Source organism: Desulfococcus sp. (assembly GCF_041737845.1).
Classification (GTDB): Bacteria; Desulfobacterota; Desulfobacteria; order Desulfobacterales; family Desulfococcaceae; genus Desulfococcus.
This window is the reverse complement of sequence record NZ_JBGSQX010000160.1, coordinates 57,672-109,305: the sequence shown is the minus strand read 5'-3', so window position 1 is coordinate 109,305 and position 51,634 is coordinate 57,672. Positions and strand designations below refer to the sequence as shown.

45 protein-coding genes (1 of these 45 running past the window's edge) are annotated in these 51,634 nt (G+C 58.5%); 30 read left to right on the top strand and 15 right to left on the bottom strand.

Annotated features, from left to right (window positions below):
• The first annotated feature begins 70 nt into the window (after positions 1–70).
• From ACEW8N_RS20405 to ACEW8N_RS20395, 3 genes are all read left to right on the top strand, one after another.
• The gene (locus tag ACEW8N_RS20405) at positions 71–1,573 is read left to right on the top strand and encodes an NADH-ubiquinone oxidoreductase-F iron-sulfur binding region domain-containing protein (RefSeq protein ID WP_373501711.1); all 1,503 of its coding nucleotides are present in this window, start codon (positions 71–73) and stop codon (positions 1,571–1,573) included.
• Positions 1,574–1,626: 53 nt separating this feature from the next.
• Positions 1,627–3,714 carry an RnfABCDGE type electron transport complex subunit B gene (locus ACEW8N_RS20400; protein ID WP_373501710.1) on the top strand — a complete coding sequence of 696 codons (2,088 nt, stop codon included), beginning with the start codon at positions 1,627–1,629 and terminating at the stop codon, positions 3,712–3,714.
• Positions 3,715–3,788: 74 nt separating this feature from the next.
• A complete protein-coding gene (locus ACEW8N_RS20395) occupies positions 3,789–4,262 on the top strand; it encodes a SoxR reducing system RseC family protein (protein ID WP_373501709.1) in 474 nt (157 codons plus the stop codon).
• Between the two features lie 42 nt (positions 4,263–4,304).
• Here the strand turns inward: ACEW8N_RS20395 and ACEW8N_RS20390 are convergent, their stop codons facing one another.
• The 3 genes from ACEW8N_RS20390 to ACEW8N_RS20380 are packed head-to-tail and all read right to left on the bottom strand — an operon-like array spanning position 4,305 to position 6,243.
• The gene (locus ACEW8N_RS20390) at positions 4,305–4,751 is read right to left on the bottom strand and encodes a universal stress protein (RefSeq protein WP_373501708.1); all 447 of its coding nucleotides are present in this window, start codon (positions 4,749–4,751) and stop codon (positions 4,305–4,307) included.
• A 13-nt stretch (positions 4,752–4,764) separates the two neighbouring features.
• Positions 4,765–5,676: a protein kinase gene (locus ACEW8N_RS20385; protein ID WP_373501707.1), complete on the bottom strand. Its 912-nt coding sequence runs from the start codon at positions 5,674–5,676 to the stop codon at positions 4,765–4,767.
• 6 nt (positions 5,677–5,682) lie between these two features.
• Positions 5,683–6,243, bottom strand: coding sequence for a GAF domain-containing protein (locus tag ACEW8N_RS20380; RefSeq protein WP_373501706.1), 561 nt, complete (start codon positions 6,241–6,243; stop codon positions 5,683–5,685).
• Positions 6,244–6,621: 378 nt separating this feature from the next.
• Between ACEW8N_RS20380 and ACEW8N_RS20375 the strand changes: the two genes are divergently transcribed.
• On the top strand, positions 6,622–8,853 hold the full coding sequence (locus tag ACEW8N_RS20375; protein ID WP_373501705.1) for a patatin-like phospholipase family protein: 2,232 nt from the start codon (positions 6,622–6,624) through the stop codon (positions 8,851–8,853).
• Positions 8,854–8,928: 75 nt separating this feature from the next.
• Here the strand turns inward: ACEW8N_RS20375 and ACEW8N_RS20370 are convergent, their stop codons facing one another.
• Positions 8,929–9,279, bottom strand: coding sequence for a DVU0772 family protein (locus ACEW8N_RS20370; protein WP_373501704.1), 351 nt, complete (start codon positions 9,277–9,279; stop codon positions 8,929–8,931).
• A 458-nt stretch (positions 9,280–9,737) separates the two neighbouring features.
• On the opposite strand from ACEW8N_RS20370, the gene ACEW8N_RS20365 reads away from it, so the two are divergent.
• The 11 genes from ACEW8N_RS20365 (at position 9,738) to ACEW8N_RS20315 (ending at position 21,410) form a co-directional block, all read left to right on the top strand.
• Positions 9,738–10,190, top strand: coding sequence for a hypothetical protein (locus ACEW8N_RS20365; protein ID WP_373501703.1), 453 nt, complete (start codon positions 9,738–9,740; stop codon positions 10,188–10,190).
• A gap of 516 nt (positions 10,191–10,706) precedes the next feature.
• Positions 10,707–11,270: a DUF4136 domain-containing protein gene (locus ACEW8N_RS20360; protein ID WP_373501702.1), complete on the top strand. Its 564-nt coding sequence runs from the start codon at positions 10,707–10,709 to the stop codon at positions 11,268–11,270.
• Between the two features lie 135 nt (positions 11,271–11,405).
• A complete protein-coding gene (locus ACEW8N_RS20355) occupies positions 11,406–11,825 on the top strand; it encodes a hypothetical protein (protein WP_373501701.1) in 420 nt (139 codons plus the stop codon).
• Between the two features lie 251 nt (positions 11,826–12,076).
• Complete coding sequence (locus ACEW8N_RS20350; RefSeq protein WP_373501700.1) at positions 12,077–12,688, top strand: TetR/AcrR family transcriptional regulator; 612 nt, start codon at positions 12,077–12,079, stop codon at positions 12,686–12,688.
• Positions 12,689–12,963: 275 nt separating this feature from the next.
• On the top strand, positions 12,964–14,112 hold the full coding sequence (locus ACEW8N_RS20345; protein WP_373501699.1) for an acyl-CoA dehydrogenase family protein: 1,149 nt from the start codon (positions 12,964–12,966) through the stop codon (positions 14,110–14,112).
• 33 nt (positions 14,113–14,145) lie between these two features.
• Positions 14,146–14,928, top strand: coding sequence for an enoyl-CoA hydratase-related protein (locus tag ACEW8N_RS20340; protein ID WP_373501698.1), 783 nt, complete (start codon positions 14,146–14,148; stop codon positions 14,926–14,928).
• Position 14,929: 1 nt separating this feature from the next.
• Positions 14,930–16,522, top strand: coding sequence for an acyl-CoA carboxylase subunit beta (locus ACEW8N_RS20335; protein WP_373501697.1), 1,593 nt, complete (start codon positions 14,930–14,932; stop codon positions 16,520–16,522).
• 17 nt (positions 16,523–16,539) lie between these two features.
• Positions 16,540–17,712 carry a pyruvate carboxyltransferase gene (locus ACEW8N_RS20330; RefSeq protein ID WP_373501696.1) on the top strand — a complete coding sequence of 391 codons (1,173 nt, stop codon included), beginning with the start codon at positions 16,540–16,542 and terminating at the stop codon, positions 17,710–17,712.
• 161 nt (positions 17,713–17,873) lie between these two features.
• Positions 17,874–18,512, top strand: coding sequence for a helix-turn-helix domain-containing protein (locus ACEW8N_RS20325; RefSeq protein ID WP_373501695.1), 639 nt, complete (start codon positions 17,874–17,876; stop codon positions 18,510–18,512).
• Positions 18,513–18,623: 111 nt separating this feature from the next.
• The gene (locus ACEW8N_RS20320; RefSeq protein WP_373501694.1) at positions 18,624–19,391 is read left to right on the top strand and encodes an alpha/beta fold hydrolase; all 768 of its coding nucleotides are present in this window, start codon (positions 18,624–18,626) and stop codon (positions 19,389–19,391) included.
• Between the two features lie 66 nt (positions 19,392–19,457).
• Complete coding sequence (locus ACEW8N_RS20315; RefSeq protein ID WP_373501693.1) at positions 19,458–21,410, top strand: acetoacetate--CoA ligase; 1,953 nt, start codon at positions 19,458–19,460, stop codon at positions 21,408–21,410.
• 85 nt (positions 21,411–21,495) lie between these two features.
• Here the strand turns inward: ACEW8N_RS20315 and ACEW8N_RS20310 are convergent, their stop codons facing one another.
• Both ACEW8N_RS20310 and ACEW8N_RS20305 read right to left on the bottom strand, forming a co-directional pair.
• Positions 21,496–22,236 (bottom strand): DnaJ domain-containing protein, encoded by a 741-nt coding sequence (locus ACEW8N_RS20310; RefSeq protein ID WP_373501692.1) that lies wholly within the window; start codon positions 22,234–22,236, stop codon positions 21,496–21,498.
• A 151-nt stretch (positions 22,237–22,387) separates the two neighbouring features.
• A complete protein-coding gene (locus ACEW8N_RS20305; RefSeq protein ID WP_373501691.1) occupies positions 22,388–24,286 on the bottom strand; it encodes a multiheme c-type cytochrome in 1,899 nt (632 codons plus the stop codon).
• A 387-nt stretch (positions 24,287–24,673) separates the two neighbouring features.
• Between ACEW8N_RS20305 and ACEW8N_RS20300 the strand changes: the two genes are divergently transcribed.
• From ACEW8N_RS20300 to arfB, 4 genes are all read left to right on the top strand, one after another.
• The gene (locus ACEW8N_RS20300; RefSeq protein ID WP_373501690.1) at positions 24,674–25,405 is read left to right on the top strand and encodes a GntR family transcriptional regulator; all 732 of its coding nucleotides are present in this window, start codon (positions 24,674–24,676) and stop codon (positions 25,403–25,405) included.
• Positions 25,398–26,624 (top strand): tryptophan synthase subunit beta, encoded by a 1,227-nt coding sequence (gene trpB / locus ACEW8N_RS20295; RefSeq protein ID WP_373501689.1) that lies wholly within the window; start codon positions 25,398–25,400, stop codon positions 26,622–26,624. The genes ACEW8N_RS20300 and trpB overlap by 8 nt, the downstream gene beginning before the upstream one ends.
• A complete protein-coding gene (trpA, locus tag ACEW8N_RS20290) occupies positions 26,617–27,378 on the top strand; it encodes a tryptophan synthase subunit alpha (RefSeq protein WP_373501688.1) in 762 nt (253 codons plus the stop codon). The genes trpB and trpA overlap by 8 nt, the downstream gene beginning before the upstream one ends.
• 124 nt (positions 27,379–27,502) lie before the next feature.
• Complete coding sequence (arfB, locus tag ACEW8N_RS20285) at positions 27,503–27,964, top strand: alternative ribosome rescue aminoacyl-tRNA hydrolase ArfB (protein ID WP_373501687.1); 462 nt, start codon at positions 27,503–27,505, stop codon at positions 27,962–27,964.
• Here the strand turns inward: arfB and ACEW8N_RS20280 are convergent.
• A complete protein-coding gene (locus ACEW8N_RS20280) occupies positions 27,961–28,347 on the bottom strand; it encodes a hypothetical protein (protein WP_373501686.1) in 387 nt (128 codons plus the stop codon). The genes arfB and ACEW8N_RS20280 overlap by 4 nt on opposite strands.
• Before the next feature lie 238 nt (positions 28,348–28,585).
• Here ACEW8N_RS20280 and ACEW8N_RS20275 point away from each other — a divergent pair, with 238 nt between their 5' ends.
• On the top strand, positions 28,586–28,969 hold the full coding sequence (locus tag ACEW8N_RS20275) for a hotdog domain-containing protein (protein ID WP_373501685.1): 384 nt from the start codon (positions 28,586–28,588) through the stop codon (positions 28,967–28,969).
• An 18-nt stretch (positions 28,970–28,987) separates the two neighbouring features.
• Here the strand turns inward: ACEW8N_RS20275 and typA are convergent, their stop codons facing one another.
• From typA to ACEW8N_RS20255, 4 genes are all read right to left on the bottom strand, one after another.
• Positions 28,988–30,817, bottom strand: coding sequence for a translational GTPase TypA (typA, locus tag ACEW8N_RS20270; protein WP_373501684.1), 1,830 nt, complete (start codon positions 30,815–30,817; stop codon positions 28,988–28,990).
• 229 nt (positions 30,818–31,046) lie between these two features.
• Positions 31,047–32,021: an electron transfer flavoprotein subunit alpha/FixB family protein gene (locus tag ACEW8N_RS20265; RefSeq protein WP_373501683.1), complete on the bottom strand. Its 975-nt coding sequence runs from the start codon at positions 32,019–32,021 to the stop codon at positions 31,047–31,049.
• Positions 32,021–32,803, bottom strand: a complete 783-nt coding sequence (locus ACEW8N_RS20260) for an electron transfer flavoprotein subunit beta (RefSeq protein WP_373501682.1) — start codon at positions 32,801–32,803, stop codon at positions 32,021–32,023. Before ACEW8N_RS20260 ends, ACEW8N_RS20265 begins: the two co-directional genes overlap by 1 nt.
• A 79-nt stretch (positions 32,804–32,882) precedes the next feature.
• Positions 32,883–34,955 (bottom strand): (Fe-S)-binding protein, encoded by a 2,073-nt coding sequence (locus ACEW8N_RS20255; protein ID WP_373501681.1) that lies wholly within the window; start codon positions 34,953–34,955, stop codon positions 32,883–32,885.
• A gap of 615 nt (positions 34,956–35,570) precedes the next feature.
• On the opposite strand from ACEW8N_RS20255, the gene ACEW8N_RS20250 reads away from it, so the two are divergent.
• On the top strand, positions 35,571–37,262 hold the full coding sequence (locus ACEW8N_RS20250; RefSeq protein ID WP_373501680.1) for a long-chain fatty acid--CoA ligase: 1,692 nt from the start codon (positions 35,571–35,573) through the stop codon (positions 37,260–37,262).
• 141 nt (positions 37,263–37,403) lie between these two features.
• On the opposite strand, the gene ACEW8N_RS20245 is transcribed toward ACEW8N_RS20250, so the two are convergent.
• The 3 genes from ACEW8N_RS20245 to ACEW8N_RS20235 form a co-directional block, all read right to left on the bottom strand.
• A complete protein-coding gene (locus tag ACEW8N_RS20245; RefSeq protein ID WP_373501679.1) occupies positions 37,404–39,218 on the bottom strand; it encodes an acyl-CoA dehydrogenase in 1,815 nt (604 codons plus the stop codon).
• A 35-nt stretch (positions 39,219–39,253) separates the two neighbouring features.
• Positions 39,254–39,919, bottom strand: a complete 666-nt coding sequence (locus ACEW8N_RS20240; RefSeq protein WP_373501678.1) for a TetR/AcrR family transcriptional regulator — start codon at positions 39,917–39,919, stop codon at positions 39,254–39,256.
• Positions 39,920–40,387: 468 nt separating this feature from the next.
• Positions 40,388–41,554 carry an iron-containing alcohol dehydrogenase gene (locus tag ACEW8N_RS20235; RefSeq protein WP_373501677.1) on the bottom strand — a complete coding sequence of 389 codons (1,167 nt, stop codon included), beginning with the start codon at positions 41,552–41,554 and terminating at the stop codon, positions 40,388–40,390.
• 468 nt (positions 41,555–42,022) lie between these two features.
• Here ACEW8N_RS20235 and ACEW8N_RS20230 point away from each other — a divergent pair, with 468 nt between their 5' ends.
• From ACEW8N_RS20230 to ACEW8N_RS20215, 4 genes are all read left to right on the top strand, one after another.
• A complete protein-coding gene (locus ACEW8N_RS20230; RefSeq protein WP_373501676.1) occupies positions 42,023–42,292 on the top strand; it encodes a glutaredoxin family protein in 270 nt (89 codons plus the stop codon).
• A gap of 133 nt (positions 42,293–42,425) precedes the next feature.
• The gene (locus ACEW8N_RS20225; protein ID WP_373501675.1) at positions 42,426–43,574 is read left to right on the top strand and encodes an iron-containing alcohol dehydrogenase; all 1,149 of its coding nucleotides are present in this window, start codon (positions 42,426–42,428) and stop codon (positions 43,572–43,574) included.
• Positions 43,574–44,818 (top strand): nitrogen regulation protein NR(II), encoded by a 1,245-nt coding sequence (locus tag ACEW8N_RS20220; protein WP_373501674.1) that lies wholly within the window; start codon positions 43,574–43,576, stop codon positions 44,816–44,818. The genes ACEW8N_RS20225 and ACEW8N_RS20220 overlap by 1 nt, the downstream gene beginning before the upstream one ends.
• 131 nt (positions 44,819–44,949) lie before the next feature.
• Positions 44,950–45,756 carry a YkgJ family cysteine cluster protein gene (locus ACEW8N_RS20215; protein WP_373501673.1) on the top strand — a complete coding sequence of 269 codons (807 nt, stop codon included), beginning with the start codon at positions 44,950–44,952 and terminating at the stop codon, positions 45,754–45,756.
• An 88-nt stretch (positions 45,757–45,844) separates the two neighbouring features.
• Here the strand turns inward: ACEW8N_RS20215 and dapA are convergent, their stop codons facing one another.
• Positions 45,845–46,900 (bottom strand): 4-hydroxy-tetrahydrodipicolinate synthase, encoded by a 1,056-nt coding sequence (gene dapA, locus ACEW8N_RS20210; protein ID WP_373501672.1) that lies wholly within the window; start codon positions 46,898–46,900, stop codon positions 45,845–45,847.
• Positions 46,901–47,079: 179 nt separating this feature from the next.
• Between dapA and ACEW8N_RS20205 the strand changes: the two genes are divergently transcribed.
• The 5 genes from ACEW8N_RS20205 to ACEW8N_RS20185 all read left to right on the top strand — a co-directional run.
• A complete protein-coding gene (locus tag ACEW8N_RS20205; protein ID WP_373501671.1) occupies positions 47,080–47,697 on the top strand; it encodes a tetratricopeptide repeat protein in 618 nt (205 codons plus the stop codon).
• Positions 47,698–47,917: 220 nt separating this feature from the next.
• Entirely contained in the window at positions 47,918–49,231 is a 1,314-nt protein-coding gene (gene dsrA, locus ACEW8N_RS20200) for a dissimilatory-type sulfite reductase subunit alpha (protein WP_373501670.1), read from the top strand.
• Positions 49,232–49,246: 15 nt separating this feature from the next.
• On the top strand, positions 49,247–50,395 hold the full coding sequence (gene dsrB, locus ACEW8N_RS20195) for a dissimilatory-type sulfite reductase subunit beta (protein ID WP_373501669.1): 1,149 nt from the start codon (positions 49,247–49,249) through the stop codon (positions 50,393–50,395).
• 69 nt (positions 50,396–50,464) lie between these two features.
• A complete protein-coding gene (locus ACEW8N_RS20190; RefSeq protein ID WP_373501668.1) occupies positions 50,465–50,707 on the top strand; it encodes a dissimilatory sulfite reductase D family protein in 243 nt (80 codons plus the stop codon).
• Between the two features lie 62 nt (positions 50,708–50,769).
• Positions 50,770–51,634, top strand: partial view of a cobyrinate a,c-diamide synthase gene (locus ACEW8N_RS20185; protein WP_373501667.1) — the 5' portion only. Its footprint extends 557 nt past the window's final position; only the first 865 of its 1,422 coding nucleotides appear in the window; its start codon is at positions 50,770–50,772; its stop codon lies off the right edge, out of view.

Below are 51,634 nucleotides of genomic sequence, written 5' to 3'. Positions count from 1 at the left end.
GGGCGGGGAAATGCTCAGTGACTATGCCCTGGTTCAGATACGGCAGACACAGTAACAAGGATTGAGCACCATGACGCCTAAAAAAACAGCCGCAGTTCCCTATATCGACGAGCATCCGTATTTTAAGCATCAGCAGCTCATCGTGCTTCGCAACAAGGGAATCGACCCGGAAAGCATTGATGCCTATATCGGCACCGGCGGGTATCAGGCAGCGGCCAAAGCCCTGCTTGACATGACCCCGCAGGAGATCATAGCTCAGGTGCAGATATCGGGCCTGCGCGGCCGCGGCGGCGGGGGCTTTCCCACGGGCCAGAAGCTCGCATTTGCCGGCAAAGTGGAAAGCGACATCAAGTACGTGCTCTGCAATGCCGACGAGGGCGACCCAGGCGCTTTCATGGACAGAAGCGTGCTTGAGGCCGACCCCCATGCGGTGCTTGAGGGCATGCTCATCGAGGCCCGCGCCATCGGCGCCTCAAAAGGGTATATATACTGCAGGGCCGAATACCCCCTTGCTATCAAGCGCCTCACCATCGCCATCGAGCAGGCCCGCGCCTACGGCCTTCTCGGGCACAACATTCTCGGCAGCGGCTTTGATCTGGATATCGAAATTTACCAGGGCGCAGGCGCTTTTGTCTGCGGCGAGGAGACCGCCCTGATGCGCTCCATCGAGGGCCGGCGGGGCATGCCCCGGCCGCGGCCGCCCTTCCCGGCGCACAAGGGATTGTGGGAAAAGCCGACTATCCTGAACAACGTGGAAACCCTGGCCAATGTCCCCCAGATCATCCTGAACGGCGGGGCGTGGTACGCCAGCGTCGGCACCGAAAAAAGCAAGGGCACGAAGGTCTTCGCGATCTCGGGCGACGTCAACAACATCGGGCTGGTGGAAGTCCCCATGGGCACGCCGCTCAGGACCTTGATCTACGATGTGGGCGGCGGCATCCCGAACAAACGGAAATTCAAGGGGGTTCAACTGGGCGGCCCGTCTGGCGGATGCATCCCCGAGCACCTTCTTGACACCCTGGTCGACTATGAAGAGATCGCCAAGGTCGGCGCCATCATGGGCTCCGGCGGGGTGATCGTCATGGACGACCATACCTGCATGGTGGACATGGCGCGTTTCTTCATGGATTTCATCCAGGACGAGTCGTGCGGCAAATGCACCCCCTGCCGGGAAGGCACCAAGCGCCTCCTGGAAATCCTGGAGAAGATCTGTGATGGACGGGGGACCGCCGATGACCTTGATGTCCTGGAGGAGCTTTCGGCCACCATCAAGGAAGGATCCCTCTGCGGTCTCGGGCAGACGGCGCCCAACCCGGTGCTCTCCACTCTCAGGTATTTCAAGGATGAATACCACGCCCACGTGTTCGACAAGAAATGCCCGGCCAAGCGGTGTGCGGCCCTCCTGAATTTTGAGGTTGACCCGGAGAAATGTACCATGTGCGGCGCCTGCTTCAAGGCGTGCCCGGCGGACGCCATCGTCTGGAAAAAGAAAGAGGTGGCCGTGATCAACAAAGAGAAGTGTGTCGAATGCCTGACCTGTTTCGACAGATGTAAGTTCGATGCCATCAGTTAATGCTGGAGTCGCATAGACATCAAGGGATCACAAGGGATCAAGGAGTATAGAATATGATAATAGCCGTTTGTATCATGGGAGGATTGGGAGTCATCGTGGGCGTCGGACTTGCCGTTGCATCCAAGGTCTTTTACGTCTGGGTGGATCCGACGGTGGAAGCCGTGGAGGGGGCGCTTCCCGGCGCCAACTGCGGCGGCTGCGGATATCCAGGTTGCTCCGCCAATGCCGAGGCCATCGTTGCCGGCAAGTCTCCCGCCAACTCTTGCGTAGCCGCCGGCATAGAAACCGCCGAGGCCATCGCCGCGATTCTCGGGGTATCGATCGAGGCCAAGGAGCCTGACATCGCCAAGTCCGGTTGTTATTTCGGTTATCAGGACGCCGATGTCAAATATATCTACAACGGCATGAACGATTGCCGCGCGGCCTCCCTGCTCGGCGGCGGAATGAAGGTCTGCACCATCGGCTGCATCGGGCTGGGAAGCTGCGCCCGGGCATGTCCCTTCGGGGCCATCGTCATGGGGCCGGACAACCTCCCGGTTGTGGACGCGGCAAAATGCACCGGGTGCGGCACCTGTGAGCGGGTATGCCCCAAGCATATCATCACGCTTTCATCCATCACCCGCAGAATCCTTCGGGAATACACCGACGATGAGTGCACCACGCCCTGCCAGCGGGAGTGCCCCGCCGGCATCGATATCCGGGAATACATCCACCAGATTCAACTGGGCGACTATCGCCGGGCCGTTCAGGTCATCAAGGAGCGGAATCCATTTCCCACGGTGATCGGCAGAATCTGCCCCCGGCCTTGCGAAAACGCCTGCCGCCGGAATCTCGCGGACGAGCCAGTGGCCATCAACTTCCTGAAGCGTTTCGTCTCCGAGTTCGAGAAGGAGAGCGGCGAGCGAATCCAGCCCTACAGGGCCCCCGGCACCCACCGCAAGGTGGCCGTCATCGGCGGCGGCGTGGCAGGTCTTTCCACCGCCTTTTTCTCCGCCCGGCTCGGCCATGACGTCACCGTCTTCGAAGCCACGGCGCATCTGGGCGGTCTCCTCAGGACCGCCATTGCCCCGGAGCGGCTTTCGGAGGATATTCTGCAATGGGACATTGACGGTATTATCGACATGGGGGTCAACACCCGGACCGGCCTTTCCATGGGCATCGACTTTACCCTGGACCGGCTGCTGGCGGACGGGTTCGAGACGGTCTTTCTGGCCACCGGCGGATGGGACAACCGCCTGACGCGGCTTTCCCCGGATCAGATCGAAGAGGTCTTTCCCGGAGCCTACCTGCTCATTGACCTGATCAAATCCGACGCCGAGCGCCATAACACCATGCCGCTTCAAAACGATGTGGTGATCCTGGGCGGGGGCGCCACGGGCCTCCAGGCCGCGAAGATCTGCTGGGATCTGGGCGCTGAAAAGATCACCGTGCTCTTCCGGGAGTCCCGAGACGAGTTGACGAAGGAAGCCCTGGCGCTGCTGCCGGAGCTGGAGGAGGCGGACGCCGTCTCCATCGTCTACGATGCCGCCCTTACCCGCGTTTTCGGCGAGGGCCGGAGGCTGGACGAGGTGGAGTATATCGACCTGAAAACCAAGGCCGCCACGACGGTAACGGCCCGGAACCTGTTCATCGCCGCCGGGCGGTTCCCCGAGATGATCTTCACCAAATCCTCCGAGGCGGACGCGGCGGCGGATGACGCCGGCGAGCCGAAAGCCAAGCCGTTCCAATGGATCGGGACCGCGGCCTACAAAAAGCCCGACTTCAAGGATGAGACCGGCGTCTTCTCGAAGGGCGACGCGGTGACGGACTACAGCGCGGCGATTCGCGCCATCGGTGCCGGGCGGCGCGCAGCCGCATCCATTCATCGAATCATGTACGGCATTCCGCTGACCCTGGACGAAAATGTCCTGGGTCCCGCCTCCATGATTCAGAATGTGGACCATGTCGAGTCCGTCAGCATCGCCGGACGCCAGATCATGCCCATTGCCGGTCCCAGAGAGCTGGCGGAAAAGGGCGTGCTCGAATTGGGCTTCACCGAATCCATGGCCGTGAAAGAGGCGGATCGTTGCCTCCAGTGCGGTCTGATCTGTTATGAAAAATCGCAGGCCACACTTGCCGGCGCAAAAAAAGCGGCGGCGTAGCCGGTTTCTTGGGATGGCGGGGCAATCCATGGTGGATGCCCCGCCATTTCATTTGAAGTAGGAAGGAGGTTCGCGTGATCACTGAAAACGGCATCGTCACCAAGATCGATGCAACGATGGCCCGGGTGAAGACCGTTCGCCGAAGCACATGCGAGGGGTGCGGCTCCAAGGAGTCATGCGAGGGGGCGAAAACAGGAGAGGTGGAAGCCGTAAACCTGGCGAACGCTCAGTTGGGGGATGCCGTGACGGTGGGCTTCGAGAGCGGTGCGCTGATCAAGATTTCGATGCTTCTCTATATTTTTCCGGTGGTGTGCATGATCGGCGGCGCGGTTCTGGGCAACTATCTGGCCCCCAGCTCCGGCATGGACGAATCCTCGGGGGCGGCCCTGTTTGCCTTCGGCTTTTTTTTCATATCGTTTCTGTGTATCCGCCTGACCGGCAGCAGAATGACGGGAAACACCCAGTATCAGGCAAAAATCATCAAGATCAGGGGCAAGGGGGCGGCTGCCCTCGAAGCGGCGTCATCGGCCCCGTGCAACACACGCTGACGCCGGCGCCCCTCATGCAGGCGGTGCCGGGCGCGGCAACGATCAAATGAATTTCACCACCAGAACTCCGGTTCCCTCAAGTGCTCTCACCAGTTTGACGCTGACGTCCCCCATCACGAATTCCTCCGATTTCGATTTTTTCCTGCGACCGATGACCACCATGTGATAGATGTCCCGGCTGAATTGATCGATAATGGCATCGGTCACCGTGGGATAGGGGTCCGTCACGAGGCGGATGCGGATAAGCGCCGGATTCATGCCTTGTTGGATCAGGAAGTTTTTTGCGTTTTCCATTACGCCCTGGACCCGGGTCTCCTCTTTCCGGGCGAAATCCTCCCCCATCAACTCTTCGCCGGCGCCGGGCCGTCTGAAGACGTGGAGAAGGGTGATGTCGAGGCTGTCCGGTTGAAACGGAAGCCTCGAAAAATAGTTGAGAACGCTTTGGGAGCTTTTTGAATCTTTCAATGCCAGAAGTATGGACTGTCTCACGTACCCCCCCCTTTTATTGACCACCCATGGATTGCAGATAGCCGCTGACCGCATCCGAGATTTCCGCAGCCGACTCGTAATAGACCTCCGCCTGCTGGGAAAAGTGCATCAGAATATCATTCAGCATGGGCGGGATATACGGATAGAGTTTTCTGAGATTGACGAAGCGCCATTTGTCGAGCAGGGAAAAGTCACCGGGTTCCAGCCGATCAAAAAGATTCCCATAGAGCCGGCGATCATTGTGGATGGAGTGAACGGTGTGAAACCCCTTGCCGACGGCGTAGATCAAAAGATTTCCAAGCCCGAAGATGTCGAGGCTGAAGGGATTTTCCGGGGCATCGAAGTCAAAGTCGAAGTCGATCCAGACATAGTTTCCGGTCTCCCGCTCCACGATGATGTGGTCGTTACGAATATCGCCGTGGCGGAAACCGTGTTCGTGCAGGAACTGAATGGCATCGAAGGACGTGAGCAGGTGTTGTAAGATGCCGGGGAGGATGGTATGAAAATAGGTTTCATGAGCCATCGTGAAAGAGCCGATCTGGACGAAGAGGTTGTGTCCGAGCACGATGTCCAGCACCCGGATGCTGTTGTTCTTGGGATCGATGGTGGAGGTTCCCTGCATGTAATGGGGGCGGCCCTTCACAAGATCGAGAACCCGGCTTTCCTTGTCCGGGTCCCGGAAGCATCGGATGGGGACGCCGCCGATGGTGACACAGAAGGTTTCGAAATAGGAGAGCTTGATGAGTTTCTTTTCCCCGGTCAGGCTGTTTTTTGCTTTTTTTACCCAGAATTTCGGATCTTCGATGCCGAAGCGGCGTTCCCGTTCATGCCCGAACACGGTATATCGCTCGCTCCCCACGATGATTTCATCGCCGTGATCAATGGCAAAAAAATCAGACGTATCTGTAAATACCTTTCCGCCCATCCCCGGTTATAATCCTTTCAGCATTCTGAGGGGTAATGATTCCATGGCGTATTTAACCTTTTCAAGGAAATTCTTGAGACCGTTGTTCTCGATGACGAGGCCCAGGTAATCCGCAAGGAGGGAAAAAGCTTCGAGGTCTTCGTTGTTCAGGCGCCAAATGCGGTCATGATAAATCCGGATCAACCCCAAGGGGGCCTTTCGGTATCGGATCGGGACCGAGAGCATGGAGGTGATGCCTTCCTTTCGGGCTTCCTCGGGATACTGAACGCGGGGGTCGTTCTGGAAGTCTTCAATGAAAACAGGCGCATTTGTGGAAAAAGCACTGAATTTTTCATCCACGAAGATGGGGCCCTTGTTGAGATAGGCTTCACTGATGCCGAAACTGGCGACCCGAAAGAGCTGGCCCTCCCGCTCGTCGTAAAGCATGATGCTGCACCCCATGACCTTCAGGGAACGGCAGATGCGCTCGACGATGTGGATGATCAGCCGGTCGATGTCATCGTAGGCCAGGATGGAGCGGCTGATGGCCTTGAACTCATTGAATTGAATCTTGATAGCATCTTCCATCTTTGATATCTCCTCAGGCCGGCGGTAAAGGGATTCAAGCGAAAAAAGGCCGCCGGCTGCCGGACCCGCCGCGGCATGCCTTGGCGGATCCAGGACAAGCCGCGGCAGCTCTCCGTAAGATATAGAGGAAATGTCGCCTCAAATCAAGGGTCGTGTTCACGATGCATCCGGTACTGGATGCCTGGCGCTCTCCGGAATGAAACGTATGTTGTTCCGAAGGGATTCGCCAAAGCTGTGGCGCTTGGAGAAAAACTGTGGCACATTCCTGAGTCGAGGAGAGTCCTGTTCCGGCGCTTTTGTCCGGTTACCGATGACAGGGCGGGTTTCCCCTGTCTGACGTGCCGTCATCCAGATCGATCCAGAAGGAGGAAGCAGCGTATGATGCTTGGGAGGGGCGGCGTGTGGATCATCATTTCAGCGGTCCTGTGGAGCGTCGTTTGCGGGGCGGAGAGGCTTCGTGCCGATGATGCCCCTGTGGGCGGACGGCCCAGGATCGGGCTTGTGCTGAGCGGCGGCGGTGCCCGCGGGGCGGCCCATATCGGGGTGATCAAAGTGCTGGAGGAGATGAACGTCCCCATCGATTATATCGCCGGCACGAGCATGGGTGCCATCATCGGGGGGCTTTATGCCGCCGGCCTGAACGTCGAGGAGCTCACTGCGGCCCTTCGGGACATCGAGTGGAAGGACGCCTTTCACGATTCGACCTCCAGGGAGGAACTCTCCTACCATCGGAAACAGGATGATCGGGGATTCCTGGTCAAGGCCAAGGCGGGTTGGAAGGATGGAAAGATTCAGTTCCCCAAGGGCCTCGTTCAGGGGCAGAAGCTCAACCTGATCCTCAAAGACCTGACCATGAGGGTCGCCAACGTCGACGACTTCGATCGCCTGAGGATTCCCTTCCGGGCCGTCGCCACCGATCTTGCCACAGGCGATCCGTTCGTCATCGGGAAAGGAAACCTCGCCACGGCCCTCCGGGCCAGCATGTCCATCCCCGGCGCGCTCGAGCCGGTGGAGATCGAGGGCAAGGTCCTCGTGGACGGGGGGGTCTCCAATAACCTGCCCATTGATGTGGTCCGGGAAATGGGGGCGGGCGTGGTCATCGCCGTCTCCATCGGCACCCCTCTCAGTCCCACGGACGAGCTGAAATCGGTTTTCGCCGTGACCGGTCAGTTGACCACCATCATGACCATGCAGAACACCATGCGCCAGATCGCGACCCTCGCCGCCGGCGACATCCTCATCGAACCGGACCTCGGGGATATCACCACGGCAGACTTTACGCGGGCACTCGAAGCCATTCCCATCGGCGCCCGGGGCGCCCTGAAAGAGAAAACCGCCCTGGCGGGACTCTCCCGGAATGAGCCGGATTTCCAGCACTGGCAAGCAGGCCTCCAGAGACCCGGGTCCGAGGGTCGATGGACCATCGACTTTATCGAGATCGACAACGATTCCGGTCTTTCGGAAGAGGTCATCCGGTCCAATATCCGGGTACGCGAGGGGGAGTATTTCGATGCCGAAGCCGTGAAGAGGGACATCAGACGGATTTACGGCCTGGATGTTTTCCAGCGGGTGGATTACGAGATCGTCCGGAGCGACGGCCAGAGCGGCATTCGGATCATGGCCAAGGCCAAGGAATGGGGGCCGGACTATGTTCAGTTCGGGCTCAACCTGGAAAGCGACTCCAAAGGCGACGCATCCTTCAACATCGGCGCCGGCCTCACCCGGACCGCCATAAACAGCCTGGGCGGAGAATGGCGCACCGAGGTTCAGATCGGTGCAGCGCCTCGAATCCTGACGAAATTCTATCAGCCGCTCAATGCCGAGGGGCGATATTTCGTCGAACCGCTGTTTCGGTATATGGAATATAATCTTCCCTTGTACGAGGAAGACCAGCAGACCGCGGAGTTTCGGGTGCAGGAAGGGGAGTTCGCCCTGACGGCGGGAAGCCAGTTCGGAGACTGGGGTGAACTGCGGATGGGGTATTCGGCCGGCTGGGGAAGGAGCAAGGTCAGTATCGGCGAGCCTGAGGACTTTCCCATGATCAGCTACACCAAATCCGGCTTCGTCGCGAGGTTTTCCGGCGATACCCTCGACAATCTCTATTTTCCCCATCTGGGGAGCCGCTCGACCGTCGACTACTACGCATCGATCCGAGACCTGGGGGCGGACAGCAACTATCAGACTCTGTCCGCAAGGGGGATCCTTCCGTTCACCCGGGGCGACCATACGGTGATCGGCGGATTGCTGGCGGAGACCACGCTGAGCGGAGATCCGGAGGTCTCGGACCTTTTTTCCCGGGGCGGGTTTCTGAACCTTTCCGGTCTCAGCAGTCACCAGATCACCGGCAGGCACTCCGGCCTGGGCGAGGTGATCTATTACTACCGCATTGATAACGCCAAGGCCATCATGACCCTGCCGACCTACGTCGGAGGGTCGCTGGAGATCGGAGGTGCCTGGGAGGATCTATCCGACATCGAAGCGGGCAGCCTGATCCCGGCGGGCAGCCTGTTTGTCGGCGTGGATACCTTTTTCGGCCCGATCTATCTTGCGGGCGGAATGGCGGAAGGGAACAACTATGCCTGGTATCTCTATCTGGGAACCACCTACTGAGATCGGCGCATACCCCATTCTGCTGCGGCACCGGACTGTTGGCGGGGGTGCTCCCGAGGCCTCGGGAGCATTGTCTCAGTCCGCATCCAGCTCTTGTTTGAGCCAGGCCTTGATGTCATCTTCCAGGGCATAAACCCCCTTGAGCTCGCAGACCGGTCTTTCAAAGCGCCGGGGCAGTTCGAATCTGGCCAGTTCGACGGCCTCCTCCGAGTTCCTTCGGATGAGGTAGATATAGTAGGGTTTGGACCAGCAGTTGATAACGAAATAGGTGGTGTAATCGTCCGGCGACCGGATGACGAAGCCGTCGCCCCTGGCCCAGTTGTTGCCCCACTCCAGGTAGAGCCGGATGGCCTCTTCCGGGGTCATCTCCCAATTGATGGAATTGATCAGGGCTTTGTCCTGTTTGATTTCCTCAAGCGTCAACATGCGTTTCTCCTTTCCGATGAATCCCCGAAGCGCGGGGATCGTTCATTTCGAGGGGTGCCCATTGCCTTTTCGTCTTGGCGGCTTCCCCTGCAACAGAAATGGTCATGTAGGATGGAAATTTTGTCTCATATTATAAAGACGAATGTGCCAATAACAAGTGAGGAGGGATACCTTTGCAGGAACCGGACAATGGTGGGCGAAAGCGGTGAGGGTTCGGGAGGTGAATGCCGGCCGACGTCGACGCGCTGTTTTCCCGTGATCCTCTTTCAATCCTGAGGAGCGCCTGCTTCATTCATTCCCGAATGAAACGCCCCGGCGGCCATGGGGAACCTCATGGCGGATGCATCTTGATCTCAACCCGAAGGGGCATTAGTTTGAATGGTACAGACACAGGTCCTCCCGGAAAGAATCCGGGGTTTGGCGGACCGCCTTTTACAGGCGGCAAAAGGAGGCTTCAGATGTTCACAGGAAACAACGCACGGCGGCCCAAAGGCTGGATAGCGACGGCGGTGCGCATCATCGGATCGATACTGGTTCTGGGCGCCTGTTCCGCGATCGACCCGATCGTCCCCCCTGAACGGCGGATTCCCCTCCGCGACGGCGGCGCACATTCGGGTCAATGGAAGGACATGGATGCCTCCGTGTGGTATCGCTATACCACCGGCGGACAGCCGGCGGGGAAGATGAGAATCAGCGGCAGTGTCTCCGCCCGTATGAGACTGGATCAACTGAGCGTATCCGTTCGATTCCTGGACGGCGGAGGGGAGGTTTTGGGGTCGGGGCAGATCTACAGCAGCGGATACCGCAATGGGGCTGTCGGCGGTGAATATGACCGGACGTTCGACATCCCGGCAGGTACCGAGGCCCTGACGTTTGCATCCTTTTCAAAGCACCGTCTGGGGCCTCGATGACGGTGAATGCCGGATCGAGCGCTTCGTCCGCTCCCGCTCCCCCATGCGCGGATGGTGACCGCACCCTACATTCTGATCCTGACCAACAGCTTTGTACGGTCCACGGCGGAGATCGAGGTGGCATGGGAGGCGCTCCGGCAGGATGAATCCAGATGCAATCCGCCCATACTGATCTCCCTGCTGTTCGACCTCGTGACCATCTTTCCATTCAGTTCATCGGTATGGGTTGGATGGGAGAATACATCGGGCGGAGATACCACGGCGTCCGGGCGCGTACGAGAGATATTGCAAAGCGGATTTCCGGGAGAAAAGCCTGGGAGGAAAAAACGCCTCCCGGATTGTCCCGAAACAGGGCATGCGAACCATCGACCGCCCGGCCTCCCGCGGCAGGGGGGATGCTGTTGACAACAGCCGGAAACGGCTTAATTTTTGGACAATAATTTCAGTTATATTTGTGCTGGCGCAGGGGTTCGGGCCGCAAATCCGGAAGGTCTCATCGGGGTGAGGAGAGTCATTATGAGGGCGTTGAAAACCATCGTCATGGGCATGTTCGTCATCGGGCTGTGGGGCTGTGCATCGGTTTCCGTCAAGACCGATTACGATCGGAGCGTCGATTTCCGCAAGTTTAAAACCTACAACTGGGACAGCGATCACCATGTCCCGGGGGATGTGCTGACCAGTGACCCGCTGCTGCGCAAGCGCATCAAGACAGCGGTCGACCAGGTATTGCAGTCGAAGGGGTTCGAGAGCAGACCATCCGGAGAGGCTGATTTTACCGTGGTGATCCATGCCGGCGTCAAAGAGCGGATGCGGATCACCAACTGGGAAAACTACGGATGGTATGATCCGTGGTGGGGCCCTTACGGCGGTCGGGTCGATGTCAGCTATTACACCCAGGGGACCCTGGTTATCGACCTGATCGACGCCGCCACCCGGGAGCTGGCGTGGCGGGGTCTCGGAGAAGGGATCGTGCGGGAATACACCGACAGCATGCGGATGGAAGAGGAGATCCGCAACACCGTGACGGAGATATTGAAGCATTTCCCGCCGCAGGACAGCAGCCCGTCCAGGAAGAAGTAATCCCTCCAGCCGGATCTCACGGAACCCCCGCGCCCGCCTTCCGAAGCCGCGGAACCGGCGGGCGTTTGCGGCGCTGCCCCCATGTGTCGGCCTGAAAGACGTCCTCGTCTCAAGGGTACCCCCGGAGGTTTCGCCATGCATTTTACCCACATCGAACATAAACCGTTTCAATGGATTCATGCCACCGGTTCGTTTGTCAACCGCTGCGATCTCGATATCTTTCTCTTCGAGACCCGGGCCCTGGTCGTGGCGACCGAAAGGGAGGAGGACAGGGGATCCGGGATGAGCATCACCAACGGCGCCGCGATTCTTGCCACCATCGTCATGCAGAAATACCGCCTGCACCCGAAGGCGCTCTTCTGGATCGAGCACTATCCGGAAAAGGAGCTGGGGGGAAAGAAGATTTACCGGATGGCCGAAGTCTATCAACGGGTGACCTTCACCTACCAGGGGAACCGGCTCGTGGTGCCCCAGTGGGAATCCCTCGACAAGGATGGGGCTCAGGCGTTCATTGATGCCCTGAAAATCCCCAGAATGGTTTCGAGAAAACCCTGACCCCGGGGCGGGGCTCCCTTTTTTCCCTTCTCCGGTGTCGATTCAAGCAGGTCAATCTTAGCGAATGATATGCACCAGCACGCCCCCTCGGCCGGCAGCTCGCCGGGCGCCTGTCCTTTTCAGCCCGCATCGTAAAAATAAATCTTGTTGACAGCAGCCGGAAAGTGTGAGAGACATCAGCCTAACGACCGGTCGGTAAGCGCGGGTGCCGAACGTATGCCCTGCAAGCCGGGGTGGAGAGGGTTATTGATATGAGCAGCATGAAGGATACCATCAGGTCGATCGCCATCGAGCTGTTTTTCCGGAAAGGCTATTTCGCGACCAGTATCAGCGACATCGCCAAAGGCAGCGGCATCCAGAAAGCCAGCATTTACTATCATTACAAGAGCAAGGAGGAATTGCTCTTCAGCATCCTGAAGTCGACGATGGATGATCTGACGCGATATCTGAAAGAGAACCTTTCGGGCCTTGAAGACATCGAAGCCAAAATCCGGGCGGCGGTCCACGGCCATGTGCGTTTCCACCTTGAGCGCCAAAAGGAAAATTTTATCGCCAACAGTGAGCTGCGTGGGTTGAGCCGGGACCATTACCGGATCATTGTGGAAAGACGCGATGAATACGAGGAGATCTTTCAGGACCTGATCCGTCAGGGCAAGGAGCAGGGGGTATTCGGTAATGTGGATGTCAAGATCCTTTCTTACGCCATATTGACCTTGTGCACGGCCGGTGCTTCCTGGTTCAATCCCGGCGGGCGGCTGACCGTCGACGAGATTGCGGATATCTATGAGAATTTCATCGTGGACGGGCTGAAACAGGGGGGGCAATGTCTGTATCCCCCAGAAGCTGCCCATGTGATGCGATGAGACCCAATAGTTCGAAAATAAAGATAAATTAAAGAAAACCCGGTTTTATTCAGCGTTCTTTTTGTCTTGACAAACCAACGGTTTCGTGGAATGAAGACGACCGGCAACCTAACGACCGTTCGGTAAAAAATGGGGGGGGGCGAATGGCGCCCCGGGTATCCGGAATGCAAAGATATCACCCGTTCGGACGGTTGGCTGATCAAGACTGAAAAGGGTATGAAAGTGGCCGATTCGGCGATAATTTTCAGATGCGTATCCCATGAAAGGAGGTCGCGTTGGATTTTGACTTAACCAAAGAACAGGAAATGATCCGAAAAGAAGTACGGAATTTCGCTCAGAGTGAAATCGCGCCGGTAGCCCAGGAGTTGGACGAAAAGGAGACGTTCTCCTTGGAACTCACCCGGAAGATGGGGGAAATCGGCCTTTTCGGCATGTTTGTCTCCGAAAAATATGACGGTCAGGGTATGGACTATCTCGCCTACATTATTGCTGTGGAGGAGATCGCGCGCATCGACGGTTCCCAGGCCGCCACCATCGCCGCCGGCAATTCCCTCGGTATCGGCCCGCTCTATTATTTCGGGACCGAGGAGCAGAAACAGAAATATCTCCCCAAGCTGTGCCGCGGAGAGGCCCTCTGGGGCTTCGGCCTGACGGAGCCGACCGCCGGCTCCGACGCGGGGGGCAGCAAGACGACGGCCGTGCGCGACGGAAATGAATGGGTGCTGAACGGTTCCAAGATCTTCATCACCAACGCCGCCTGCGAGATGACCCTGGGGGTGACCGTACAGGCCATCACCGGCACCCGCCCCAACGGCAAGCCCGAGTATTCCTGCTTCATTGTGGAGCAGGGCACGAAGGGCTTCAAGGCCAATCCCATGCACAAGAAAATGATGTGGCGGGCCTCCAACACCGCCGAGTTGTATTTTGACGACGTCCGCATCCCGGAAAAGAACATTCTGGGAAAACCCGGCGACGGATTCCACCAGATGCTCAAGACCCTCGACGGCGGGAGGCTTTCCATCGGGGCCATGGGGCTGGGCGGGGCGCAGGGCGCCTATGAGCTGGCCCTGAAATACGCGAAGAAGCGCGAACAGTTCGGGCAGCCCATCAGCAAATTTCAGGCGGTGGCCTTCAAGCTCGCCGACAGCGCCATGGAGATTGAATGTGCGAGAAACCTCCTGTACAAAGCCTGCTGCCTGAGGAGCCAGAATCGTCCCTTCGAGATCTATGCAGCCATGGCCAAGCTCTACTGCTCGGAGCTCATGGGGCGGGTGGCCGACCGGGCCGTCCAGATCCACGGCGGATACGGACTGATGAAAGAATATGACGTGGAGCGGTTCTACCGGGATCAGAAGCTCCTGGATATCGGCGAGGGGACCTCGGAGGTCCAGAGAATCGTCATCTCGCGCCATATCGGCTGCTGAAGACCACCCCCAACCGCTTTTTCGGAGGATAGCATGAGCGACAACTTGCTTCTGGTGGAACGGACGGATCAGATCGCGATCCTGACCCTGAACCGCCCCCAAATGATGAATTCCTTCAACTTCGATATGCTGCGGGCCCTCAGGGACCAGGTGGACGCCCTGCGCTTCGACCCGGACATCCGCGTCGTGGTCATCACGGGTGCGGGCGACCGCGCCTTCTGCGCCGGCGCAGACCTCAAGGAGCGGGCCACCCTTTCCCCGGTCCAGGTCAAGGAGTTCATTTTTACCATACGGAATCTGTTTACGGCCATCGAACAATTGCCCAAACCCGTTATCGCAGCGGTAAACGGCATCGCCCTGGGCGGCGGCACCGAACTCGCCCTGGCCAGCGACGTCCGGATCGCGTCCTCGGGCGCGACGATGGGCCTCACCGAGACCCGGCTGGCCATCATCCCCGGCGCGGGAGGCACCCAGCGGCTGCCCCGGCTGGTGGGCAAGGGCAAGGCCAAGGAGCTGATCTTCACCGGCCGGCGGGTGGAGGCGGCCGAAGCCTTAGGCATCGGGCTGGTCAATCAGGTCTGCGAACCCGGGGAACTCCTGGACGCCTGCAAAAAGATGGCGGGCATGATGTGCGAGACCGGCCCCATTGCCATCGAACAGGCCAAGTATGCCGTCAATTACGGAATGGAGACGGATCTGGCCACCGGCCTGGCCATCGAGTCCAACGCATACTGGGTGACCATTCCCACCGAGGATCGCCTGGAGGGGCTGGCTGCATTTCGGGAAAAACGAAAACCGGTATACAAGGGGAGATGAGATGAGCGAAAATAGAAACTTTTGGGAAAACGAAGAGAAAAAGCTCGACGAGCGGGTTCATGAGGCGGTCTGGCCCGGCGGCCAGAAAGCCGTCGATCGCCTGGCCAAGCAGGGGAAACAGCCGGTGCGGGACCTGATCCAGCTCCTCATCGATCCGGGCACCGAGTTTTTCGAGTTGAGCCGGATCGCGGGCTTTGGCATGAACTATCCCGGCGACATCGAAGACGTGCCCTCCGCCGGACTCGTCACCGGCATCGGGAAGATCCAGGGCAACTGGACCATGATCTTCGGCAACGACAGCCGGGTCAAGGCCGGGACCTATTTTCCCATCACGCTGAAGAAGCATATCCGTGCCCAGGCCATCGCCGAGCGGTGCGGCATCAACTGCGTGTATATCGCCGATTCCGGCGGGGCGTTCCTGCCCATGCAGGCCGAGGTGTTCCCCGACGACGGCCATTTCGGTTCCATGTTTTACAACATGGCGCGCATGTCGGCCAAAGGCCTGAAGCAGGTGACCCTCAGCACCGGCGGCAACACGGCCGGCGGGGCCTACATCGTTTTCATGGCCTGCCAGTCCGTGATGATCGACAAGCTCTCCTATTCCTTCCTGGGCGGCCCGCCCCTCGTGAAGATGGCCACCGGCGAGATTATTTCCGCGGAGGATTTGGGCGGCGCCCGGGTACACACCCATGTTTCCGGCGGGGCAGACCATTTCTGCGGGAACCAGGTCGAGGCGGTGACCCGGGTCCGGGAGATCCTGGCCCTCGATCGCCCGCAGACGCTCCATACCCAGCGATATGCGGAGTCTCCGCCCACCGTCCCGCCGGAAACTCTCTACGACCTGATGCCGGCAGCAATTCATCAGGGGATCGACGGCCGCGCGATTCTGGAAGCCATCGCCGACGATTCCTATTTTATCGAATACAAGAAGGATTACGCCCCGGGCAGGGGCGACAATATCCTGTGCGGGAAGATCCGCATTCAGGGGATCCCGGTGGGCGTGATCTGCTCCAACGCGGTCGGGATCATCTTCGCGGAGGCGGCCCGCAAGGCGGCCGAGTGGATCGTCCGCTGTTCCCAGGAGAAGACGCCGCTCCTCTTTGTCCAGAACGCCCCCGGATACATGATCGGCTCGGAATCCGAGCACCAGGGCATCGGGAAATACGGCTCGGACATGGTCCGGGCGGTCTCCTGCGCCCAGGTCCCCCGGATCCAGTTGGTCATCGGCCCGGACAACGGCGCGGCGAACTATGGGATGTGCGGCCGGGCCTACAAGCCCCACTTTCTCTTCCACACCATGCGGGCCCGGACCGGCGTCATGAGCGGCCGGAGCGCCGCCGGGGTGCTGCTTTCCATCGAGGAGCGCAACCGGGCGGCCACGGGCAATCCCATGACCGACGAGGAAAAACAGGCGTTCAGTCAGAAAATGATCGAAAAATACGACGGTGAAGCCCATCCTTTCTATTGCGGTGCCCGGATTTTGAGCGACCGCGTGCTTAAATTTTCCGAAATCCGCGACTGGCTGGGAATGGCCTTTGAGGTGAGTCTGCTTCAACCCATCGGCGAGCCGTCCTTTGGAAACTTCAGATTTTAGAAAGGAGACACAGTACCATGACGGAATATGATTACTGGAAAATTTTCCCCCGGATGCCGAAAAAGGTGACTATCGGGGATATTACCATCCGAGACGGGTTTCAGCACGAAGAGAAATTCATCTCCACCGAGGCCAAGAAATTTTATCTGGAGGAGTTGATCTTCGCCGGATGCCGGTACATCGAGGTGACCAACCTGGGCAACCCATATCTGATGCCCCAGTTTCGGGACGCCGAAGAGCTTCTGACCCATCTCCGGAGTGACCGCTTCAAGAAGAAATGCGCGCAGAAGGGCATCAACTACGATGACATCTGCCTCACCTGCATCACGATCCGCGAAGGCGCCGTGGACCGGGCCATCCAACTGAAAGAAAAGGGCATCGGGCCCGACCGGATATTGATGATGGTCTCCACCGAAGAGCAGCACCATTTCGCCAATTCCGGCACGACCCTGCCCGACTACTGGAAGGAGTCCGAGCGGTGCATCAAGAAATGCACCGACGCCGGCATCAAGATGTGCGGAACGGTCAGCACCATCTGGGGCAGCCCCATCGGCGGCGCCACCGACATGAAGGACGCCGTGGAATTCACCAAGCGCTGGCTGGAGATCGGCGCCCATGACGTGGAGCACGCCGACCACGACGGCAGCGCCTCGGCGCCGGATGTCTACCGGTACTTTTCCATGATCCTCGACCAGATCCCCGACACCCGGCTCCACATCGCCCATTTTCACGAGACCAAGCGGGTGGCGGCGGCGTCCGTCCTGGCGGCACTGCAGGCCGGCATCACCAACTTCGAGGCGACCATGGGCGGTCTGGGCGGCCAGCCGGCCAACTTCCTGGACGACTGCCCGGTCAAGGGCACCGGCGAGTATTATTATTCGGATCCGCGCTACGTGGGGCTGGTGACCCTGGAGGACACCCTGGTTCAGATCGACGAGATGGGCATCGCCCACGGCTGGGATGTGGACCGGGTTCTCTGGCTGGGCAAGCAGTTGGAGCGGACACTCGGCCGGAGGCTCAGGTCCGAGGCCATCTTGAACGGCCGCACCCTCAAGGAAGGCCATCCCAGATTCGCCCGGCCGGGGCTTGCCAAGGTCAAAGCCAAACTCGGAGAAGACACCGGCCAGAAACTTCCCAAGGAATGGGGCGATAAAGCGGTCCTGCCGGAACACTGCCGGGCCGCGGGTTGAGCCGGGGGTTTGTTCCCAGGATTTTTCTGTTATGTTGCCTCCCCGGATCGCTGGTCCGATGTCGGCGGTCCGGGGCCTGCGCAGAAAAGTCAGGCTTCACCCCCGGGGCATCCGCCGGAAGGATTTGAACCGGACACCTAACATACTACGGAGTGTATATTATGACATCGCAAGAGCAGCCTCCTCATATCAATGTGGACTATTTTGAAGATTTGACCGGAGAACTCTCGGTATCCGGGCAAAGCGGGATCCAGGAGATCGGAAAACGCTTGAAATCCCTGCGGCAAGAAAAGGGGATCACCCTGGACGAGCTTGCCAGAAGAACGGGATTCGATGCCGATTTCCTGGCAAAGATCGAGCGTCAGGAGATTTATCCCCAGCTCGGTACGATCATCAAGCTCTCCAAGTCCATGGATGCGGCGTTCGGACAGGTCCTGGCCGGGAAGGGGGACAAGCCCTATTCCATCACGCGCCGGAAGGACCAGAAAACCGTTGCCCGGTCCACATCCCACAAAGGGCAGAAAAACGTATATACTTATAAGGGGTTGGCGCCCGAGGTCAGGGGACGGAGCATGGAGCCGCTGATCGTTCAACTCCAGGCGGCGCCTGACAAGGAACTCTCCCAGCACGACGGGGAGGAGTTTATCTATGTCCTGGGCGGAACGGTGCTTCTGGAGATCGGGGAGGACCATTTTGAATTGGAACCGGGGGACAGCGCCTATTACCTTTCCACCATCCCCCACTGGATTGCGGCAAAGGATGACAGCGCAACGATCCTGGCCGTCATCTACGACAAATAGGAACCGACACGGCGGCGGGGGTCAACCGGCTGAAGGCCGCCGCTTTCCCCCGCCGGCACCCGGGTTTCGGCGGGGGGCCGATTCTGAAATCGCAGGGAAAAGGAAACGCTCATGCCGGTTGCCGTGATGGAGGAAGAGGCTGTTTTTTACGACCGGAGCGACGCTGAAACCGGGCCGGCCCTGATTCTGGTCCATGGCTCCGGCGGAGATCACACCCACTGGCCGGAGGGGCTGCGGCACCACGATGCGATGCAGGTCTTTGCGCCCGACCTGCCCGGGCATGGGCGGTCGACCGGCGCCGCACGGGAGACCGTGGAGGCCTATGCCCGCGTCATCGACCGGTTTGCCCGGACGCTCGGGATAGGCAGAGCGGCGGTGGCCGGCCATTCCCTTGGCGGCGCGGTCGCCCTGACGCTGGCCCTCATGAAGCCCGATTGGCTTTCCGGCATCCTTCTCGTGGGAACCGGCGCTCGTCTGCGGGTCCACCCGAGGATCCTGGAGGGGCTTTCGGCATCCTTCGAAGAGACCGTCGGGATGATCTGCGACCTGTCGTTCGGACCGGAAGCGCCCGCGTCCGTCGTCGCCGATGTACAGAGTCAGTTGATGGGGAACGACCCCCGGGTCGTTCAGGGGGATTACCGGGCCTGCGATCGTTTCGACGGCATGGGGGGCATCGGCGGCATCGCCTGTCCCACGCTGGTGATATCCGCGGCCGACGACCGGATGACGCCGGTCAAATACGGGGAATTCCTCCACCAGCGGATCCCGGGGGCGACATTCGCCCTGATCGAGAGCGCCGGCCACATGATGGCCTTGGAGAAGCCCGAAGCCGTGATCGCCGCGGTGGCCGGGTTCATGGGAATACCGCGCGAACGATGATGCTTGTTCTGGGAAAGTGCATTCTGTTTTTTTCATATATCTACGACAGCCGATCAAGGGGGCACAATGGGTAAACTGTTATGGACACCTTCCGAAGCGCAGATTCAGGATTCCAACATGCACCGGTTCATGGCCGGCGTGAACCGGAAATACAAGACGAATTTCACCACCTATCCGGAGCTCTGGCAGTGGTCCGTCGACAATATCCCGGAGTTCTGGGCCGAGATGTGGGAATTCGCCGGGGTCATCGCATCCCGGCCGTTTGAGGCGGTGATCGACGATGTCTCCCGGATGCCCGGAACACGGTGGTTTCCCGGTGCGCGCCTCAATTTCGCCGAGAACCTTCTGCGATATCGGGACGACCGGACGGCCATCGTTTTCCGCGGGGAGGACCAGGTCCGGCGCCGTCTGACCTACGCCGAGCTTTATGAGGAAGTGGCGCGTACGGCCAAATCTCTTCGGGCCATGGGGCTGAAGCCGGGGGACCGGGTCGTGGGGTTCATGCCCAACATGCCCGAGAGCATCATCGCCATGCTGGCGGCGACCAGCCTGGGCGCCGTCTGGTCTTCGTGCTCCCCGGACTTCGGCATCAAGGGGGTGCTGGACCGGTTCGGGCAGATCAAGCCCCGGGTGCTGTTCACGGCCGACGGATACTTTTTCAAGGGCAAGAAGGTCGACAGCCTCGAACGGATCACCGAGATCCTGAAGCAGATCGGCACGGTGGAGAAGGTCGTGGTTGTGCCCTACACGACGGACGCCCCGGATATCAGCAGCGTGCCCGCCGCCGTTCTGTTCAATGATTTCCGCGCGGCGGCGGCCGGCGACATCGAGTTCGCGCAGCTCCCCTTCGACCACCCGCTTTACATCATGTATTCGTCCGGTACCACCGGGCTCCCGAAATGCATGGTGCAGGGGGCGGGCGGCATCCTCCTCCAGCAGATGAAGGAGCACCTGCTCCACACCGACCTCCGGCGGGAGGACCATATCTTCTATTTCACCACCTGCGGCTGGATGATGTGGAACTGGCTCACCTGCGCCCTTTCCGTCGGGGCGACGATCCTCCTTTACGACGGCAACCCCTTCCACCCCGGCCCGGAGGCCCTCTGGCAGATGGCGGAAGACGAGAAGATGACCGTCTTCGGCACCAGCGCAGGCTATATCGCAGCCCTGATGAACACGGGCCTGATCCCCGGGGAGAAGTTCGACCTCGGGGCGCTGCGCGCGCTGCTCTCCACCGGATCGCCGCTTTCCATCGAGGGGTTTGACTTCGTCTATCAGGGCGTCAAGCCGGACATCCAACTGGCGTCCATATCCGGCGGCACGGACATCAACGGCTGCTTTGCCCTGGGCAATCCCATGGGGCCGGTGTACGCAGGCGAACTCCAGTGCCGGGGTCTCGGAATGAAGGTCGAGGCCTTCGACGAAAACGGGCGTCCGGTCATCGGCCGCCAGGGCGAACTGGTGTGCACGGCGCCCGCACCGTCCATGCCCATCTATTTCTGGGACGACCCTGACGGAAAGAAATACCACGGGGCCTATTTCGACGTTTATCCGGGGGTGTGGCGCCACGGAGACTATATCGAGATCAACGGGCACGGCGGGGTGACCATTTACGGCCGATCCGACACCACCCTCAACCCCGGCGGGGTCCGCATCGGCACGGCTGAGATCTACCGGCAGGTGGAGATGCTGGACGAGATCGAGGACAGCCTGGTGGTGGGTCAGGATTGGAAAAACGACGTCAGGGTCATCCTCTTTGTCAAGATGATGGCGGGGTACAGCCTGACGGAGGAGCTGAAAAACAAGATCCGCAAGACCATCCGCGTCAACGCCTCCCCGCGCCACGTGCCCGCCAAGATCATCGCGGTCCCGGATGTGCCTTACACCCTCAACATGAAAAAGGTGGAGCTGGCCGTCAAGAAGACCATCCAGGGCCAGGCCGTCCTGAACAAGGACGCCCTCAAGAACCCGGAGGTTCTGGATGTCTATGCCGGCATCCAGGAACTTCAGGAAGATTAGCCGAGTCGACGCAAGGCCCGCTCGATGCCCTCAGGGGGGATTGAGCGGGCTTTTTTTTTGGGGTGCATCCCGGCACACTGAAGAATCACGCCTGCCGGCTCACAGGGATCGGCTGGACCCAGACGTTCCGGTCCCCGTCGAAGAACCATTTGTCGAAAAATCCCCGCCGCCGGATGAAGCTCGGGCTTTTTGCCCAGGTCAAAAGCTCTTCATAGGCGCGGTGGATCCGGATGAACGACCGGGAGTCCCCCCCGTGATCCGGGTGGTGACGCAGGGCCTGCTTCCGGTATGCCCGTTTGATGATCTCCATGCATTCGGGGCGGACCAGGGCAGCCTCATCCAGGTTGAGGTGGACCAGGGCGCTGCCTCTCAGGGCGGGGATGTGAAGCTCCACCGGTGATATCCTCCCGGGAGAGAGAGGCTTCCGGCTGGACTGGCTCAGCACATGCCGGGCCGCGAGGTAATTCTTGCGGGTGCGGCCGTGCTCGGCCCACCATGTCTTGCCGAGGATGTCCCCCAGATCGCTCACGTCATCGCCCGGAACCCGGTTTTCGTTGCGGGGGTAAAGGAAACTGAAGATTCTGCGTTCGCTGTAGGGCATGAGATCCAATACGATCACGGCGTCGGTGAAATAGAAGGTGGCATACCGGATGTTGAGCGCCCGGAGCAGGCCGGTGCGCTGGTCCAGCTTCCGCCGCAGGAACTGCCGGCATGCGACGGCGCAGTACCGCCTTCTGGCCATGTTCTCGGAAGTCCCGCAGGAAAGGCAGCGATGGGTGGATTTTTCCTGTTTTTTCTCGGGGACATGTTGGGTCGGAGTTTCCATAACTGCTGATTGTATCAGCATTCACTGCGGAGATGAAGCGGGAAATGGCATTCTTCCGGGCCTGCCCGGAGGCGGCGCCGGCAAAAAAGGTCGCCGGTGCCCCGAGGGGCGCCGGCGACCCAGGGTGCGATGGAGGAACCTCAGACGCGCTTCAGTTGGCCCGGGTGAAAGTGTGGCAGGCGCTGCAGTCATACCGCTTGTCGGTGACGTGCTTCCGGTGGACTTTTGTAAAGTATTCCGATTCCGGCCATTTCCCGGATTTATCTCCATGACAGCTGGCGCAGAGGGGCCGGTTGTTTCGGGTTGGGTTCGGTGTGTACCCGAGCTTCCCGAAATCGATCCGACTCCCGTCATTGTGGCAGCTATTGCAGGAAAGGGCTTCCTCCTTCGGCGCCACCTCGTGGAAGAGGCCCAGATACCGTTCGGTTTCGGCAAATTCATAACCGTTATAGGTCCAGCCGACGCCTTGGACGCCCAACGGCACTGCATTCTCCAGACTCCCGTTTTCAAAAAACTTTCCAATCTTCAAGGGCAGCAACTGCCGGGTCGTGGGATCGATGGGCTGGTATCCTTCATGGCGCTTGAAGGCGTGGATCTTGGCGGCGGGGTCCCGGATGTCGCCCATGGGGCCCGACATCAAAACCTTGCCGTTCGCTTCGGGTTTCGCGGCATCTCCGAACTGGTAAAAATAGGACTGGCCGTTGAAAAAGGCGTATTCCGGGACCATATTCCGGCCTTTGACATGGTAGGGCTCGAAAAGCCCGGTGCTGGCGACCGGATCACCGGGCTTGGACCAGTCTCTTCTCATATCCGTCGGTGCTTCCTTGGCGAAAAGGGGAATGTGGCATACGGTGCAGTTGACGCGAGCCGTGTGCTTGTTGATATCCCCGCCTTCGTGGGGGGTGTTGCCGTGGCACTGGATGCAGTCCACCTTGGCATCGGATTCCCGGGGCCTCAGATCGCTTCCGCGGCCGGCAATCCTGTGGCCGGAGGCGACATGGCAGTCCAGGCAGTCGAGCCCGGCGCCGCCGTCGGCCGCTGCGGCCATGTGGACGTCGAAGCTTCGCGACGGATTCCGGTGGGCCTCTTCGATATCCCCCCGCTTGAAATTGTTGCCGCCGCCGGCATTGGCATGGCAGTTCAGACAGGCGTCTTTGCCCGGACGCCCGACATTTGCCGCCGCCTGGGTCACGGTGACCGCCATTTTTTCGGTGTCCGGGACAAACCGAAAGGTGCCGTCGGGCAGTTGTCCGACCTTTCGTTTGTAGTCATCGGCATGGCAGACCAGGCAGTCGATGTTTTCCAGCGGGTCCTGAGACGTTTCCAGATTGGGCTTCTCGCCGAGGCCGGCGTGGCATTTGGCGCAGCCGCCGTCCACGGGCAGGCCGTCCACGTTGGTCAGCTTTCCGATCCAGTTGATGTCGGGATAGATGCAGAAGTCGTTGATGCCGCCCATCTTGCCTGCGGGATCCTCGGTGAGGCCGACCGTGTCGGCGGCGCTTCCTTTCCACTGGTAATGGACGGAACTGTAAACCTCCTGGGCTTCCTCGCGATGGCACTTCAAGCAGGTTTGGGTTCCTTCATAGCGGGTGAAACGTCCGGCATGGGCGCCTGCGGCGGGCGACGGGTCCGTGGGAGCGTCCGGCGGGCCTGGCGGATCAGGCGGCGTGTTCACGCAGATATCGGGCGGGGTTTTGGTATAGCCCGTCTCGACATCCACGACGCGCGATTCCACTCGGATCGTGCAGGGCGGCGCACCGGAGATCTCCCTTCTGAATCGGAAATTTCCCTTGTCGTCGGATCCGACGGTGCCCAGCAGGGTCCCGGACATGGCATCCCATACGCTGACCTTTTCTTTTTTTTCAGCGCCGTATCCCGTTACGGTCAGCCGGCTCCTGTCTGTATCCCAGCGCACCTCGGCGATTCCCAGAGATGGTGATCCCCCGTCGGGGGACGCATCCGCCGAGGAGCCTGCGCACAATGCCGCCGCGAGCAACAGCAGGAGCAAATACCCGCGGAAGAATGTATCGTGGCTGTTTGCTTTCATCATAACCCTACCTCTTTTCCTTTTTCAGTATTGGGTCGGCGAGAGGGATATCCGCTGGCCTGAATTGTCGGCAGGAAAATCCTACACTGTGGCATAGAATAGATGCCTTGATGAAATGAGGCAGTGACCTTTTGGGATCCAGGATGGTGATCCATGGTACAGGGGTTTTGTGGAATGTAACCCGGCTTCAGGCGCTCGTTCTTAAAAGATCGATGCAGAGGGGTCTCCCGCGAGGTTTGGCGGACGGCCTTTCGGCCGGAATGTATGGGAATTTCGAAGATCTCCAGTCCCATTGGCGCCGCAGTGTATAATTTGTCTTGACAACTTTACCAATCTATGGGATTTTTCCACGCACAACGCGGGTGACACCAATGGGATCATGGGGGAAATATGTTAAACGATCGGGCTCCGATACCGCTCTATCATCAACTCGGAGATATTCTCCTTGCGAAAATCAAGGCCGGGGAATACCCGCCGGGGTCGCGCATCCCTTCGGAGCTGAAACTCGCCGCGGCATACCGTATCGGCCGTCCGACCGTCCGCCAGGCCATTGAGCTGCTGGTCCAGAAAGGCTTTCTTGTCAAAAGGCGCGGTGCCGGGACCTTTGTCATAGACCGCAAGCCGGAGATTGACCTTTTTTCCCTCGACGGAACGACCGCCTCTTTCCATAAAAAGGGATTGGCCACGACAACCCGGATGATCGAAGCGGTTCGCCTGGAGCGGATTGTCGGAAACCCGGAAAATCCCTTTGAGGGAAAGGACGCCTACTTTTTTTCCCGGCTGATCCAGGTCGAACAAACACCGGTGCTCATTGAGGATCTCTATCTTCATCCAACGCTCTTTTCGGGGATCGACCGCATCGACCTGATGAACGGCTCCCTGTCGGAGATCGCAGATGAGCGCTATTACATGCGGCCCGAAAGCGCCCGGCAGAGCTTCAGGATCGGGTATCTCGGCAGGGAGCGATCCGCCGTTCTCTCGATGGATCCGCATACGCCGGTGCTCATCGTCAACCGGTTCTTGAATTTTCCCCAGGCAGACAGCGCCGTCTATTCGGAGCTCTTCTGCCGGACCGACCGGTATGTCTTTTCCCAGACCCTAGGAGGAAATCGCAATGCATAATCGCGGATACTACCACCAGTTCGGAGGGGCCTTCCTCCCGGAAATCCTGGTGGCTACGTTTGACCAGCTCGAACAGACCTTCCGGGAGGCCAAGAACGACCCGGCCTTCTGGCCGGCATACGCGTCCCTGATGGCAAGCTATTCGTGCCGCCCCACGCCGCTGACTTACTGCGAGAACCTCACCCGGCATTTCGGCGGCGCGAAAATCTACATCAAGCGGGAGGACCTCAACCATACCGGCGCCCACAAAGCCAATAACGTCATGGGCCAGGGCCTGCTCGTCCGGCGAATGGGCAAGCGGCGCGTGATCGCCGAGACCGGGGCCGGGCAGCACGGCGTGGCCACGGCCACCATGGCGGCCAGGTTCGGTTTTGCGTGCACCATCTATATGGGGGAGGTTGACGTGGCGCGGCAGCGGCCCAACGTCTTCTGGATGGAGCGGCTGGGGGCCACGGTGCATGCGGTCACGGACGGCACCCGGATACTCAAGGACGCCATCAACGAAGCCTTCCGGGACTGGGTCTCCAACATGGACACGACCCATTACGTCCTGGGCACGGCCTGCGGCCCCCACCCATTTCCGGAGATGGTCACCTATTTCCAGTCGATCATCGGGAAGGAGGCCAGGCGGCAGATCCTGGACGTTGAAGGACGGCTTCCCAGTCGGATCTATGCCTGCGTCGGCGGCGGGTCCAATGCCATGGGGATATTCACCGGCTTCATGGATGACCCGGTGGAGCTTGTGGGCGTGGAGGCCGGCGGCCTGGGGCTCGATTCCGGGCGGCACGCTTCCAGGCTCTGCTCCCGGGACGCCAGCATCGGGGTGGCCCAGGGCTACCGGACCTATTTTCTCCAGAACGCCGACGGACAGATGCAGGAGACCCACAGCATTGCGGCCGGCCTGGACTATGTGGGGGTGTCTCCCATCCTGGCCGATCTGAAAGAGACCGGCCGGGTCCGGTTCGCGGCGGCGACGGACCGGGAGGTGGTCGAGGCCCTCTCCCTGGCCATCCGGAAGGAAGGGGTGATTCCGGCCCTGGAATCCGCCCATGCCTTTGTGCAGGCGTTCAAGGAGGCCCCGGAGCTGTCCCCCGAGGAGAGCATCATCATCAACCAGTCCGGCCGGGGCGACAAGGATATCTTCACGGTGGCCGACGCCTTCGACGATCCCGGGTGGAAGGCGTTCATCATCAGAAAGGCGGAGCAATACCATGCTTGAACAATACATCCGCGATCGGTTGAAAGAGAAGGATATCCTCCTGATGACCCATATCGTCATGGGATATCCGTCCTTCGATGCATCCCTCGATGTCGTGGAAACCATGGCGAAGGCAGGCGTCGATCTCATGGAACTCCAGATTCCTTTTTCGGAGCCCATCGCCGACGGTCCGGTGATCCTGGCCGCCAACCAGAAGTCTCTCGAAGGGGGGGCCACCGTCCGGCGATGCATGGATTTCGCCCGTGAGGCGGCCCGGCGCTTCGACATCCCGTTTCTGTTCATGAGCTATTACAACATTCTGCACCGCTATGGGGTGGCGCGATTCGCCGGGGCCATGGCGGAATCCCGGATGCGGGGGGCCATCGTCCCCGACCTGCCGCCGGAGGAGGGGGGGGAATACACGGCGGCCATGGCAGACCGGAATCTGGACCCCATCTACATCTATGCCCCCACCACGCCGCCGGATCGGATGGCCTATATTGACGGTTTTGCCAGGGGGTTCATCTACTGTGTGGCCCGAAAAGGGGTGACCGGCGCGGAAACCGACTTTTCGACGGACCTGGAGCGCTACCTCGCCCGGTGCCGTCAGGCCACCCGTCTGCCCCTGGCCGTCGGCTTCGGGGTGAAAAGCCGGGCGGACGTCGATTTTCTCAAGGGAAAAGCCGACATCGCCGTGGTGGGATCCCAGACCATCCGGCTGATGGACCGGGAGGGGACGGGGGCGGTGGACGGCTTCATCCGGAGCCTGAGATGACCCGGCGGCGGCGTGATATCAGCCGGTATCCGGTTGACATCACGGCAGGATGCGCTATCATGGGAAAAACAGTGAGCCGGCATCGGCTGAGAAACGCCGATACCACAGGAAAGGAGCCATCAAGATGATTGAAATTTGCGGCATCGCCATCGGCCCTGAAGAGATCCGTGAATCCTTCATGCGCTGCTCGGGGCCCGGCGGTCAGAACGTCAACAAGGTCAATTCGGGGGTCCAACTCCGGTTTAACGTCCTGGGCTGCGGATCCCTGCCGCAGGATGTCCGGGAGCGGCTTATCCGCATTGCCGGGAGCCGGATGAACAAGGAGGGGGAGATCGTGCTGACGGTCCAGAAGCACCGAAGCCAGACAGGCAACCGGCAGGAGGCCCTCTACCGGCTCGAGGAGATGATCGGAGAAGCCCTTAAGAAGCCGAACCCGAGGCGGCCCACCCGGATCCCCGGGGGCGCCAGGCAGCGGCGCCTGGACGACAAGCGGCACCGGAGCATGATCAAGCGGTTCCGAGGAGACGCCGCAGGCAGGACAGGGCCGGCGGATGTCGGCCCTGTCCTGCTTTGTACGGTTCACTAATCGCCAAGAAAGTTCAGATCTTTCCGGATCTCGTGAAATTCCTCCCGGGAAATCTGCTCCCACGGCCGCGATGGAAAGAACTGAACCAGGGAATTGATATCCGGAGAAAAAACCTTCCCTGATTTCAAGACCGGCTCCTTCAGACGATATTTGAATTCCCCCCCCAGATCGACCACCAAATCGATGGCGTCGTGTTCCTCGTGAAGGGTTACGATCGAAAACGGTTGGATCAACCCCTTGCCCATGACGCGCTTCCGGCCTCCCGGGCCGGTGGACACCTCGATATAGGCCTTTTCGATGCCGGCCGCCTTGTGGTCCGGCGTCATGAGAAACGCCTCCAGAACGATATACTCGCCATTTTCAAAAGGCACCCATTCGGTCATCTGATCTGTTTCCTCCCGTTATGGACATGGACTCGTTTCCTGAATCGTTCATGCCATCATCGCACGAAAATGGAAAGAGAAAACAACCGCCGCCCGACGGTTTTCATATCCGCGCCAAGGGATGCGGCTTGACGCTTCAATGGGACGCGTGGTATCGCCTTTCCATGCATATCATGGTTTTCCTCAGGGTGCCACGGTCATGCCGGCATTTGTCACGTCAATGAAATGGAGCGGCAAAATGGATATCATCACGCATCAGAAGATCAGCCGGAGGCTCTGCGGCACGCCGGTTGCGGTTGAAACAGGGATGAGCCGCGTGGAACTGTCGACCACCGAAGAGATGGCGGCCGACGATACCGGGCTCGTTCACGGCGGGTTCGTCTTCGGCCTTGCCGATTACGCGGCCATGATCGCCGTCAACCATCCCAATGTCGTGTTGGGCGGGGCCGACGTCAAGTTCCTGAAACCCGTCCGGGTCGGGGAGACGATCACCGCCCTTGCAACGGTGACCGAGGAAAAAGGAAAGAAGCGCCTGGTCCGCGTCACGGCGGCGGCAGGCGATGTCCGGGTGTTCGAGGGCGATCTGGCCTGCTTTGTCCTGGACCGGCACGTGCTGACCTGAGGGTTTGCCTGACTCCGGTCAGGCCTGGGCGCCCCGCATGTTGTGCCGCTTCTGGGCGGAGAGCACCGCTTTTCTCATTCGGATGGAAAGGGGGGTGACCTCCACGAGTTCGTCTTCACGGATGAAGTTGATGGCCTGCTCCAGGGTCATGGGTTTGATGGGCGTGAGAATGACATTGTCGTCCTTACCCGAGGCCCGCATGTTGGTGAGCTTTTTCTCTTTGCAGGGATTGACGTTGATGTCCTGAGCCCGGTTGTGCTCGCCGACGACCATGCCCTCGTATACGGGCTGGCCGGGTTCGATGAAGAGGCGCCCCCGGGGCTCCAGATTGAAGAGGGCGTAGGCCACGCCGGCTCCCGTCCGGTCGGCGACAATAGACCCCGTGAACCGGCTGGGGCATTCTCCGCGGAATTCCCCGTACCCGTCAAACAGAGAGTTCATGATGCCGGTGCCCCGGGTGTCGGTGAGAAACTCATCCCGGTATCCGATGAGGGTCCGGGTCGGGATGGAAAATTCCATCCGGATCCTGCCCTTGCCGTTGTTGACCATCTGGGTCATCTTCCCTTTTCGAAGGGAGAGCTTTTCCGTGACCACTCCGAGAAAACGCTCTTCACAGTCCACCAGAAGGCGCTCGACGGGCTCCATCTTGACGCCGTTTTCATGATGAAAAATGGCCTCCGGCCGCCCCACGCTGAATTCGTAGCCCTCCCGCCGCATGGTTTCGATGAGGATGGCCAGTTGAAACTCGCCGCGTCCCTTGACCACGATGCTGTCCCGGTCGCCCACCTCCTCCACCTGAACCGCGACGTTGCGGAGGGTCTCTTTCTGAAGGCGCTCGCGGATGCGGCTGGACTGGACGTATTTGCCTTCCTTTCCGCCGAAGGGGGAGTTGTTGATGGTGAACTTCATGGAAACCGTCGGCTCGTCCACCCGGATCCGCGGGAGGGTTACAGGCGTTTCACGGTTGCAGATGGTGTCGCCGATCTTGACATCCTCGATGCCCGCCAGAACGGCGATGTCCCCGGGCTGGATCTCTTCCACGTCCACCAGCTTGATCCCCTCGTAGACCTGGAGTTTGGAGATCTTCAGGGGCACGCTCCGGCCGTTTTCACCGACACAGACAAGGTTGTCCCGGGCGTGGGCGGTGCCGTTGAAGATCTTCCCGACGGCGAGCCGTCCCATATAGTCCGAATATCCCAGGTCTGAAACGAGCATCTGGAACGGGGCGCTGGGGTTGTGGGCCGGCCCGGGGATTTCCGCCAGGATGGTGTCGAGCAGGACATGGAGATTATCGGCATCCTCATCCAGCGATTTCTTGGCGATGCCTGCCCGGCCAATGGCGTACAGCAGGGGGAATTCGAGCTGATCTTCCGTGGCGCCCAGATCGATGAGCAGGTCGTAAATCTCGTCCAGGACCTCGTCGGGACGGGCATCCTGGCGGTCGATCTTGTTGATGATGACGACGATCTTGAGGTCGGCATCCAGGGCTTTTTTGAGGACGAAACGGGTCTGGGGCAGAGGCCCCTCCGATGCGTCGACAAGAAGGATGGCCCCGTCCGCCATGGACAAAGCCCGCTCCACCTCGCCGCCGAAATCGGCATGGCCGGGCGTGTCGATGATGTTAATGCGGGTATTTTTCCACAACACCGAACAGTTCTTGGCGGCGATGGTGATTCCCCGCTCCCGCTCCAGATCCATGGTGTCCATGACGCGTTCATCCACGGCCTGGTTGGCCCGGAACAGGCCGCTCTGGTGAAACATGGCGTCCACCAGCGTGGTTTTTCCATGGTCGACGTGGGCAATGATGGCGATATTTCTGAGTCGGTCGTTTCTAAGCATTTCTGACATGGGTACGGATCTCCGTGATGATTCATCCGGGTTTAGGCTGATATTGAAAGACTTCGGTCAAATTAACGCGCAACCCAAGAAAATCAAGAGACCGTTCCGGGTATTTTGGCTTTTTTTGACATGCCGGCAGTTGCCGCTTGTGAGACGGTCTTCAAACAAAGCGGCCCGTTTCCCCCGCCGGGGAACAGGCCGCTTCTGGAGACGGGTCCATCCTGTGTGGATGAATCCCTTACTTTGCGCCTTCGATCGCCTCGGTGAGTTCGGGCAGGAACTCCAGGATATTGGCAACGACCCCCACGTCGGCCACCTGGAAGATGGGGGCCTTGGGGTTCTTGTTGATGGCGATGATGAAGGGGGCGCCCTTGATGCCCCCCATGTGCTGGAAGGAGCCGCTGATGCCGCAGGCCAGGTAGACCTTGGGGCTGACGGTCTGGCCGGAGGTGCCGACCTGACGGGATTTTTCCAGCCATTTGGCGTCCACGATGGGGCGGGAGCAGGAGAGGTCGGCGCCCATGGCCTTGGCCAGGTCCTTGACGATCTCCAGGTTGTCCTGCTCCTCGATGCCGCGCCCTACGGACACGAGGATCTCCGATTTGGTGATGTCCACGTCGCCCACCTCGGCCGCGACGGTTTCCAGGTAGCGGCGGCCCACGGATAGGTCGCCCGCGTCGCCCGACTTGTCGGTGACCGTGCCGCCGGCAGCAGGGGTTTCATCGGGCTGGAAGGCCCCCGGACGGAGGGTGATGACGGCCCCGGAGGCGAGGTCGCAGGCCACGTGGGTGCTGACCATGCCGGAAAACTCCTGGCGGACGACCGTAAGGCTGTCGCCGTCCATGCCCGCAAAATCCAGGGCGTCGGCCACATAGGCCGCATCCAGCTTGATGGAGAGGCCCGGTGCCAGATCGAGCCCGAAATGCTCGTGGGGGACCAGGACCACGGCGCCCTTGGGAAGAATATGGACGAGGGCTTTTCTCACCACGTCGGCCACGGGGTAGGCCAGGGCCGCGTTGTCGATTTTCCAGACCGCTTTGTAGACGGCGGCTACCTCGCCCGCGACCTTGTCCAGGTCCGGGCCTGCGCCGACGACCACCGCGGTGACCTCCGCGTTCGCGTCCAGTCTGCGGGCCGCGGCCGCAAGCTCCAGGGCCGTGTCATCGGCCTTGCCGTTCTTGTGAAGAATATATGCAAACACCTGTCGGCTCATTACTTGATCCCTCCTTTGGCTTTCAAGAGTTCCATCATTTTCTCGATGATTTCTTCGGTGCTGCCTTCAAGCATCTCGGCGCCCTCGCCCATATCCGGCACGAAGTAGTCGAGGCGTTTCACCTTCGGGGCCACGGCGGCGGCGGCCAGGCCCAGGTCGCCTGCGCCCAGGGTCGGGATCTCCACCGAGGCGACCTTCCGGATGCCCCGGATGCCCACGTAGCGGGGTTCGTTGATCCCCGTCTGGATGGAGAGCACGCAGGGCAGGGCCATTTCGTTCATCTCCTGGTTGCCGCCGGCGATCTCGCGGCCGACCTTGATCTTCTTGTCGTCCGTGATCTCGATGACATTCACCAGGGACGCATAGGACACGTCCAGCATGGCGGCCAGCATGCCGCCGACCTGCCCGGCGCCGTCGTCGGCCTGGGCACCGGTCAGGATCAGGTCGTATTTTCCTTTTTCCACCGCGGCCTTCAGGATCGTGGCGATCCCGCGGCCGTCGGCCGATGCAAAGGCGTCGTCCGCCAGCAGGATGCCCTTGTCGGCCCCCATGGCCATCTCCCGCCGCAGGACCTCTTCGGATTCGTCGTCGCCGACGGTGATGACCGTCACCGTGCCGCCGACCCGGTCGCGGATCTGGATCGCCTCTTCCACGGCATAGTTGTCCCACTCGTTGACCGAGTAGACCAGGTCGTCCCGCTCGATGTCGGTGCCTTTGCTGTTGACTTGGATCTCGTTTTCAGAGGTATCGGGAACCCTCTTGACACACACCAGAATTTCCATATTTTCCTCCCGGATGGTTTTAGGTTAAATGCTCAATATTGAACAGAATGTTGATTTATTCACAGCCGCCCGTCACCGCTCAGGCCGCCCGGTGCCGGTCGATCAGCTCCACCAGGTCGATGGCCTCCATCTGGCCTTCCAGGCCGCTGGTCTTGATGGCGTCTTCCATGTTGACCATGCAGAACGGGCAGGCGGTGACGATGACGTTGGCGCCGGCCGCCTTGGCCATCTCGACCCGGAGCTGACCCATCCGCTGCTCCTCGACGGGTTCATAGAAGAGCATGAGCCCCCCGCCGCCGCAGCAGAAGGAGCGGTCCCGGGATTTTTCCATCTCGACCCGGTTCATGCCGGGGATGGCGTCGAGGACATCCCGGGGGATGTCGTACAGGTTGTTGTGGCGGCCCAGGTAGCAGGGGTCGTGGTAGGTGTAGACCTTGCCGGCGTCCCCGTTGCCGTTGAGGCGGACCTTGCCCGATCGGACCGCCTCGGCGATCAGCTCGCTGATGTGGAAGACCGGCGGCAGGCCCTTGTAGTCTTTTTTCAGGGCGTTGTAGGCATGGGGGTCCGTGGTGACGATGCGCTTCGCCCCGGAGGCCAGGATTGCCTCGGTGTTCTCGTTCTTGAGGTTCTGGAAGAGCATCTCCTCCCCGAAGCGCCGGGCTTCGTGGCCCGAGTCCTTCTCGAGCTTGCCCAGCACGCCGAAGTCGATCCCGGCTGAATTCAGCAGGCGGGCGGCCGACTGGGTGATCTGGATGATCCGGTCATCGTAGGAGGAGATGCTGTCCACGAAGAAGAGGGTCTCGGCGGTCTCCCCATTCTCTAAAAGCTTCACCGGGCAGCAGGCCTTGAACTCCTTGTCCTTGACGGCCCATTCGGCCCGCTTCTTCTCCATCTTGCCCCAGGGGTTGCCGCGTTTTTCAAGGGCGCTCAGGGGCTTCTGCAGGGACTGGGGCACGTTGCCTGCATCGACCATGCCCCGCCGCAGGTCGACCATCTTGTCGATGTATTCGATCATGATCGGGCACTCCTCCTCGCAGGCGCCGCAGGTGGTGCAGGACCAGATCTCGTCCGCCTCGTAGATGCCGCCGATGAGGGGTTCGCTCTCCTTGAGCCGGCCATTCAGGGGGTAGTGGGAGAAGGCGTAGTCCCTTGCCTTGATGCTGATGAACCGCGGGGAGAGGGGACGGCCCACGGCGTTGGCCGGGCACTGATCCGAACATCGGCCGCAGTCGGCGCAGGAGTAAAAGTCGAGCATGTGCTTCCAGGTGAAGTCCTCGAAGGTCTTGACCCCGAAGGATTCCAACTCGTCGAGCTTGTCGTCTGAAACGCCCCATTTCACCGGTTTGACCGTCCCCTTATCGAGCTTCATGAAGAAGACGTTGAAGATCGACGTGATGACATGGAAATGCTTGCCCATGGGCAGGAAGCAGAGGAACGAGAAAAAGATGAGGTCGTGGATGTAGTAGGCGGCCACATGGGCCGCCTGGAGCGCCCCGACGGGCAGGGCCGTCAGGGTGACCTTGAAGAGCCATGCCATGGTCAGGGGGGCGATGAACTCGGCGGCCATGCCCTTTTGAACGGCTGCGGCGGCAAGGGTTCCCTCGAACAGACTCTCGGTGATGATCAGGCCGCAGATCATCCCCAGGACGAAAAGAGCTTCCGCGGTGTGGGGCTTGCCGTAGCGTTCGGGCACGTCATAGCGCTTGGGTTTGACGACAACCCTCCGGTAGGCGGCCATCAGCGCCGCAACAAAGACGATGGTTGCGGCGTAATCCTTGACGAAATTGTAAACGTGGCCCGGGGCGCCGCCCAGGCCGGGAAAGACGAAGCCGTCGTGGATGCCGATGATGACGAGGGAGGAAGACCGGATGGAGAGGATGAGGAATCCGGCGAAGAGCATGATGTGGATCACGCCCGCCAGCAGGTATCTCGGCTGTTTCCACTGCCCCAGCCAGAGTTTGGCGACGGCCACGAGCCGCTCCGGAATCCGGTCGAAGCGGAAATCAGGGGTTGAAAAGACAAGGGGGGCGACCCGTTTCGCCATGATGTAAGCGAACAGCGCCACCCCGGCAACGGGAATCAGCACGGAAAAAATTACCGTCGGGATGCCCAGAACCGAGAAATGGGCCGGGGATATCAACGCAGGTTCCATTTTTTGCTTTCATTCTCCTTTCAATGATAATATATAGTTGGGATTCGACTGAATGAATATTCATTCATTTTGTATCAAACCCGTTTTCGGCCTGTCAAGACAAAAAGAATCGGTACTGCCGGGTGCTGAATATCGCCGTCGGATAATGACACTGATCAGGCAGCCCGAGAATGACAGGAAAGGGACGCGACTTTTCCGGGCGAAACCGCCGCCAATGTTTCAAGGATCTGTCCGGGTGCCATTCGGAAAAACAGGCGGCTGTTATTATCTGATGAATATTCATTCAGTATGATCGATTGGCGTCTCTTTTTGGTAGTCATCCAAGTGGCAGATCGATTAAGAACAATATCAAAAAAATAATATCAAAATGTAACGGCGCGGTTAATAAAATCGTTTTCCTGTATTTATTTTCAATCCCAAGGCATTGCAAGAGACGTCGGCCTCCTGTATTTGAACGAGCGCTCGGTCATGCGCTATCATATCGAAAATCCTATGTCAAGCATTTTGGATGAGGTATATGGAAAAAATGTGGTATAGAAAAATGGATTGCATCTGGAAGGGCAAGACTATGACGAACGGAGTGCAGCACCAGAAAAAAGAGGGGAGGTACTATAAATGACCAAGGATATCCACTGTCAGGAAGCTGTCTGGCAGCGAAGCTACGAGCCTGGCATCCAAAAAAATCTGACCTATGAAAGAACGCTCTTGCCGGGATTTCTTGAAAGATCCGCCGCGGAATTCCCAGACAAGGTCGCAGCCATTTTTGAGGGATATGAGATAAGTTACCGTAAAATGAACGACATGGTGAATTGCTTCGCCGCCTGTTTGAATGACATGGATATCCGGAAAGGGGACAGTGTCGCCATATTGCTTCCGAATGTTATTCCCTGCGTGATCAGTTACTACGCCATCATGAAAATCGGGGCGATCGCGGTCATGAACAACCCCCTTTATTCGGATCGCGAACTGGAGCACCAGTTCAGGGATTCCGGCGCCAAGCTGCTGATTACCCTTGACCTGCTGGGGAACCGGATGATCGACCTCAGATCCCGGACCCGCATCCGGCAGATTGTGATCACCTCCATCGGGGATTATCTTCCTTTTCCCAAGAACCTGCTCTTTCCCCTGGTCGCCAAGAAGAAAAAGCTGGCGGCCGATGTCAAGCCTGCACCCGATGTTTACCGGTGGAAAAAACTCCTCGCCAGATATGCCCCGATACCCCCGAAAGCCGGCATCGATTTCGAAGACACGGCCATGTATCAGTATACCGGCGGAACGACCGGTGTTTCAAAAGGGGTTATTTTGACCCATGCCAACCTGAGCTGCCAGGTCCAGCAGATCGCGGCGTGGTTTCCCGATTTCCAGAAGGGGAGGGAGATCATGCTGGGCGCCCTGCCGTTTTTCCATGTGTTCGGTCTGTCCACCGCCATGAATTTTGCCATCTACATGGGCTGGACCGACATCCTGGTGCCCAAACCCCAGCCTGATCCGCTCATGAAGGCGATCACCCGTTTCAAGCCATCCTTCGTTCCTCTGGTGCCCACCATGTACATCGGGCTTCTCAACCATCCCGACATCGATCACATGGATCTGACCTCCATCAAGGGCTGCTTTTCCGGCAGTGCCCCCCTGCCGCTGGAGGTCATCCGGGCATTTGAGGAAAAGACCGGGGCCGTGATCGTCGAGGGATACGGCCTCACGGAGACGACCCCCGTCACCCATATCAATCCGTTCAACAAGGATAAGCGCAAGGTCGGGAGCGTCGGGCTGCCGATTTCCGATACCCAGTGCCGGATCGTCGATCTCGATACGGGCGAGGCCGATGTCCCCTCCGGGGAATCGGGAGAGCTGCTCATCAAGGGCCCCCAGGTCATGAAGGGATACTGGAACATGCCCGAGGAGACCGCGGCGGTCCTTACGGCGGAGGGATGGCTCCATACCGGGGATATCGCCACCATGGACGACGACGGCTATTTTTTCATCGTGGACCGGAAAAAGGACTTGATTATCTCCGGCGGATTCAATGTTTACCCCCGCGATATCGACGAGGTGTTCTATCAGCACCCCAAAATCCAGGAGGCCTGCAGCTTGGGGATCCCCCACGAAACCCGCGGAGAGGCGGTCAAGGTGTTTGTGGTCCTGAAAGAAGGAGAGTCGGCCACGGAAGCGGAACTCCTGGACTATTGCCGGGACAAGCTGGCCAAATACAAATGGCCCGTGGAAATTGAATTCCGGGAGAGTCTGCCCAAAACCAACGTCGGGAAAATATTGAGAAAGGATCTGCGGACGGAGGTCAAGGGGGAGTAACCCCGGGATGGGGTTCACGGGCGGTACCTCTTTTTGACGGAAACTGGGGTTGATAACAAAAACGGGGCAGCTTTTGAAGCCGCCCCGTTTTGATTCTTGAATCCTGCTGAAATCCGATCGGGCCTCCCGGGGGATCTCTTTCTATCTGCCTCCGAAGGCCTCTTCGGAGATCTCCACGACCGCCCCGTTGTTGGCCAGGATTGCGGTCATTTTGCCCAGGGTGATGGGCAGAACGGTTTTGATGAAATACTCCGCGCTTTTGATTTGACCTTCATAGAACGCCTTGTCTTTTTTTGCCGCGCCGTCGATCTTCCGGCCGGCGATGGCTGCGCGCCAGAGAAGCATCCAGGCCACGGCCACGTCGCCGGTGACCTCCAGGAAGGGGTGGGCGAAGGCGAAGGCATTCAAGACCTTGGGGGACATGGCCGTCATCCCCATGTGCATGCCGACCTCGCCCAGTTTCTTCACGGCCGTCTTGAAATCGGCGGCGAAATCCTCCAGTGCGGGGACCTCCTTGGCTGCGGCAATGGTTTTGTTCATCTCGGCCAGGAGGTCCATCACCGGTTTCCCCTGGTTCATGCCCAGCTTTCTTCCCAGGAGGTCCATGGCCTGGATGCCGTTGGTGCCCTCATAGATCTGGGTGATCCGGCAGTCGCGGAGCAGCTGTTCCTGGGGGTAATCGCTGATGAACCCGTAGCCTCCGTATACCTGGATGCCTTCGCTGCAGACCTCAAAGGCGCGGTCGGTCACATAGCCCTTGACGATGGGCGTCAGCAGTTCGATCATGCCCTGTAATTTGGCGATTTCCGCCGGATCGTCCGAGAGGTGCTTCCGGTCGTCCAGGTATCCATGGTAATAGAGCAGACTTCTCATGCCTTCCACCAGGGATTTCATCTTCAGCAGCATGCGCCGGACATCGGGGTGCTGGATGATGGGCACCGCCGGGGCATCGTCTTTCATCATCTGAAGCAGGTGTTTCCCCTGAACCCGCTCCCGGGCATAATTGACCGCATTCATATAGGATGCGGAGGCGCAGCAGAATCCTTGCATCCCCACCAGGGCACGGGCCTCGTTCATCATCAGGAACATGGCCTTCATGCCCTTGTTCTCTTCCCCGAGAAGCGTCCCAACGCAACTCCCCTTGCCGCCCAGGGTCATGGAGCAGGTGGCGTTGCCGTGGATGCCCATCTTGTGCTCGATGCCGGTGCAGACCACGTCGTTGAATTCGCCCGGGCTGCCGTCCGGGTTCACCCGATATTTCGGGACCAGAAAGAGGGAGATGCCGCGGGTGCCCTCGGGCGCCCCCTCGATTCGGGCCAGAACCGGGTGGATGATGTTCTCCGTCAGGTCGTGTTCGCCCGCGGAGATGAAGATCTTGTTGCCGGTGATGGAATAAGTGCCGTCTCCGTTTTTGACCGCCGTCGTCTTCAATGCCCCGACATCGGAGCCGGCATCGGGTTCGGTCAGCAGCATGGTCCCGGTCCATTCTCCGGAATACATTTTTTTGAGAAAGATGCGTTTCTGTTCGGCGGTCCCGAAAACCTCCACCAGCTTCGCGGCGCCGTGAGTCAAGCCGGGATACATGACAAAGGCGTAATTGGCGCCGTTGAAGAAATCACTGGCCGCCAGGGTGACGGTCCGGGGCATGCCCTGGCCGCCCCATGCAGGATCCTCGTTCATGGCCAGCCATTCGCCCTCGCAGAACAGCTTGTAGACCCGGTGGAATTCTTCCGGAACGGTGACCTTCCCGCCGTCGAAGGTGCATCCTTTTTCATCGCCGATTTTCTGGGTCGGCAGAATCTCCTTGACCGCCAGATTCCGGGCCTCGTTGATCACCAGGTCCACTGTTTTTTTGGTAAACTCGGCAAATTTTTCGGTCTTGCTGAATTTTCCCACCTCGAACTGTTCATGAAGAACAAAATCCACATCCCTTCGGTCTGCGATTACCTGTGCCATTTTTTTTGTACTCCTTGATTATGAGTAATTTTGAGTCACGCATGGTTTTGTGATGCCGTATCCGTCGTGCCGATGCCTTGAATGAACAGGTCAATCAGGGGGTCGGCCATGGAGGCGAGATCATATTCTTTCCTGGAACGAAGCCAATTGCTGATCGCCGATTCCACGGCGCCGAGTATGAACCGTTTGACCAGTCCCACGTAGATGTCTTTTCTCATGGACCCTTCCTGCTGCCCGAGCTCCAGGATTTCCGAGACCATTTCAAGATACATCTTGGACATTTCCCGGATATTGTCCTCGACGAGATCATTTTTATGGTGGGCGAACGACTGGTATACGATGGCCATATCGCGATCCCGCTGGAACTCCGTCAGGTGACGGTGAACGAGATTGCGCAGCTTGGCGACGGCGGTGTCGGCCTTTTTGACCTCTTCCCGAAAGCCGCTGAAGACCTGTCTCGTCTTGTACTGAAAGAACTGAACCAGGATGTCGTCTTTGTTTTTGAAGTAAAGGTAGATCGTCCCGTCGGCGACGCCGGCCTCCCTGGCAATCTGAGAAATGGTCGACTGATGAAATCCTTTTTCGGCGAATACTTTGACGGCTGCTTCAAGGATGCGATGGTATTTATCCCCCGTTTTTGCCTTGATGTTGATAGGATACCTCCTTGAAAACATGATGGTTGAATATGAATGAATGTTCATTCATTATCAGAGCGTTGGAATCCTTGTCAAGAGGATTCAGTGTGGACGGGTTTAAAACAATCTATAATGAAAAAAATTTAAAATATATCCAATGTTTTGACTGAATTGACGCGCAAGGTTTCAGATCCGGCGGGTCCGTGCGATAAAGAATGAGATTCCATTCATTCTTGAGTCGAGGACGGGCATTGGCGCCGGAAGGATGCCTGGAGACCGATCCTGACGGTCAGGCCCGGTGGGATGTGAGGCTTCCTCGTGATGGGGCCGGCAGGAGACGCGGGGGGCCTGTATTCTTTGCCAGACCGCCGAGGGGTGATGTTGAGGGATATGACGGCAAGGCTTTGCCTGCGACACGATCGATCTGACAAAAGGCTTCAAAAACGAAAACCCCGCACCGGGAAAGCCGGCGCGGGGTTTGTTGGATCATCGGCTCAAATGCGACGTGTCGTATTGACCGATCGGGAATCGGGATCAGAGCGCGTTCTTGTAGATCTGGATCACGTCATCCAGGGTCGGACATCTGGGGTTGGTCAGCCCGCAGGCATCCTTCTGGGCATTTTCAGCCATGATCTTGAGATCCTTTTCCTTGACGCCCAGTTCGGTCAGGCCGCCGGGGATGCCGACGTCCTTGGAGAGGGTCTTGATCGACTCCAGGGCCACGTCCGCCGCCGCGCGTTTGGACAGGCCTTTAATGTTTTCACCCATGGCAGTGGCGATATCACCAAAGCGTTCCATTTTGGCGATCAGGTTGAATTTCGATACATGGGGCAAAAGAATGGCATTGCAGACCCCGTGGGGAAGATCATAGAAACCGCCCAGCTGGTGGGCCATGGCATGAACATGTCCGAGGCTGGCGTTGTTGAAGGCCATGCCCGCAAGGTATTCCGCATAAGCCATCTGGTCTCTGGCGGCCATGTCGGCACCGTTGGCGACCGCCGCCCGGAGGTTGGTGGCGACCAAGCTGATGGCCTTGAGCGCGCAGGCATCGGTGACCGGGGTGGCGGCGGTGGAAACGTACGCCTCGACAGCGTGGGTCAGCGCATCCATGCCCGTTGCTGCGGTCAGCCCCGGAGGCATGCCGGCCATCAGGAGCGGGTCGTTGATGGCGACGGTCGGGGTCACGCGCCAGTCGACGATGGCCATTTTGACCTTCCGGGACAGGTCCGTGATGATGCAGAACCGGGTCATTTCACTGGCGGTTCCGGCGGTGGTGTTGACGGCGATGAACGGCGGCATGTTCTTGGTGGATTTGTTGACGCCTTCGTAGTCGTGGATTTTCCCGCCGTTGGTGGCCAGGATGCCGACGCCCTTGCCGCAGTCGTGGGGGCTTCCGCCGCCCAGGGAGATGATGGAGTCACATCCGTTTTTTTTGTAGGCTTCCAGGCCGTCATGGACGTTTTTGTCCGTGGGATTCGGAATGGTTTCATCGAAAACCGGGCACGTCACGCCGAGATCCTCTTTGATCATCTTGACGATTTTTTCGGTGATTCCCGCTCCGGTGATGCCCTTGTCGGTGACGATCAAAGGCTTTTTGGCGCCCAGAGTCTTAATCTGGCTGCCGATCTCTTTGTGAGCGCCGATACCCATCAATGTTACGGTCGGAATGAAGAAACCAAATACCTGTTCTTGAACTGCCATGGGATTACCCTCCTTGTGATGAATTTAATTCAGGGATTGAGCGAAAATCCGAAATTTTTCTCCGCCCTGTGAAATATTGACTTCTAAAACTGATACAACTACTCAGCAAGAAAAAGGCCATCCATGTTATTTGAGGAATAAACATTTTCAGTAAACAGCCTAAAAGATTAAAATCATTAGTTTTAAAATTTTGTTATCGAGGGTTCATCCTTAGGTCCACCGGCCATGGGCCTGTCCGTAGCATTGTATCAATATGACCCATATTCCAAGGGTAATGCGGTCAATAAGAAACAAGTGATGGTTGATTGTGCTGCCGTCAGGCGCGTGAGTTTGAACGCCGCGGTTCAGTGCTATTGACCGATTTAGATTTTATGATAAATTTACAAAACACGGGTTTCTGTTCAGGTGTAGGCTTTTACTGTCGCGGGTTTGGATAAGCGGCCGCGCCCCTTAAGGATTACGGAGGAGATGATGAAAGGCAATATAAAATTGTATGGGTTGTCCTCCTGTGCCCATTGCAAGAGTCTGAGGAATTTTCTCATCGACAACGAGGTTGAGTTTGATTGGACCTATGTGGATATGCTGGTCGGTGAGGAACGTAACCTGACCATGAAAGAACTTAAGGCCGTCAACCCCGATTGCTCTTTTCCGACGCTGGTGGTTGAGGGAGATGTGGTGGTCGGATATAAAAAGGATAAGGTCAGGGATTTGATTGCGGCATATCAGCGAAAGCATTAGCATGGCCGTGCCGGATGTGCGGATCCGGGCAAGACGGCGCTCAGGAGGAGCGCGTGAAGCGCCGCTGCCTGTAGGGTGAATTCTATATAGAACATCCTGAATCCGTTACAGATCGATGGGAGGTAGGGGGGCTATGGTTTTGAATGTGAAAAAATTTTCCGTACCGGAGATTTTCTTCGGGAGGGGAAGCCTTCAATATGCGGGGCTTTGCGCAAAGCGCCTCGGCGGTGAAAAGATCTTCCTGGTGAGCGACGCCGGTCTCGAAAGATCGGGTTGGGTGGACAAAGTCTTCGAGTTGCTGGAGGATGAGAACCTGAAGTGCTTCTATTTTTCGGATGTGGTGGCCAACCCGAGGGATTTTCAAGTGCAGGATGGCGCGCGTCTTTATGCCGAGAAAGGATGTGACGTGGTGATGGCCATCGGCGGCGGCAGTCCGATGGACGCCGCCAAGGGGATCGCCCTGGTGGCCAGCAACGGCGGAACGGTTCATGACTACGAAGGTGCCAATCGGATTCAGCGGCCGCTGCCGCCCATGGTTTTCATCCCCTCCACGGGGGGAAGCGGTTCGGACGTATCCCAGTTCACCATCATCAACGATGTCCGGAGGCAGGTGAAGATGTCGATCATCAGCCGGACCCTGGTGCCCAACATATCGATCATTGATCCGACCCTCCTGACGACCAAGAGCCGCTCCCTGATCATCGCGGCGGCCATCGACGCCATGGCCCATGCGGTCGAATCCTATGTCTCCCTGCTGGCCTCTCCGTTTACCGAGATTCATTCCCTCAAAGCAATAGAGCTAATCGTCCGGCACCTGCCCCATGCCGCCGAGACCCGCTCCATTGATGCCCTGGAAAACCTCTGCATCGCCAGTACCTCCGCGGGCATGGCATTCAGCAACGCCAGCCTTGGCATGGATCATGCTTTAGCGCATTCCCTGGGGGGGATGCTGGACGTCGTCCACGGGCTGATTCATCCGGTCCTCCTTCCTCATGTCATGCGCTACAACCTTCCTGCCTGCCGGGACAAGATCGCCAGGATCGGACAGATCGTGCTGGGCAGGCGCTTGAGAAACGAGGATGAAACCGCGCTGGCGGGCATCGAGAAACTGGCGGAATACTGCGGGGCGCTGAACATCTCCACGCGATTGCGGGATATCGTCCCGGACCGATCCGAGCTGCCCCGGCTCTGCAGGATGGCGTCCCATGATTCCTGCCTCCTGACGAATCCCCGCCCCGCCACATGGGAAGATATGCTTCGGGTCTGTGAGGAGGCCTGGTGATGACCAACGAAACCAAAATGGAAGACCTGATCGGCCTGGGCCATACCAAGCTCGGCTTCTTCAAGGAGGTTCAGATCAAGATTCGGGAGCTTCAGGAGACCAACCTGAAGCTCGAACAGAAACGGCAGCAGGTTCAGGCGATCATCGACGGGATCACCGATGTCATGGCGGTGGTCGGGCTCGATTTCAGGATCCAATCCGTCAATCACGTCTTCCACGCCACCTTTTCCCACCCGTCCCCCAGGGGGGAACACTGTTATCGCGTGTTCCGCGGCCAGGATCATCCGTGCGACGACTGTCCCATGGTGGCGGCGGTGCAGCAAAATGACACCTGCCGGCATATGCACATCTACAGCATGAACGGTAAAAACCGGCAGTTCGAAATCACCGCATCCCTGCTTCGGGACGGCTTTGGAAATGTGGAGAACATCCTGCTGCTGAAGCGGGACGTCACCGTTGAAAAGGCGTATCAGGCCAAATATTACCATACCGAGAAGATGGCGACCATAGGACTCCTTGCCGCCGGGGTGGCGCATGAGATCAACAACCCCCTGGCGGCCATCTCCGGATTCTCGGAGGGTTTGAGACGCCGCCTTCCCGTCCTGGAGAAGCGGCTGGGCAATGACCCGGCGGACAAGGGCCTCAAAAAGGACCTTGAGGAATACATCCAGACCATCCTGGCGGAGTGTAATCGCTGCCGGGATATAGTCCAGAATCTCCTGACCTTCAGCCCCCGGAACCGCGTCGTCCATGCGCCCCTCAATCTCAACGAACTCACGGTGGACGTCATCAAGATTCTCGAACACCAGCTCAAGAAAAAACTCCATCGCGCCATCTGCCTGGACCTGTCCCCGTCGCTGCCGTCGGTTTACGGGGTGGTCGCGGAATTGAAGCAGGTGGTCATCAACCTGGTCCTGAATGCGCTGGATGCGGTTCAGGAGAAAGGGACCATCCTGGTGCGGACGCTTCAGGAGGGGGATCGATCGATTGTGCTCAGCGTCGAGGATACGGGATGCGGCATCCTTCCCCAGGACCAGGACAAGCTTTTCGAGCCGTTTTTTACGACCAAGCCGGTGGGAAAGGGGATCGGCATCGGGTTGTCCACCTGCTATAACATCATCCAGCAGCACAAAGGAGAGATCGTCGTGAAAAGCAGGGTGGGGGAGGGGAGCGTCTTCGAAGTGCGCCTGCCCCTTGCGTCGGGGGTGCCGGCGGGGAGCCTGTCATTTTCATCCCGGCCCTGAAGATGTGAGGATGACCTTGGATTAAAGCCTGTCAAAAGCGGCTGGAATCTGCTATCATTCGACCCTTCATCAATGACGTCCGGATCCGGATGGAGATCAGATCATTAAAGAAAGGACTAAATAACAGCACGATGGACAAATCCAACGATATGGCGAGGATCGCCCCTGTCCAGTACGGCCTGGACAGCAAATTTCAATTCAGATGCCACAGCGGCGTGAAGTGTTTTACCCAATGCTGCCGGGGTATCAATATCATTCTGACCCCTTACGATATCATTCTGCTGAAGAGACGGCTTCAGTTGTCGTCGGAAGAATTTCTGGCCATATACACCCAGCCCCGGGTTTTGGAAAAGACCGACCTGCCGGTGGTCAATCTCAAGCTTCTGGATGACGAGAAGGAATCCTGCCCCTTTGTCCGGGATGACGGTTGCCTGGTTTACGAGGACCGGCCCAGCGCCTGCCGGTATTATCCTCTGGGCGTCGCGGCCCTTGCCCACAAGGAGGGCGCGGATGACGAAGGGTTCTATTTTTTTGTCAACGAACCCCACTGCCTGGGCTTTGAAGAGAAAACTATTTGGACAGTCCGTGAATGGCGGGCGGACCAAGGGGTGGATGTCCGGGATGAAATCAACGCCGAATGGACGGACCTCATCGTCAGAAAGCGCTCTTTTCCGGCCAACATCAAACTGACCGAAAGAAGCAAACAGCTTTTTTTCATGGTGAGCTACAATATCGACCAGTTCCGTCGATTTGTCTTTGAAAGCTCGTTTCTGGAGCGATACGATGTGGATCCGGACACCGTCGAGCGCATCCGGAATGACGAGATCGCGCTCCTGAAATTCGGCCTGATATGGCTCAAGGATATTTTGTTTGATTACAAAAACTTCGAGGTGAACGAGGCGGCCCAGACCCTATCGGCAAACGCGTCGAAGGCATAGGCGGTTCTCTGCACCTTGCGCGGAAGGCCTCCTGCCGCCCCGAACCCGGGAGAATCGGCAGGAGGATTTTTCAGGGGGGAGGAAGAGGCTAGTATTTTTCGTAATACAGGTGATTCCACACGCTGGGGGTGTTGAGGCGAGCGTCAATATCGATGTTGAAAAAATCGGCTGCGGGCGCAAATATCTCCGGATGTTCCGCCTGGATTTTTCTGGCAGCGCCCAACACGATGTTGATACCGTTCAGGGTCATCTTGCCCAGCGGCCTCCTGCATCCGCCGGAGGGCATGCCCAGGATCTCCATCAGGGTTTTGATCCCCAGCGGATTTCTGGCTCGGCAGGTTGCATCGCCGTAAGGCGTTTTCTCGGCGGTCGTGATCGTCACCAGTTTGAAAAGGGGGTCGAGGGCGGATTCGAGCCGGCCGGCCTTCTCGGTTTCACCCGCCTCCAGCAGTCTGACCATGTCGGCCACAGCCCCCGGGGCGATGTTGGACGCCACGGAGATCACCCCGGTTGCCCGGATGCCGGGATCCGTCATCATCCGGGCTGTCAGCCCGTCGTCGCCGGAAAGGATCGTGAATGCCGCGCCGCAGCAGGATCGGGTTTTCCGCATGTTGTCCAGGTTCCCGGTGGCCTCCTTCACCGCGGCGACATTGGGGAATGTTTCATGGAGGATGGCCAGATCTTCCGGGAGAAGCTGGGCGCCGGTCCTGCCGGGGATGACATAGGGGATCACCGCGATGTCCGGGAACTTCCGGGCGATGGGGGCCACGTACTCCCGGCGGATTTCAAGTGAACTCGGGCCGTTGTAGTAAGGGTCCACCAGCAGAACCGCATCGACGCCGGCTTTCGCCGCATGCTCTGTGGCGTCGAGGGCCTCTAGGGTATTGTTGCTTCCGGTGCCGGCGATGCATTTGCATCGATTCCGGCTCAATGTTGCGATCTTTCCGATAACGGCATTGTGCTCCCGCCAATTCAGAACAGGGCTTTCGCCGGTGGTCCCGACGGCTAAAATGCCTGTTATGCCGCTGGTGATCTGGAACTCCACCAAGCGCTCGATGCCTTCCTCATCGATGACGTCACCTGAAAAAGGCGTGATAAGTGCGGTAAACGCTCCTGCCGTTGTCATTTCTGCCATCACCGCCATAACGATTCCCCCTTTGTGATTGATGAAGTTTTTTTGAAAATCTTCCTTATATTAAATATCGATGTGTGTGTCAACTATTTTATTTTGCATAACATTTTACCCTTGACAATAATGAGCGGTCTGCGTAGTAAAGTTCTCTTCAGATCAAAAAAACTATATATTAAGGAAACTGTAAACGAATGGAAAAAGCGAAGAATGCAGAGGAATACATTGCTCAGCAACGGCAGATGATCGCCTCAAACCCGGATTGCGGGACAAGCTACTACAACCTTGCCGTCGCGCTCATCGGAATGCAGAAATACGATGAGGCCGAGAAAGAACTGGTAAAAGCGCTGGATTGCAGCCCCGGGCTGGCCGAAGCCTTTGTTCAACTCGGCGGACTGGCCCTGAGAAAGGGCGATCTCGACGCATGCCTGGACTATAACAAACGGGCGGTGAAGGCGAAGCCCGGCTTCTCCGAGGGGCATGGAAACATCGGCTTTGTGCACCTCCAGCGGGGCGAAGTGGATGAGGCCATCCAGGCGCTTCAACGGGCGACCTATTTCAATTTCCGGTTTGTTCAGGCGTTCGCATCCCTTGGCAGCGCATATCTCATGAAGGGAATGATCGACGAAAGTATCGAAAACAGCATGAAAGCACTCGTGCTCGCTCCGGACTTCGCCGTCGCTCACAACAACCTGGCCATCGCTTACCTGGAAAAAGGCGATTATGAAAAGGCGGCCGACCATTGCGGCAGGGCGGTACAGCTCGGTTATGCGGTAGCGCCCGAGATTTTGAAGGAAATCGAAAAAAAATAGAGCTTAAAAACGACCGGTTCCACCCAACCCCCTTTGAACCGTGCTTTTCTATTGACATCCGGCCGGTTTGACTTTATAAGTTCGCACTTAAGCGATGCGGTTGGTTTTTATGGGAAGAATGACGCCTGTAAATATGGAAGGTGCGCCCGAAACCCTGGTGGAAAGATGAGTTTCCTTATCGTCAGGATGGTTAATCTATAAACTACTTTATGGAGGTAAGATGATGAAGCATGAGACCCCTTTGTTAGATCAGCTTGAGTCCGGACCGTGGCCGAGCTTCGTGTCCGATCTGAAGGCAGAGGCTGAAAGAAGGGCCAAAAACGTAGAAAAGATTGATTTTCAGATTCCCAGCGATACTGTTGATGACCTCCTGGGCGTTCTCGAACTCTCTTTCAAAGACGGTACGACGCACTGGAAACACGGCGGCATCGTCGGCGTTTTCGGGTACGGCGGCGGCGTTATCGGCCGGTACTGCGATCAGCCGAACCTCTTTCCCGGGGTTGCCCATTTCCACACCATGCGCGTTGCCCAGCCCGGCGGCAAATTCTACACGTCCTCATATCTGAAGCAGCTCTGCGACCTGTGGGATCGTCGCGGCTCCGGCATCACCAATATGCATGGTTCCACCGGCGACATCATCTTCCTGGGAACCACCACCCCGCAGCTCGAGGAAATCTTCTTTGAACTGACCCACCGAATCGGTCAGGACCTTGGCGGATCCGGCTCCAACCTGAGAACTCCTGCGGATTGTATCGGCCAGGCCCGCTGTGAATACGCCTGCTACGATACCCAAGATCTTTGCTACACCCTGACCCAGGAATATCAGGATGAACTCCATCGCCCGGCGTTTCCCTACAAGTTCAAGTTCAAATTCGACGGTTGTCCCAACGGCTGTGTCGCCTCCATCGCACGTTCGGACATGTCGTTCATCGGCACCTGGAAAGATGACATCAAAATCGACCAGGAAGCGGTCGCCGCCTATGTCGGCGGTGAGTTTCCGCCCAACGCCGGCGCCCATGCCGGTCGTGACTGGGGTGCATTCGACATCCAGAAAGAGGTCGTCGCCCTTTGCCCCAGCGGCTGCATGAAATATGAAAACAAAAAACTCGAGATCAACTGTCGGGAGTGCGTTCGCTGCATGCACTGCATCAACGTCATGCCGAGAGCGCTGAAGATCGGTGACGAGAGAGGCCTCTCCATCCTTGTCGGCGCCAAGGCCCCGATCCTCGACGGCGCTCAGATGGGATCCCTCCTGGTTCCCTTCATCGTATGCGAAGAGCCCTACGACGAGATCAAGGAAGTGATTGAGAAGGTATGGGATTGGTGGATGGAAGAAGGCAAGAACCGCGAACGTCTCGGTGAGCTGATCAAACGCCAGGGCTTCCAGAAAATGCTCGAGATGACCGGTCTCGATCCCGATCCGCGCATGGTATCCGAACCCCGCTCCAACCCCTACATCTTCTGGAAGGAAGAAGAGGTCGAGGGCGGCTGGGAGCGCGACGTCAACGAATTCAGAAAACATCATCTGAGATAAGGAGGAGAGAATACCATGGCATTTATTTCTTCAGGTTATGATCCTAAAAACCCGATGAATGACAGAATCACCGACATCGGTCCGAAAAAGTACGATGAATTTTATCCTCCGGTTATCGCGAAAAACAAAGGGAAATGGCTCTATCACGAGATCCTGGAGCCGGGAGTCCTGGTGCATGTGGCCGAAAGTGGCGACGAGGTCTACACCGTCCGCTGCGGCGGCGCCCGCCTGATGAGCACCTCCTTGATCCTCGAGATTTGTGCGATTGCGGATAAACACTGCGACGGGTACCTGCGGTTCACCACCCGGAACAACATCGAATTCATGGTCGATGACAAATCCAAAGTCGACGCCCTGAAAAAAGACCTGGCCGGCCGCAAGTTCGCCGGGGGCAGCTACAAATTCCCCATCGGCGGCACCGGCGCCGGCATCACGAACATCGTCCATACCCAGGGCTGGATCCACTGCCACACCCCCGCCACCGACGCCTCCGGTACCGTCAAGGCGACCATGGACGAGGTGTTCAGCGATTTCCAGAACATGAGACTCCCCGCCCCGCTGCGGATCTCCATGGCCTGCTGCCTCAACATGTGCGGCGCGGTGCATTGCTCCGATATCGCCATCCTCGGATACCATCGGAAACCGCCGATGCTGGATCATGAGTATCTGGACAAGATCTGTGAAATCCCGCTGGCCATCGCCGCCTGCCCCACGGGCGCCATCAAGCCGACCAAGGTCGAGCTGCCGAGCGGAGAAACCGTAAAGAGCGTCGCGATCAACAACGATCGCTGCATGTTCTGCGGCAACTGCTACACCATGTGTCCGTCGCTGCCGCTGGCCGACAAGGAAGGTGACGGTATCGTCCTCATGGCCGGTGGAAAGGTCTCCAACCGTATCAGCGAGCCCAAGTTTTCCAAGGTTGTTGTCGCCTTCCTGCCCAACGACATGCCTCGCTGGCCCGATATGACCGCCACCATCAAGAAGATGGTCGAAACTTATGCGGGCGACGCCAAAAAATACGAACGGCTGGGTGAATGGGCCGAGCGTATCGGATGGGAACGGTTCTTCGAGAAATGTGAGCTGCCCTTCACCCATCATCTCATCGATGATTTCCGTGATCCGGCATACTATACCTGGCGACAGTCCACACAGTTCAAATTCTAATATCGCTGTACCATAACCCGCGGGGAATGCCTTCGTGCATTCCCCGCTTCCGGATTAAGGGGTTTATTCATGGAATACGAGGAAGCCAAAAAATTGATCGTTGAGGAGTTGACCAAAAAGCTGAAGTCAAAAAGCAAGTTCTACTTCAACGATCTGTCCGGCATCCTGGGCATGAAACCCAGGGAAGCCAAGAAAATCGTGAGCAAACTGGTTGAAGACGGCGTTCTGGAATACTGGTCCAGCGGCAGCACGACCATGTACGGCATGCCCGGAACCGGGAAGCAGGCTGCCGCCGAACACGAAGACGAATAAAAATATCCGGTTTTCAGAGCGATCCGCTCGTCCGCTCTTTGATTTTGTCTCAGGCTCCAACCATGCGCCAAGGCCATATCGATTTTCCCAGGATATTTATCGCAGGCTTGCGAGGGGGCGCTGGTAAAACCATTCTGTCGATCGGAATCATCGCAGCATGGAGGAGACTGGGCAAATCCATTGCGCCTTATAAAAAAGGTCCTGACTATATTGACGCGGGCTGGCTGGCCCTAGCGGCTGGTCGGCCCTGCTACAACCTGGATACCTTCCTGGTCCATCGATCGGATGTCCTCCGGTCTTTCCTCACCCACACCCACCCCCATGATATCGCCGTGATCGAAGGCAACCGAGGCCTTTATGACGGCATCGACACCGAGGGCTCGACGAGTTCGGCCGAGGTGGCCAAGCTGTTGAAAACGCCTGTGGTGATCAGCCTCGATTGCACCAAGACCACCCGGACCATGGCTGCCGTGGTGTCGGGATGCCTGCAGTTTGATCCCGATCTCCGGATCAAGGGCGTTATCCTCAACCGGATCGCGGGGCTGCGCCATGAAGAGAACCTGAGAAAGAATATCGAACACTATTGCGGTGTGCCGGTGGTGGGCGCGGTGCCGAAGCTCGACGCCCAGAATTTCCCGGAACGACACATGGGGCTGGTCCCGACCCCCGAGCATTCATGGGCGGTTACCTCGGTCGATGCTGCTGCAGAGGTCGCCTTTCGCTATCTGGATATGGCATCCCTCGAGCGCATCGCCGTCGAGGCGGCGTCCGACCCTGTGCCGGTGGAGTTTCCGCTGCCCGCCCCCCAACTCGATGTGACGATCGAAGGCACAAAGCCGGTGATCGGCATCATTCGCGATTCGGCCTTTCAGTTTTATTATCCGGACAATATCGAGGCCCTCAAGGATGCCGGGGCCGAGGTGGTCT

Coding starts and splice junctions, on each gene's coding strand:
- ACEW8N_RS20230 (WP_373501676.1), top strand. CDS start 42,023: ATGATGAAAGGCAATATAAAATTGTATGGGTTGTCCTCCTGTGCCCAT.
- arfB (WP_373501687.1), top strand. CDS start 27,503: ATGATTGAAATTTGCGGCATCGCCATCGGCCCTGAAGAGATCCGTGAA.
- ACEW8N_RS20405 (WP_373501711.1), top strand. CDS start 71: ATGACGCCTAAAAAAACAGCCGCAGTTCCCTATATCGACGAGCATCCG.
- ACEW8N_RS20215 (WP_373501673.1), top strand. CDS start 44,950: ATGGACAAATCCAACGATATGGCGAGGATCGCCCCTGTCCAGTACGGC.
- ACEW8N_RS20375 (WP_373501705.1), top strand. CDS start 6,622: ATGATGCTTGGGAGGGGCGGCGTGTGGATCATCATTTCAGCGGTCCTG.
- ACEW8N_RS20225 (WP_373501675.1), top strand. CDS start 42,426: ATGGTTTTGAATGTGAAAAAATTTTCCGTACCGGAGATTTTCTTCGGG.
- ACEW8N_RS20205 (WP_373501671.1), top strand. CDS start 47,080: ATGGAAAAAGCGAAGAATGCAGAGGAATACATTGCTCAGCAACGGCAG.
- ACEW8N_RS20380 (WP_373501706.1), bottom strand. CDS start 6,243: ATGGAAGATGCTATCAAGATTCAATTCAATGAGTTCAAGGCCATCAGC.
- ACEW8N_RS20325 (WP_373501695.1), top strand. CDS start 17,874: ATGACATCGCAAGAGCAGCCTCCTCATATCAATGTGGACTATTTTGAA.
- ACEW8N_RS20355 (WP_373501701.1), top strand. CDS start 11,406: ATGCATTTTACCCACATCGAACATAAACCGTTTCAATGGATTCATGCC.
- ACEW8N_RS20315 (WP_373501693.1), top strand. CDS start 19,458: ATGGGTAAACTGTTATGGACACCTTCCGAAGCGCAGATTCAGGATTCC.
- ACEW8N_RS20260 (WP_373501682.1), bottom strand. CDS start 32,803: ATGGAAATTCTGGTGTGTGTCAAGAGGGTTCCCGATACCTCTGAAAAC.
- ACEW8N_RS20305 (WP_373501691.1), bottom strand. CDS start 24,286: ATGATGAAAGCAAACAGCCACGATACATTCTTCCGCGGGTATTTGCTC.
- ACEW8N_RS20255 (WP_373501681.1), bottom strand. CDS start 34,955: ATGGAACCTGCGTTGATATCCCCGGCCCATTTCTCGGTTCTGGGCATC.
- ACEW8N_RS20385 (WP_373501707.1), bottom strand. CDS start 5,676: ATGGGCGGAAAGGTATTTACAGATACGTCTGATTTTTTTGCCATTGAT.
- trpB (WP_373501689.1), top strand. CDS start 25,398: ATGCATAATCGCGGATACTACCACCAGTTCGGAGGGGCCTTCCTCCCG.
- ACEW8N_RS20335 (WP_373501697.1), top strand. CDS start 14,930: ATGAGCGAAAATAGAAACTTTTGGGAAAACGAAGAGAAAAAGCTCGAC.
- ACEW8N_RS20300 (WP_373501690.1), top strand. CDS start 24,674: ATGTTAAACGATCGGGCTCCGATACCGCTCTATCATCAACTCGGAGAT.
- ACEW8N_RS20245 (WP_373501679.1), bottom strand. CDS start 39,218: ATGGCACAGGTAATCGCAGACCGAAGGGATGTGGATTTTGTTCTTCAT.
- ACEW8N_RS20400 (WP_373501710.1), top strand. CDS start 1,627: ATGATAATAGCCGTTTGTATCATGGGAGGATTGGGAGTCATCGTGGGC.
- ACEW8N_RS20240 (WP_373501678.1), bottom strand. CDS start 39,919: ATGAACATTCATTCATATTCAACCATCATGTTTTCAAGGAGGTATCCT.
- ACEW8N_RS20275 (WP_373501685.1), top strand. CDS start 28,586: ATGGATATCATCACGCATCAGAAGATCAGCCGGAGGCTCTGCGGCACG.
- ACEW8N_RS20370 (WP_373501704.1), bottom strand. CDS start 9,279: ATGTTGACGCTTGAGGAAATCAAACAGGACAAAGCCCTGATCAATTCC.
- trpA (WP_373501688.1), top strand. CDS start 26,617: ATGCTTGAACAATACATCCGCGATCGGTTGAAAGAGAAGGATATCCTC.
- ACEW8N_RS20235 (WP_373501677.1), bottom strand. CDS start 41,554: ATGGCAGTTCAAGAACAGGTATTTGGTTTCTTCATTCCGACCGTAACA.
- ACEW8N_RS20190 (WP_373501668.1), top strand. CDS start 50,465: ATGGAATACGAGGAAGCCAAAAAATTGATCGTTGAGGAGTTGACCAAA.
- ACEW8N_RS20220 (WP_373501674.1), top strand. CDS start 43,574: ATGACCAACGAAACCAAAATGGAAGACCTGATCGGCCTGGGCCATACC.
- ACEW8N_RS20340 (WP_373501698.1), top strand. CDS start 14,146: ATGAGCGACAACTTGCTTCTGGTGGAACGGACGGATCAGATCGCGATC.
- ACEW8N_RS20365 (WP_373501703.1), top strand. CDS start 9,738: ATGTTCACAGGAAACAACGCACGGCGGCCCAAAGGCTGGATAGCGACG.
- typA (WP_373501684.1), bottom strand. CDS start 30,817: ATGTCAGAAATGCTTAGAAACGACCGACTCAGAAATATCGCCATCATT.
- ACEW8N_RS20360 (WP_373501702.1), top strand. CDS start 10,707: ATGAGGGCGTTGAAAACCATCGTCATGGGCATGTTCGTCATCGGGCTG.
- ACEW8N_RS20330 (WP_373501696.1), top strand. CDS start 16,540: ATGACGGAATATGATTACTGGAAAATTTTCCCCCGGATGCCGAAAAAG.
- dapA (WP_373501672.1), bottom strand. CDS start 46,900: ATGGCGGTGATGGCAGAAATGACAACGGCAGGAGCGTTTACCGCACTT.
- ACEW8N_RS20265 (WP_373501683.1), bottom strand. CDS start 32,021: ATGAGCCGACAGGTGTTTGCATATATTCTTCACAAGAACGGCAAGGCC.
- ACEW8N_RS20350 (WP_373501700.1), top strand. CDS start 12,077: ATGAGCAGCATGAAGGATACCATCAGGTCGATCGCCATCGAGCTGTTT.
- ACEW8N_RS20280 (WP_373501686.1), bottom strand. CDS start 28,347: ATGACCGAATGGGTGCCTTTTGAAAATGGCGAGTATATCGTTCTGGAG.
- ACEW8N_RS20250 (WP_373501680.1), top strand. CDS start 35,571: ATGACCAAGGATATCCACTGTCAGGAAGCTGTCTGGCAGCGAAGCTAC.
- dsrB (WP_373501669.1), top strand. CDS start 49,247: ATGGCATTTATTTCTTCAGGTTATGATCCTAAAAACCCGATGAATGAC.
- ACEW8N_RS20310 (WP_373501692.1), bottom strand. CDS start 22,236: ATGGAAACTCCGACCCAACATGTCCCCGAGAAAAAACAGGAAAAATCC.
- ACEW8N_RS20320 (WP_373501694.1), top strand. CDS start 18,624: ATGCCGGTTGCCGTGATGGAGGAAGAGGCTGTTTTTTACGACCGGAGC.
- dsrA (WP_373501670.1), top strand. CDS start 47,918: ATGATGAAGCATGAGACCCCTTTGTTAGATCAGCTTGAGTCCGGACCG.